General features: G+C 49.8%; 47 protein-coding genes (1 of these 47 cut by a window edge). 32 read left to right on the forward strand and 15 right to left on the reverse strand.

Features of this window, described 5'->3' with window-relative positions:
- Positions 1–727, forward strand: the 3' portion of a protein-coding gene (locus H8K38_RS00250; protein ID WP_186882791.1) for a M23 family metallopeptidase. It extends 230 nt beyond the left edge of the window; only the last 727 of its 957 coding nucleotides appear in the window; the start codon falls outside the window, past its left edge; the stop codon is at positions 725–727.
- Positions 728–898: 171 nt separating this feature from the next.
- Positions 899–3,661, forward strand: coding sequence for a preprotein translocase subunit SecA (gene secA, locus H8K38_RS00255; RefSeq protein WP_186882792.1), 2,763 nt, complete (start codon positions 899–901; stop codon positions 3,659–3,661).
- A gap of 19 nt (positions 3,662–3,680) precedes the next feature.
- Here the strand turns inward: secA and H8K38_RS00260 are convergent, their stop codons facing one another.
- Entirely contained in the window at positions 3,681–4,043 is a 363-nt protein-coding gene (locus H8K38_RS00260) for a hypothetical protein (protein WP_186882793.1), read from the reverse strand.
- An 84-nt stretch (positions 4,044–4,127) separates the two neighbouring features.
- Here H8K38_RS00260 and H8K38_RS00265 point away from each other — a divergent pair, with 84 nt between their 5' ends.
- The 9 genes from H8K38_RS00265 (at position 4,128) to H8K38_RS00310 (ending at position 14,040) form a co-directional block, all read left to right on the forward strand.
- On the forward strand, positions 4,128–5,336 hold the full coding sequence (locus H8K38_RS00265) for an acyl-CoA dehydrogenase family protein (RefSeq protein ID WP_186882794.1): 1,209 nt from the start codon (positions 4,128–4,130) through the stop codon (positions 5,334–5,336).
- A 155-nt stretch (positions 5,337–5,491) separates the two neighbouring features.
- On the forward strand, positions 5,492–6,730 hold the full coding sequence (gene argJ, locus H8K38_RS00270; protein WP_186882795.1) for a bifunctional glutamate N-acetyltransferase/amino-acid acetyltransferase ArgJ: 1,239 nt from the start codon (positions 5,492–5,494) through the stop codon (positions 6,728–6,730).
- 11 nt (positions 6,731–6,741) lie between these two features.
- Positions 6,742–7,620, forward strand: a complete 879-nt coding sequence (locus tag H8K38_RS00275) for an ATP-binding protein (RefSeq protein WP_186882796.1) — start codon at positions 6,742–6,744, stop codon at positions 7,618–7,620.
- Positions 7,613–8,059 (forward strand): NUDIX domain-containing protein, encoded by a 447-nt coding sequence (locus H8K38_RS00280; RefSeq protein ID WP_186882797.1) that lies wholly within the window; start codon positions 7,613–7,615, stop codon positions 8,057–8,059. The genes H8K38_RS00275 and H8K38_RS00280 overlap by 8 nt, the downstream gene beginning before the upstream one ends.
- Before the next feature lie 172 nt (positions 8,060–8,231).
- Positions 8,232–8,528 (forward strand): hypothetical protein, encoded by a 297-nt coding sequence (locus H8K38_RS00285; RefSeq protein WP_186882798.1) that lies wholly within the window; start codon positions 8,232–8,234, stop codon positions 8,526–8,528.
- Positions 8,529–9,424: 896 nt separating this feature from the next.
- Positions 9,425–10,549 carry an alanine racemase gene (alr, locus tag H8K38_RS00295; protein WP_186882800.1) on the forward strand — a complete coding sequence of 375 codons (1,125 nt, stop codon included), beginning with the start codon at positions 9,425–9,427 and terminating at the stop codon, positions 10,547–10,549.
- Positions 10,550–10,612: 63 nt separating this feature from the next.
- Positions 10,613–11,905 carry a D-amino acid dehydrogenase gene (locus tag H8K38_RS00300; RefSeq protein ID WP_186882801.1) on the forward strand — a complete coding sequence of 431 codons (1,293 nt, stop codon included), beginning with the start codon at positions 10,613–10,615 and terminating at the stop codon, positions 11,903–11,905.
- On the forward strand, positions 11,902–12,453 hold the full coding sequence (locus tag H8K38_RS00305) for a hypothetical protein (RefSeq protein ID WP_186882802.1): 552 nt from the start codon (positions 11,902–11,904) through the stop codon (positions 12,451–12,453). The genes H8K38_RS00300 and H8K38_RS00305 overlap by 4 nt, the downstream gene beginning before the upstream one ends.
- A 27-nt stretch (positions 12,454–12,480) precedes the next feature.
- Entirely contained in the window at positions 12,481–14,040 is a 1,560-nt protein-coding gene (locus H8K38_RS00310; protein ID WP_186882803.1) for a sigma-54-dependent transcriptional regulator, read from the forward strand.
- Here H8K38_RS00310 and H8K38_RS00315 read toward each other — a convergent pair.
- The 7 genes from H8K38_RS00315 to ispB form a co-directional block, all read right to left on the reverse strand.
- The gene (locus tag H8K38_RS00315) at positions 14,037–14,219 is read right to left on the reverse strand and encodes a DNA gyrase inhibitor YacG (protein ID WP_186882804.1); all 183 of its coding nucleotides are present in this window, start codon (positions 14,217–14,219) and stop codon (positions 14,037–14,039) included. The two genes, H8K38_RS00310 and H8K38_RS00315, sit on opposite strands and share 4 nt — an antisense overlap.
- A gap of 9 nt (positions 14,220–14,228) precedes the next feature.
- Positions 14,229–14,984, reverse strand: coding sequence for a cell division protein ZapD (zapD, locus tag H8K38_RS00320; protein WP_186882805.1), 756 nt, complete (start codon positions 14,982–14,984; stop codon positions 14,229–14,231).
- Positions 14,985–15,081: 97 nt separating this feature from the next.
- On the reverse strand, positions 15,082–15,735 hold the full coding sequence (gene coaE / locus H8K38_RS00325; RefSeq protein WP_186882806.1) for a dephospho-CoA kinase: 654 nt from the start codon (positions 15,733–15,735) through the stop codon (positions 15,082–15,084).
- Positions 15,735–16,598 carry an A24 family peptidase gene (locus H8K38_RS00330; RefSeq protein ID WP_186882807.1) on the reverse strand — a complete coding sequence of 288 codons (864 nt, stop codon included), beginning with the start codon at positions 16,596–16,598 and terminating at the stop codon, positions 15,735–15,737. Before H8K38_RS00330 ends, coaE begins: the two co-directional genes overlap by 1 nt.
- A complete protein-coding gene (locus H8K38_RS00335; protein ID WP_186882808.1) occupies positions 16,598–17,824 on the reverse strand; it encodes a type II secretion system F family protein in 1,227 nt (408 codons plus the stop codon). Before H8K38_RS00335 ends, H8K38_RS00330 begins: the two co-directional genes overlap by 1 nt.
- A gap of 15 nt (positions 17,825–17,839) precedes the next feature.
- Positions 17,840–19,579: a type IV-A pilus assembly ATPase PilB gene (pilB, locus tag H8K38_RS00340; protein ID WP_186882809.1), complete on the reverse strand. Its 1,740-nt coding sequence runs from the start codon at positions 19,577–19,579 to the stop codon at positions 17,840–17,842.
- Between the two features lie 249 nt (positions 19,580–19,828).
- On the reverse strand, positions 19,829–20,809 hold the full coding sequence (gene ispB / locus H8K38_RS00345) for an octaprenyl diphosphate synthase (protein WP_223826933.1): 981 nt from the start codon (positions 20,807–20,809) through the stop codon (positions 19,829–19,831).
- Positions 20,810–21,084: 275 nt separating this feature from the next.
- On the opposite strand from ispB, the gene rplU reads away from it, so the two are divergent.
- The 4 genes from rplU to proB all read left to right on the forward strand — a co-directional run bounded on the left by rplU (position 21,085) and on the right by proB (position 24,289).
- Positions 21,085–21,396 carry a 50S ribosomal protein L21 gene (gene rplU, locus H8K38_RS00350; RefSeq protein ID WP_186882810.1) on the forward strand — a complete coding sequence of 104 codons (312 nt, stop codon included), beginning with the start codon at positions 21,085–21,087 and terminating at the stop codon, positions 21,394–21,396.
- Between the two features lie 43 nt (positions 21,397–21,439).
- Positions 21,440–21,697: a 50S ribosomal protein L27 gene (gene rpmA / locus H8K38_RS00355; RefSeq protein ID WP_186882811.1), complete on the forward strand. Its 258-nt coding sequence runs from the start codon at positions 21,440–21,442 to the stop codon at positions 21,695–21,697.
- A gap of 149 nt (positions 21,698–21,846) precedes the next feature.
- On the forward strand, positions 21,847–22,959 hold the full coding sequence (gene obgE / locus H8K38_RS00360; protein ID WP_186882812.1) for a GTPase ObgE: 1,113 nt from the start codon (positions 21,847–21,849) through the stop codon (positions 22,957–22,959).
- A gap of 211 nt (positions 22,960–23,170) precedes the next feature.
- Positions 23,171–24,289, forward strand: coding sequence for a glutamate 5-kinase (gene proB, locus H8K38_RS00365; protein WP_186882813.1), 1,119 nt, complete (start codon positions 23,171–23,173; stop codon positions 24,287–24,289).
- 45 nt (positions 24,290–24,334) lie between these two features.
- Here proB and H8K38_RS00370 read toward each other — a convergent pair whose 3' ends face one another.
- A complete protein-coding gene (locus H8K38_RS00370; RefSeq protein ID WP_186882814.1) occupies positions 24,335–24,868 on the reverse strand; it encodes a CNP1-like family protein in 534 nt (177 codons plus the stop codon).
- Positions 24,869–24,871: 3 nt separating this feature from the next.
- Positions 24,872–25,447, reverse strand: a complete 576-nt coding sequence (locus H8K38_RS00375; RefSeq protein ID WP_186882815.1) for an RNA pyrophosphohydrolase — start codon at positions 25,445–25,447, stop codon at positions 24,872–24,874.
- 216 nt (positions 25,448–25,663) lie between these two features.
- Between H8K38_RS00375 and H8K38_RS00380 the strand changes: the two genes are divergently transcribed.
- Both H8K38_RS00380 and H8K38_RS00385 read left to right on the forward strand, forming a co-directional pair.
- A complete protein-coding gene (locus tag H8K38_RS00380; RefSeq protein WP_186882816.1) occupies positions 25,664–27,400 on the forward strand; it encodes a proline--tRNA ligase in 1,737 nt (578 codons plus the stop codon).
- A gap of 135 nt (positions 27,401–27,535) precedes the next feature.
- Entirely contained in the window at positions 27,536–28,132 is a 597-nt protein-coding gene (locus H8K38_RS00385; RefSeq protein ID WP_223826977.1) for a lytic transglycosylase domain-containing protein, read from the forward strand.
- A 133-nt stretch (positions 28,133–28,265) separates the two neighbouring features.
- On the opposite strand, the gene H8K38_RS00390 is transcribed toward H8K38_RS00385, so the two are convergent.
- Both H8K38_RS00390 and ffh read right to left on the reverse strand, forming a co-directional pair.
- On the reverse strand, positions 28,266–28,595 hold the full coding sequence (locus tag H8K38_RS00390) for an SWIB/MDM2 domain-containing protein (RefSeq protein WP_186882817.1): 330 nt from the start codon (positions 28,593–28,595) through the stop codon (positions 28,266–28,268).
- Positions 28,596–28,841: 246 nt separating this feature from the next.
- Positions 28,842–30,209 carry a signal recognition particle protein gene (gene ffh, locus H8K38_RS00395; protein WP_186882818.1) on the reverse strand — a complete coding sequence of 456 codons (1,368 nt, stop codon included), beginning with the start codon at positions 30,207–30,209 and terminating at the stop codon, positions 28,842–28,844.
- A 390-nt stretch (positions 30,210–30,599) separates the two neighbouring features.
- On the opposite strand from ffh, the gene H8K38_RS00400 reads away from it, so the two are divergent.
- The 7 genes from H8K38_RS00400 to H8K38_RS00430 all read left to right on the forward strand — a co-directional run bounded on the left by H8K38_RS00400 (position 30,600) and on the right by H8K38_RS00430 (position 39,326).
- Positions 30,600–31,748 (forward strand): ABC transporter substrate-binding protein, encoded by a 1,149-nt coding sequence (locus tag H8K38_RS00400; RefSeq protein ID WP_186882819.1) that lies wholly within the window; start codon positions 30,600–30,602, stop codon positions 31,746–31,748.
- Between the two features lie 115 nt (positions 31,749–31,863).
- A complete protein-coding gene (locus tag H8K38_RS00405; RefSeq protein WP_186882820.1) occupies positions 31,864–33,009 on the forward strand; it encodes an ABC transporter substrate-binding protein in 1,146 nt (381 codons plus the stop codon).
- 259 nt (positions 33,010–33,268) lie between these two features.
- Positions 33,269–34,240 carry an ABC transporter substrate-binding protein gene (locus H8K38_RS00410; RefSeq protein WP_186882821.1) on the forward strand — a complete coding sequence of 324 codons (972 nt, stop codon included), beginning with the start codon at positions 33,269–33,271 and terminating at the stop codon, positions 34,238–34,240.
- A gap of 115 nt (positions 34,241–34,355) precedes the next feature.
- Positions 34,356–35,174: an ABC transporter permease gene (locus tag H8K38_RS00415; protein WP_186882822.1), complete on the forward strand. Its 819-nt coding sequence runs from the start codon at positions 34,356–34,358 to the stop codon at positions 35,172–35,174.
- Between the two features lies 1 nt (position 35,175).
- On the forward strand, positions 35,176–35,973 hold the full coding sequence (locus tag H8K38_RS00420; protein ID WP_186882823.1) for an ABC transporter ATP-binding protein: 798 nt from the start codon (positions 35,176–35,178) through the stop codon (positions 35,971–35,973).
- A 53-nt stretch (positions 35,974–36,026) separates the two neighbouring features.
- The gene (locus H8K38_RS00425) at positions 36,027–37,829 is read left to right on the forward strand and encodes an ATP-binding protein (RefSeq protein ID WP_186882824.1); all 1,803 of its coding nucleotides are present in this window, start codon (positions 36,027–36,029) and stop codon (positions 37,827–37,829) included.
- 147 nt (positions 37,830–37,976) lie between these two features.
- Positions 37,977–39,326, forward strand: coding sequence for a sigma-54-dependent transcriptional regulator (locus H8K38_RS00430; protein WP_370587037.1), 1,350 nt, complete (start codon positions 37,977–37,979; stop codon positions 39,324–39,326).
- A 38-nt stretch (positions 39,327–39,364) separates the two neighbouring features.
- On the opposite strand, the gene H8K38_RS00435 is transcribed toward H8K38_RS00430, so the two are convergent.
- Both H8K38_RS00435 and H8K38_RS00440 read right to left on the reverse strand, forming a co-directional pair.
- A complete protein-coding gene (locus tag H8K38_RS00435; RefSeq protein ID WP_186882825.1) occupies positions 39,365–40,153 on the reverse strand; it encodes a type IV pili methyl-accepting chemotaxis transducer N-terminal domain-containing protein in 789 nt (262 codons plus the stop codon).
- Positions 40,154–40,453: 300 nt separating this feature from the next.
- On the reverse strand, positions 40,454–41,023 hold the full coding sequence (locus H8K38_RS00440) for a YIP1 family protein (RefSeq protein ID WP_186882826.1): 570 nt from the start codon (positions 41,021–41,023) through the stop codon (positions 40,454–40,456).
- Between the two features lies 1 nt (position 41,024).
- On the opposite strand from H8K38_RS00440, the gene H8K38_RS18300 reads away from it, so the two are divergent.
- Positions 41,025–41,156, forward strand: coding sequence for a hypothetical protein (locus H8K38_RS18300; protein ID WP_255422764.1), 132 nt, complete (start codon positions 41,025–41,027; stop codon positions 41,154–41,156).
- 136 nt (positions 41,157–41,292) lie between these two features.
- Here the strand turns inward: H8K38_RS18300 and H8K38_RS00445 are convergent, their stop codons facing one another.
- Positions 41,293–43,455: a S46 family peptidase gene (locus H8K38_RS00445; RefSeq protein WP_186882827.1), complete on the reverse strand. Its 2,163-nt coding sequence runs from the start codon at positions 43,453–43,455 to the stop codon at positions 41,293–41,295.
- 252 nt (positions 43,456–43,707) lie between these two features.
- Here H8K38_RS00445 and H8K38_RS00450 point away from each other — a divergent pair, with 252 nt between their 5' ends.
- From H8K38_RS00450 to H8K38_RS00480, 7 genes are all read left to right on the forward strand, one after another.
- Positions 43,708–44,517: an inner membrane protein YpjD gene (locus H8K38_RS00450; protein WP_186882828.1), complete on the forward strand. Its 810-nt coding sequence runs from the start codon at positions 43,708–43,710 to the stop codon at positions 44,515–44,517.
- On the forward strand, positions 44,514–44,780 hold the full coding sequence (locus tag H8K38_RS00455; protein ID WP_186882829.1) for a PP0621 family protein: 267 nt from the start codon (positions 44,514–44,516) through the stop codon (positions 44,778–44,780). Before H8K38_RS00450 ends, H8K38_RS00455 begins: the two co-directional genes overlap by 4 nt.
- 20 nt (positions 44,781–44,800) lie before the next feature.
- Positions 44,801–46,579 (forward strand): PAS domain-containing sensor histidine kinase, encoded by a 1,779-nt coding sequence (locus H8K38_RS00460; protein ID WP_186882830.1) that lies wholly within the window; start codon positions 44,801–44,803, stop codon positions 46,577–46,579.
- Positions 46,576–48,015, forward strand: a complete 1,440-nt coding sequence (locus tag H8K38_RS00465) for a sigma-54 dependent transcriptional regulator (RefSeq protein ID WP_186882831.1) — start codon at positions 46,576–46,578, stop codon at positions 48,013–48,015. Before H8K38_RS00460 ends, H8K38_RS00465 begins: the two co-directional genes overlap by 4 nt.
- A gap of 522 nt (positions 48,016–48,537) precedes the next feature.
- The gene (locus H8K38_RS00470) at positions 48,538–51,450 is read left to right on the forward strand and encodes a ribonucleoside-diphosphate reductase subunit alpha (RefSeq protein WP_186882832.1); all 2,913 of its coding nucleotides are present in this window, start codon (positions 48,538–48,540) and stop codon (positions 51,448–51,450) included.
- Positions 51,451–51,598: 148 nt separating this feature from the next.
- On the forward strand, positions 51,599–52,777 hold the full coding sequence (locus H8K38_RS00475) for a ribonucleotide-diphosphate reductase subunit beta (protein ID WP_186882833.1): 1,179 nt from the start codon (positions 51,599–51,601) through the stop codon (positions 52,775–52,777).
- Between the two features lie 424 nt (positions 52,778–53,201).
- Positions 53,202–53,463 (forward strand): hypothetical protein (locus H8K38_RS00480; RefSeq protein ID WP_186882834.1); only part of this gene is annotated, 262 nt, incomplete at its 3' end.

Here is a 53,463-nt window from a genome sequence, read left to right on the forward strand (position 1 = left end):
CAAAGAAAACCTGGCGGCAATGGCGGTTAAGCTGGGTGAAATGCAGGCGCAATTGATACGGCTCGACGCGCTGGGCGAGCGTGTGCAAGGATTGGCGGGCGTCAAGCCTGAGGAGTTTAATTTCAAGGAGCTGCCAGCGCGCGGCGGCCCGGAAATTTCCAGCGCACCTTCGCATGAACTGAATATGGAAGAGTTTCAGGCAGCGCTGGACGTGTTAGAAAAGGATCTTGAACATCGCTCCGATTATATGAATGTCGTCGAAACGAAGCTGATGGGTTTCAAGATACAGTCAAAAATGCTGCCGACGATACAGCCAGTGAATGTTGCGTATAACGCCTCCGGATTTGGCTGGCGCCTTGATCCGTTTACCGGGCGCAGCGCATTCCATGAAGGCATCGATTTTTCAGCGCCGACCGGAACGCCGATTCAGGCTGCCGCTGGTGGCGTGGTGATTGCCGCTGAATATCATCCGCAGTTCGGCAATATGCTGGAAATTGATCACGGCGGTGAGCTGATTACCCGTTATGCGCATACCTCCAGAATTTATGTGAAGCTCGGCGATATCGTCAAACGCGGACAGCATATTGCCGATATTGGCTCGACCGGTCGCTCAACCGGCGCCCATCTGCATTTTGAGGTGCGGGTCAAGGATGTGCCGCAAAATCCGCATAAATTCCTGTCGGCCGGAGCCAATCAGGCCAGTCTCTCTGCTTTGAACCAAAAATAGGCTTGAGTTTGTCCAAATAGCCACCAACTCGTACCAATGCGTCAAGGTTTCAGCAGTGATTTGCTGGTCAAGCCGTTCCCGCGTGGTAAAATCGTGAGTTATCCCATATTGTTGCTGTGCAAGCAAGTTTTTGCTGCGGCTTTTTTCAGAATTTAACTTTTCGTTCATAGCATGTCATTCCTGACCAAGATATTCGGCAGCCGTAATCAGCGGCTTTTGAAGCAATACCAAAAGACGGTGCGTGAGATCAACGCATTGGAACCTCAGCTGGAAACTCTGTCGGACGAGGCTTTACAAGCCAAGACTGCTGAATTTAAAGCCCGCGTAGCGAAAGGTGAAACTTTAGACAGTTTGCTGGTAGAAGCATTTGCGGTGTGCCGCGAAGCCAGTAAGCGCGTCCTGAAAATGCGCCACTTTGATGTGCAGATGATAGGCGGTATGGTTCTGCACTACGGCAAAATTGCAGAGATGGGTACCGGCGAAGGTAAAACCCTGATGGGTACCCTGCCGATTTATCTGAATGCTTTGTCCGGCAAGGGCGTGCATGTGGTGACGGTGAATGATTACCTCGCGCAGCGCGATGCCGAATGGATGGGGCAACTCTATGGCTGGCTGGGATTGACGACCGGTATCAATCTGTCGCAACTCGATCACGACGCCAAGCAGTCTGCTTATGCCTCCGATATCACTTACGGCACGAACAACGAATTCGGCTTTGACTACCTGCGCGACAACATGGTGTTTGAAGCGAAAGACCGCGTACAACGTGGTCTGAATTTCGCCGTCGTCGATGAGGTCGATTCGATTCTGATCGATGAAGCGCGTACACCACTGATTATTTCCGGTCAGGCCGAAAATCACACCGAACTGTATTACAAGATTAATGAAGTGCCGAAACTGCTGACCTTGCAGATCGGCGAAGAAACGCCGGACGGTAAAGGCCACATTGAGGTTCCGGGCGACTACACCAAAGATGAAAAAGCGCATCAGGTCCTGCTGACCGAAGCGGGTCACGACAAAGCTGAAAAAATTCTGACGCAGATGGGCTTATTGCCGGAAGGCGCATCGCTGTATGACGCGGCGCATATCAGCCTGATTCACCATCTGTACGCCGCTTTGCGTGCGCATGCCTTGTATTTCAAAGACCAGCACTATGTGGTGCTGGATGATGAAATCGTCATCGTTGATGAATTTACCGGCCGTATGATGACGGGTCGTCGCTGGTCTGACGGTTTGCATCAGGCAGTCGAAGCGAAAGAGGGCGTCAAGATTCAGAATGAGAATCAGACACTGGCCTCGATCACTTTCCAGAATTATTTCCGTATGTACACCAAGCTGTCAGGCATGACAGGGACGGCCGATACCGAAGCGTATGAATTCCAGGAAATCTACGGTCTGGAAACCGTCGTGATTCCGCCGAATCGTCCTTCGCAGCGTAAAGACCGTCAGGATCAGGTTTATAAATCCGCCGAAGAAAAATACGGTGCGATGCTCAAAGACATACAGGATTGTTACGAACGCGGTCAGCCGGTGCTGGTTGGTACTACGTCGATTGAAAATTCCGAATTGTTATCCGGTATTCTGACCAAGGCCAAATTGCCGCACAACGTGCTGAATGCGAAACAGCATGCACGTGAAGCGGAAATCGTGGCACAGGCAGGTCGCCCGAAAGCGATCACCATCGCCACGAATATGGCGGGTCGCGGTACCGATATTGTGCTCGGTGGTAACGTCGCCAAACAGGTGCAACTGATCGATGAGAATCCGGCATTGTCTGATGCTGAGAAACAGGCGCAGTCGCAAAAATTACGCGATGAATGGAAATCGCTCAACGAGCAGGTTGTCAATGCCGGTGGCTTGCATATCATCGGTACTGAGCGTCACGAATCACGTCGTGTTGACAATCAGCTGCGTGGTCGTTCCGGTCGTCAGGGTGATCCTGGTTCCAGCCGTTTCTATCTGTCGCTCGACGATCAGTTGCTGCGCATTTTCGCCGGTGACCGCGTACGTGCGATCATGGAACGTCTCAAAATGCCGGAAGGCGAACCGATTGAAGCGGGCATTGTTTCGCGTTCGATCGAATCGGCTCAGCGTAAAGTGGAAGCACGCAATTTTGACGTGCGTAAGCAATTGCTGGAATACGATGACGTTGCCAATGATCAGCGTAAAGTGATTTACCAGCAGCGTAATGAATTGCTGGAAGCACAGGACATCACGGAACTGATGACGTCCCTGCGTCACGGGATGTTTGCCGATGTGGTACACGCTTACGTGCCGCCAGGTTCGGTTGAAGAACAATGGGATATTCCCGGTCTGGAGGCTGTATTGTCTTCGGAATGGGCGCTGGATCTGCCGCTGACCAGCATGGTGGATAAAGAGCCGAACCTGACCGGTGAAGATATTCTTGAACGTGTGCAGCAGGCGGCGGACGCGAGCTACGCGGAAAAAATCGAGATCGTCGGCAAAGACGCTTTTGCCGGTTTCGAGCGCAGCGTTATGTTGCAAAGCATAGACAGCCACTGGCGTGAGCATCTGGCCGCACTCGATCATCTGCGTCAGGGTATCCATCTGCGCGGCTACGCACAGAAAAATCCTAAGCAGGAATACAAGCGCGAAGCGTTTGAATTATTCTCACAAATGCTGGATCTGATCAAAAACGATGTGGTTCGCACCGTGGTGACTGTCCGTATCCAGTCGCGTGAAGAAATCGAAGCGGCGGAAGAGCAAATGGCGCAATCACAAGTCGGCAACGTGCATTACCAGCATGCTGACTTTGATGAAAACGCCTCACCGGAAGAAATGCTGGCTCCATCTGCAGCGACGAATAACGGTGGCCAGCAGGAAATTACTTACGCGTTGAAGGTCGGCCGGAATGATCCTTGCCCTTGCGGCAGCGGTAAAAAATACAAGCAATGCCACGGCAAGCTGGCGTGATGCAAGTCTGACTTTAGTGTCACGAATTGAAAAAGGGATGAAGAAATTCATCCCTTTTTTTATGGGCATTTTCCTGCACGATCAACATCGTGCGGTTTGTCGCCGTAGCGGCTGCGTTTGTCTTGGTCATTGTGGCGGCATCCGTGCCTGCACTGACATAGCTGGTAATCTGGTCTGCAACGGCTTTTTTTTTGCTCCAAAATGCATTAAAAATACTCCCCCCTAGTATCTTAAAAGCCCCAATGTTTATGCTGAGGTTAAGCCGATTTCTATAAAAACAGGGGGGAGTATGCGTTTTAACCGCTTCTTTTATGAAGAATTGCGCTGATGTCATCCAGATAATCGCCTGACTTTGCAACGATGGATTGCCGCCATGCAGCATCGGAAGACAGTGCCAGTCAGCGCTGGTTTATTGCATACTGCGGGTTCTGCTTTCTAATTTTTGCTTGCTAATCCGGGTCTTGTGATGAATCTGAATCTGAGTGTTGCCGACGGCATGTTCCGTGATGAAGTGCAGGCGTTTTTGGCGCGTGCTTTACCGGCCGATATCCGCGATAAAGTCTTGAATGGCTGGAAGCTGGAGCGTGACGACTATGTACGCTGGCAAAAGATTTTATTCGCGCAAGGCTGGGGCGGCAGTTCCTGGCCGCAGCAGTTTGGTGGCACCGGCTGGACTGCCGTGCAAAAATATCTGTTTGAAGAAGCCTGTGCCGCAGCCGGTGCACCACGCCTGCCGCCATTCGGCATCAAGATGGTGGCGCCGGTGTTGATGGCGTTTGGCTCGCGGGAACAGCAACAACGCTATCTGCCCAAAATTTTGTCGGCGGATGAGTGGTGGTGTCAGGGCTATTCGGAGCCGGGTGCGGGCTCTGATCTGGCGGCAGTCAAAACCAGCGCCGTCAGAATGCGCGATGCCGACGGCGAATATTATCTCGTCAACGGGCAGAAAACCTGGACCACGCTGGCGCAGTATGCCGACTGGATTTTTTGTCTGGTGCGCACCGATAAAGAGGTCAAGCCGCAACGCGGCATTTCTTTTCTGCTGATCGATATGAAATCGCCGGGCATCACGGTGCGCCCGATTATCACGATGGATGGCGCGCACGAAATTAACGAAGTCTGGTTTGATCAGGTTCGGGTGCCGGCAGAAAATCTGGTCGGGCAGGAAAATCAGGGCTGGACGTATGCCAAGTTTTTACTGGGCCATGAGCGCACCAATATCGCCGGAATAGGCATCGCTAAACGTGAACTGGAACGCCTGAAAAAGCTGGCGCTCACTCAATACAAGAATGGCTTGCCCTTGCTCGCGGACCCACAATTTTCGCAGCGCGTGGCGCAGGTGGAAATTGATCTGATGGCGCTGGAAATTACCAACCTGCGCGTGCTGTCAGCAGAAGCCAGCCAGCGCGCGCCGGGGCCGGAAGCATCGATACTGAAAATCAAAGGGACGGAAATTCAGCAAGCCATCAGCGAATTATTGATGCAGGCATTGGGACCGCAGGCGCAGCCATTCCAGCCGGAAACATCGATGTATGGATATGACGGCGATGCAGCGAACGATGGCGATGCGCGTTCGCTGGGATCAAATTATTTCAACCTGCGCAAGTTATCGATTTATGGCGGTTCTAACGAGATACAAAAAAATATCATTGCCCAGATGATGATGGGCTTGTAATGTCCCGCGCCGGAAGAGGCGGATGCTGCGGGCTTTTGCTTCTGTTATCCGCTTATGTCATCCGTTTTGTCATTCATTCCCAGTGCTGATTTTGCCGTTCGCTGACCTAAAAATGTCCTACAATGGCGGCTTGATTTCATCGCAAGGAAACTATCATGGCCGTCAATTCTCCCGTCCCTGTCGCTGCTGATCTGAAACCGGTTGCCGGTATTCGTCTGGGGCATGCCGAAGCAGGTATCCGCAAAGCTAACCGCAAAGATGTGCTGGTCATGGAACTGGCACCGACGGCAACTGTGTCCGGCGTCTTCACGACCAATCGTTTTTGCGCCGCGCCGGTACAGGTCTCGAAAGCCCATCTGGAAGGCATGCACATGGCATCCGCTCCTATTCGTGCACTGGTGGTGAATACTGGCAATGCGAATGCGGGAACCGGCGATGCCGGCTTGGCGGCGGCGAATGCCACTTGCGCGGCGCTGGCGGATTTGCTGGGTTGTGAGGCAGCGCAGATTCTGCCGTTTTCCACCGGCGTGATTCTGGAACCTTTGCCTGTTGATCGTCTGGTGGCCGGTTTGCCGCAAGCGATTGCCAATCTGAAAGAAGACAACTGGTTCTTCGCTGCCGAAGCGATCATGACGACCGATACGCAGCCGAAAGCCGCATCCGCAACCGTAGAGATAGCCGGTAAAACCGTCACCATGACCGGCATCAGTAAAGGCGCCGGCATGATCAAGCCGAATATGGCGACCATGCTCGGCTATCTGGCGCTGGACGCAAAAGTCGCGCAACCCGTACTCGATCATCTGGTCAAGCAGGCAGCAGACAAATCCTTTAACTGCATCACGATTGACGGTGATACCTCCACCAACGATTCTTTCATGCTGATCGCGACCGGCGCGGGTGAAGTGGAAGTGAACGAAATCGGTTCACCGGAATACGCGCAACTGGCGAAAGCGGTGATCGATCTGTCGCAAAAACTCGCGCACATGATTATCCGTGACGGTGAAGGTGCGACTAAGTTCATGACGATTGCCGTCGAAGAAGGGCGTGATATCGAAGAATGCCGCAAAATTGCGTACTCGATTGCCCATTCGCCGTTGGTGAAAACCGCTTTCTTTGCATCTGACCCGAATCTCGGCCGCATCCTTGCTGCGATTGGTTATGCAGGCGTGACCGATCTGGATGTCAGCAAACTGAATCTGTATCTGGATGATGTCTGGGTGGCGAAAAATGGTGGCCGCAATCCTGATTACCGTGAAGAAGACGGGCAGCGCGTGATGAAGCAAAGCGAGATTACCGTTCGCGTTAAGCTTGCACGCGGTAACGCCAGCGCCACGGTCTGGACCTGTGATTTATCGCACGACTACGTATCGATCAATGCCGATTACCGTTCCTGATACGCTGAACTATGACGCAGCTTGATCAGTTTTTACTCCGCGCCGAACATGTATTGAACCGGCTGGAAAGTTTGTTGCCGATGGCAACACCAACGCCGGACTGGCAGCTCGGTCATGCGTTTCGCTGGCGCAAACGTGGTGGACAAGGTTACTTGCAAGTTGTCCGTCACGCCTCTGCCATTCAGCTCGATGATCTGCACAACATCGCACCGCAAAAGGCGCAGATCGAGCAAAATACGCGGCAGTTTGTACAAGGGCTGCCAGCGAATAACGTCTTGCTGACCGGAGCCAGAGGCACAGGTAAATCTTCGCTGATCAAAGCTTGCCTGCACCAGTTTGCCGATCAGGGCCTGCGTCTGATTGAAGTTGATAAAAGCGATCTGGCAGATCTGGGTGATATCGTTGATCTGATTGCGGAGCGCCCTGAACGCTTCATCATCTTCTGCGATGATTTATCTTTTGAAGATGGAGAAGCAGGCTATAAAGCCTTGAAAGTGGCGCTGGACGGCAGCATTGCAACGCAGTCCGATAATGTCCTGATTTATGCGACCTCGAACCGCCGCCATCTGCTGCCGGAAAAAATGTCGGATAACAGCGGTTATACGCATGGCGACGATGGTGATCTGCATCCCGGCGAAACGGTGGAAGAAAAAATCTCTTTGTCGGAACGCTTCGGTTTGTGGGTATCGTTTTACCCATTCAAGCAAGACGATTATCTGGACATCGTCGCCCACTGGCTCCGTCATTTTGGTTGCAGCAGCGAGCAGATTAACGATGCCCGCGCCGAAGCCCTGCGCTGGGCTTTGCAGCGCGGCTCGCGCTCTGGTCGCGTCGCGTGGCAGTTTGCACGTGACTATGCCGGTAAAGTGACAAAGGTGCTGCATGTCTGAAGTTGCGCCTGTGTCTGTTAAACCGGTGGATGTGGCGGTTGGCATCTTAATGAAGCCGAATGGCGATGTCTTGCTCGGCCAGCGCCCTGCAGGAAAACCCTACGAAGGATATTGGGAATTCCCCGGCGGCAAAGTGGAGGCAGGCGAATCGATTCTGCATGCGCTGAAGCGGGAATTTGTCGAAGAGCTGGGCATTCAGATTCTGAGTGCGGAGCCGTGGTGTGGTGTCGAGCATGTGTATCCGCATGCGCATGTCCGGCTGCATTTTTACATCTGCCGCGAATGGCAGGGTGAGCCGCAAAGCCTGGAGGGGCAGGCATTAGCCTGGCAAGGCAGTGTCGGCGTGACGCCACTGTTACCGGCGACAATTCCACTACTTGAGTGGCTGGGCTTATTGCAAAACGACCAGATGTCCACGCAGGTCGGCTCTCTTTCTTGAAACATTTCTCGACTTCGTAATTGCTTGGTTCTGTGCCGTTGATATTACCTCAATGGCATGGTACGAATGATGCCCCCTACGGGGCTACGCAAACTTAATGAAATATCAAATAGGCATGCGATATAATCTTTGTGCTCAAGGAATTGATTGAGCTACTTGCCAAGAGAATATAATGAAAAATACAATATTCGCATTGCTGAAATTCAATGTAATCGCCTTTGCTGTGCTATTTGCGGTTGCGATCATAATTAATGATAATTACAAAAGGCAACCAGACGGTCTGATTCCAGGGTTCATGTTATTAGGAATTATTGTCTGGAACATCAAAATTATTCTGAATCGACGCAAAGAAATAGTTTCTTCTGTAACAGATAAAGTTATTGATGTCGCAGCCGCATCTATCGAATTAAAAGATGCAGCAAGTGTACGTATTCAGGAAAGGATTAAAGAACGACAAAATCAGAAATAACAATCTGGTTTGGTTCTATTTATTTTTTTACAGTAATTCAACTTCAATTTTGGATGCTGTTGGCACTACTCTTTTTGATGTAAATTTCACTTGTCTTCGTGGATGTATGCACCAAGCGATCACTGATTTCATGAATGCAATTTCTTGTCTTTTTGGTATCGGCAAGCGTAGGGTGCGCCACACGTACCAATTAGCCGATGTTCGCCAATAGGCAAAAGGGTGATAGATAAAACGAGTGTGCACTACATTTGACGGAGCAGGCAGTTGGTCAGATGCCCGCCACCATCGTATTTCAAAAGGCGGAACCGCAACAGGTTCTGCCTTTTTTATGCCCGCAACGCGCAGAAATGGCTTCTGGCATTAAAAATATACCCCCGGGAGTATATTTAAAAGCCCTTTATTTATAGGGAGATAAAGGCATTTTTGGCACATACCCCCATAAAAATACCTGATCGACTGATGTTTTCCGTGTTGCTGCGCCGCGTACCGTTTCGCCCGCATGCAATCTGCCAGCAAGTCGTTGATGCGGTGGTGTTCTGGGCAGGTGCATCAAGCCTGGTGTTTTTTCTAATTCATCACCATTTCCTTTTAGTATTCGATTGCCTGATATTTTTTTGGGTGAAAATGGTCGTCGCTCGTTTTTAATTCGGTGCTGTATTAAAATGTGTACACTGTATTGATTTATATACGATGTGCCGGTTTTGATACGATTCAGTCTGGCTCTTCATGTGATTCCGGGTGAATGCCGCAGCAGGTGTATTGAAACCAATACATCTGTTTCTGGGTGGTTTCCCGGGCTATAAGCTAAGTCTTTGAATTGATGAGACTAATTCACGTGGCACGGGCATTGCTATGAATATGTATCATTTTCCCGGTAGCGATGGAGTGCTAAGAACATGCAACAAGTAGCTGGAAAGAGTGGCGCGGTACTGCGTATTGATTTGCAGGCGGTGCGGGGTAATTACAGGCTGCTGCGCAGCAAACTCGGCACTGCGCATTGTGGCGCTGCAGTCAAAGCCGATGCATATGGACTGGGGGCGATTCCGGTTGCGCAGGTGTTGTTCGATGAAGGTTGCCGGCATTTTTTTGTCGCGCATCTTGAAGAGGCGATCAGCTTACGTCCGCATTTACCTGAGGCGGCTGAGATTATTGTGATGCACGGCTCGCCAGTGGGATATGAAGCTGAATTTTTGGCGCATCGTTGCATGCCGGTGCTGAACAGCCGCGAACAGATTCAGGCGTGGCGCAATCTGGCTGCGGCAAAACAAACCGCGTTACCTGCGATCATTCAGTTCGACACCGGTATGGCACGCATGGGGCTGTCGGCGGCGGAAGTTGAGCAATGGCGTGCCGATCCTGATTTTATTCAGGGGATTGATGTGCGATATGTGATGAGCCATCTGGCTTGCGCTGAAGACCAGAGTAATCCTATGAATCGTCAGCAACTTCAACGTTTTCAGCAGATTCGTCAATTGCTTCCTTCTGCTGGCGGCAGCCTGGCAAATTCTTCGGGCATTTTTCTGGGGCCTGATTTTCACTTTGATCTGGCGCGCCCCGGTGCCGCCTTATACGGTATTGCCCCGGTCGCCGGACAGGAAAATCCTTTACTGCCGGTGGCGTACTTGCAAGGCCGTATCATTCAGACCCGCGAAATCTCTGCCGGTACAACTGTCGGCTATGGAGCGACATGGCAGGCCAGCGAAACGACCCGCATCGCGACGGTGGCTGTGGGTTATGCTGACGGCTGGATGCGCAGCCTGAGCAACCGGGGTATCGCACAAATCGCCGGGCACGATGTGCCTATGGTGGGCAAGGTATCGATGGACACGATCACGCTGGATGTGACGCACATCGCCAGCGAGCATTTGCAACCAGGGGCATTGGTGGATTTAATTTCCGCAACCAATACGGTGGATGCTGTCGCCGGTAAAGCTTCCACCATCGCTTACGAAATTCTGACCAGTCTGGGCGCGCGTTATCAGCGCGAGTATACGGACGGCAAACCAGACGGCAAACAATAGACGAACAATAGACGAACAACGCATCCGCGCTTAATTCAGTATTCAGTATCCAGGAGAAATAATATGAAAGTAGTGATCCTCGGCTCCGGCGTCATCGGCACCACCTCCGCATATTTTCTGGCAAAAGCCGGCCATGAAGTAACGGTGATTGACCGTCAGCCAGCTGCTGCGCTGGAAACCAGTTATGGCAATGCAGGCGAAGTATCGCCAGGCTATTCTTCGCCTTGGGCCGGGCCGGGCGTGCCGCTGAAAGCCATCAAATGGCTGATGATGAAACACAGTCCGCTGGCGATTCAGCCGACGCTGGATCTGAATACCTGGCGCTGGGTCATGCAGATGCTGATGAATTGCACCAACGCACGCTATGAAGTGAATAAAGGACGTATGTTGCGCATGGCAGAATACAGTCGCGATGTATTGCAGCAATTGCGTGCTGACACAGGGATTTCTTATGATGAGCGCACGCAGGGAACCTTGCAGTTATTCCGGAATCAGGCGCAGCTGGACGGTGCGGCAGCCGACATCGACATTCTGAAACGCTACGATGTTCCTTACGAAACGCTGGATAAAGCAGGTTGTCTGAAAGTCGAGCCAGCGTTGGTGAATGTGCAGGAAAAATTTGTCGGTGCCTTGCGTTTGCCTGGCGATGAAACCGGCGATTGCTTCAAGTTCACACAGAATCTGGCAAAGCTGGCAGAGGGGCTGGGTGTGCAGTTTAAGTACGGCGTGACGATACAGAAACTGGTACACGAAGGTGACGAGATTACTTCCGTCATCACTTCGGAAGGCGAATTCAAGGCTGACCGTTACGTGCTGGCGCTGGGCAGTTACTCGCCTTTCCTGTTGCGTGATCTGGGCATCAAAATTCCGGTGTATCCGATTAAAGGATATTCGATTACGGTACCGATCACCGATGCGACACGTGCCCCTGAATCTACCGTCATGGATGAAACTTATAAGATTGCGATTACCCGTCTTGGTGATCGCATCCGGGTTGGTGGAACAGCTGAGATTGCCGGTTATAACCTCGATCTGCGCAAAGAGCGACGCGATACTTTGGAGTTCTCTGTCAACGATTTATTTCCGGGTGGCGGCGATGTCAGTCAGGCAGAATTCTGGACTGGTTTGCGGCCGATGACTCCGGACGGCACACCTATCGTCGGCCCTACACCTTACCGTAATTTATTCCTGAATACAGGTCATGGCACTCTGGGCTGGACGATGTCATGTGGCTCTGGTCAGTTCATTGCTGACATTGTTTCGGGCAAGCGCCCGGCGATTTCTACCGAAGGTTTGTTCATGGATCGTTATGGCAGCGTTAATCGTCCTGTTGTAATGCCTCAGGAATTGGTATGAGTCAGTTTGAGCAATTGCTGTCATCAACGCAGATATTTGCAGATGCGAATCTGAATACCCGTTTTTATACGGCAATTGAACTGCTGGCCCAGATCATGATGGAGATGCCGAGAGCAACGAACATCAGCAGTCTGGTGGCAACGACGGGAAAATCACCGCGGCTGATCCGTTCTATTCTCTCGACTCTGAGTCAGAATGGCCTGGTCGGGCGTGATAGCAAAGAGAAAGATGCCTGGCATTGTCGTGACTGCAGCAGCATCTTTACTTTGGCGGATGTTTATCGTTGCTTTGTTGAGGCTGAAGAGCGTGCTTTGTGTAAAGGCGCTGAGAATGATGTCAACCTTGCCGGAGACGGGTTGCGCTCAGGCCGCAACCCGAGCCAGCAGAGCGTCGATCTGTTACTGATCCAGGTCAGAATGACGGTGAACCGAGCCGTGCTGGAGCAACTCGACCAGTTCGATCTGGGACGCTTGCGCGGTCTGGCGGCAACAAATAGTTTTCGCAGTCACTACGCGCGCCCACGCGACTACATTCCCGAGCCGCATTGATTTTCCACCACATTCATTCATCAACTCATGCGCATTAATATTCAGTTCCGTGACCGGGTCGGCATCGCACATGAAATATTGGCGGTGTTGGCCAGACGCGGCCTGAATGTCGTTGCGGTGGAAGTTGATCCGCCGAATATTTACATCGACAGCCCGGAACTGCTTGAATATATGCTTCCTGCCTTGCAGGAGGATTGCCAGAAGGTGAGTGGTGTCGGGCAGATTGAGGTGATTGATGTATTGCCTGGCATACGCCGGCGCTTGCATCTGGACACCATGATGGCGGTCATGGAAGACCCCGTGTTGGCGGTCGATGGCAGCGGTAATCTGGTTATTGCCAATGCCGCTGCGGCAGCGGTTGCGGGGATGGATGAAGCAGCGTTGTGTCGGTTGACCCTGAATCAGGTGCTGGATGATGCGGCGCTGCAAGAGGAGCTGATTGCAAACGGCTTTCGTATTCCCAGCCGCGAAGTGAGCTTGTATGGCGAACCTTTCTTTATGGATGTGACGCCAGTGTCAGAACCCTTACTTCCGGAACTTACACCCTTATCGCGCTCTGTCGGTGCCGTACTGACGTTTCATGCGCCGACGCGCATCGGCGGCAGGATTCATGCCCTGCAGAATTCTGCAGGTAGTGGTTTTGATTTGCTGATCGGTGAGTCTGAGCAGATGCGCGTTCTGAAAAAACGTGCAGCCCGGATGGCGGTGGTCGATGCGCCTTTGCTGATTACAGGCGAGACCGGCACAGGTAAAGAATTACTTGCGCAAGCTTGTCATGGCGTCAGCAACAGAAGTAACGCGCCATTTCTTGAGTTGAATTGCGCGGCATTGCCGGAGAGTCTCGCTGAGAGCGAGTTATTCGGTTACATGTCCGGGGCCTTCACTGGTGCGCAGCGTGGCGGCAAGCCCGGTTTGTTTGAAATGGCCGATGGCGGCACCGTTTTTCTGGATGAAATTGGTGAGATGTCCCTGTATCTGCAGGCGAAGTTGTTGCGGTTTTTAAATGACGGTAAGTTTCGCCGTATCGGCGGCGATAAAGAAGTCAGGGTGAACGTGCGTATCATCAGTGCGACGCACAGGAATTTGCCCAAGATGGTACAAGAGGGCTTGTTTCGCGAGGATTTGTTTTACCGCTTGAATGTCCTGCATCTGGAGATGCCAGCTTTACGCGACCGACCTGATGATATTTTGCTGCTTGCCGGACATTTTATTGAACGAGCCTGCACGCAGTCACAAAAGCCGGTTTGTCGTCTGAATACGTCTGCCTGTGCAGCGCTGGTATCGAATCGCTGGCCGGGCAATGTGCGACAGTTGCAAAACGTCGTGTTCAGAGCGATTACGATGTCGGATCAGCGGGTGCTTGGCGCTGCTGATGTGGATTGGGCAGAGGGCAGCATCAGTGCCGATGAGGTCAATCTGGATACGGCAGAAAACTGGGATTTATCGGTGTCAGCGTTTGAACGGGCGCTGCTTGAACGGCTTTACCCACAATATCCTTCGAGCCGGAAACTGGCCGCTAGACTGGCAACTTCCCATTCCATGATTGCGACGAAGTTACGCAAGTATGGTTTACCGCAAAAGCGTTAATTCACTGCGCTTTCTTCGGGGTCTTCCGGTAAATTGACGGCGGGAATCGTATATTTTTCTTCAGCCCATGCGCCAAGGTCGATCTGTTTGCAGCGTTCCGAGCAGAAAGGACGCCAAAGGCTGCTTTCTTTCCATTCCACCTTGTTGCTGCAGGTGGGGCAATTGACAAAGGTAGCCATATTCAGAAATTAAAAATTACAGAGTGTGAGGTCGAAGGTGATATCGCCCTCAAATGCTTTGGGTTTCATATCGCCATCTTGTGACATGAAGCGTATCCAGAGCATATATTTGTTGGCTGAAATTTCAGGAATAGCGCCAGTCTCACGAGCTACGTTGACGCGCAAGAGTTGATACACTTTTCCCTGTAACATCTGCTGATAACTACCAGTTTGTGCAATGACTTTGCTTGTTGTGCCGGACTCCCGCAAAAGACGTAAGACCACATTGATCGCATCAAATAACGGGGCGATCGGTGCAAACCAGGCAGTAATGTCGGCAAATCGTTTTTCAGTCGTATTTTTTTGCCAGGCGTGATAGCTGGGCAAATCGAATTCACATGCGCCGCCAGGAATAATGGTACGGCCGCGTATGCTCATCAGCCATTCATTGTCACGAATATTTTGTCCGGTTTTTCCGGTGCAGGCAATGAGTGCACTGCTGACGCGATCGACATCGTCAAGCACTTTATCCAGCATTTCTGCCTGCACATTGGGATTGGACTTGAAACCGATCAGGGTGTGTTTTTGGCGCTCAAGCTCTTGTAACAGGTCGGATTTCAGATCGGCACGACCTGCCACTTCCAGCATTTCAAAAATGGTTGCGAGCGCGATGTGATGTTGCAGAGGGTCTGGCTGATGCAGGAAAAAAGTAAATTTTTCGTACAGGTCTTCCAAACGCAATAGCGTTCGAATACGCTCGTTGAAAGGGTATTCGTAAACAATCAAAATAGTTTCCCTGTTTAAATTTATGCCAACTCTAGCCTCACGTGATTCTGAACCATACTGTCAGAAAATACAAATGCCACGTGAATTTTTTTTGTTCTTATCGGGAATTATCTGATGACGCTATTTTGTGATGATTATTTATTGATAATTTTGCCAGAGATGCATAGTGTTCATGCAATGCACGGACTTCGGCTTTCACTGAACTCAGATCGCCGTCATTAAAGATAAGATCGTCCGCAGCTTCTTGTCTTTGCTGGCGACTTGCCTGGGCTCGCATGATGGCGAGAACCTGTTCCGCGCTTAAATTATTTCGTGCCATCACTCTGTGAATCTGGGTTTGCTCTTCACAGTCAACAACCAGGATACGACTCACCTTGTTGCGCCAGGTTGTTGATTCGATGAGTAAAGGAACAACAAAAATAAGATAAAGACCAGTTGCCAGGCTGGCCGCTTTTTCGGTTTCCTGACGTATCAGAGGATGAAGGATATTTTCTAACTTTTGTTTTTCGCTGCGATCGGCAAAGACCAGCTCACGCATCCGTGCCCTATCCATGGCGCCATCGTCAGTCAGATATGCATCGCCAAACTGTTCACGTATCACTGGCATGGCGATGCCACCTGGTTGGGTCAGTTGATGTGCGATGACATCGGTATCAATAATACTTGCGCCAAAGTCGGCAAACATATTGGCAATGGTTGTTTTTCCACTGCCTATGCCGCCCGTCAGACCAACCGTAAATCTCTCAGACATCAGAAGGTACTCAGGTACATGGCTGATAACTGTTTTCCCCAGAATAAAGCAATCAACCCAGCACCTGCGAGGTAAGGTCCAAAGGGAAGTGGGGTGTTTTTCCCCATTTTTGACATGATGATCAGAGCTATGCCAACAACAGCACCGACAACGGATGACAGTAAGATGATCACGGGCAGCATACTCCAGCCCATCCAGGCTCCGAGTGCAGCTAACAATTTGAAGTCACCATAGCCCATGCCTTCTTTTCCAGTCGCCAATTTAAATATCCAGTAAATTGACCACAGAGATAAATAGCCTGCCACTGCACCTATGACTGCTGAAGGCAATGGGGTGAACGTGCCATTCAGATTGACCAATAAGCCCAGCCAGAGCAATGGCAGTGTCAGATCATCCGGTAGCAATTGCGTATCCGCATCGATCAGTGTCATCGCTATCAGGAAGTAAGAAAAAAACATTGCCGATAAACCTGCAATGCCGCTGCCAAAGTGCCAGATCATGCCTGCGCTCAGCAAACAAGTGAATAGTTCAACGAGCGGATAGCGAATGGAAATCGGTGCTTTACAACCCGTGCATTTCCCGCCGATGACCAGGTAGCTGATGATGGGAATATTCTCAAGTGCAGTAATTTTATGTCCGCAATGAGGACAAGCCGAGCGCGGTATGGTCAGGTTATAAGGTTCTTGATGAGGTAATTCCTGCCCGGTTTCATGCGCAACGTAGTTATCGGACTCTCGCTGCATCATTTTTGGCAGGCGATAAATAACCACATTCAGAAAGCTGCCAACCAACAACCCGAATATGCCTAATATGACCATACTCAGTACATTTCCGGGTTGTGCAAAAAAAATTTCTTCTAACATCAGACGACTGCACCCAGTTTGAAAATAGGCAAATACATCGCGACGACCAGACCGCCGATAATGACACCCAGAATCACCATGATCAGGGGCTCCATTAAGCTGGATAAAGACGCAACGGCCTCATCGACTTCTTCCTCGTAGAAATCAGCTACTTTCCCCAGCATGTTATCGAGTGCCCCCGATTCTTCGCCGATGGCAACCATCTGCGTTACCATCGTCGGGAAAACATTTGAATTTTGCATTGCGACAGTCAGACTGGTACCGGTGCTGACTTCCGTCTGAATTTTTATCGTAGCGTCAAGATATACAGCATTACCGGCAGCGCCGCCGACGGAATCCAGCGACTCAACCAGGGGAACGCCGGCAGCAAACATGGTTGCCAAAGTACGAGTCCAGCGAGCAATCGTTGCTTTTCTGATCACTGCACCGAAAATAGGGGCTTGCAACAGTAGTCTGTCCATGGTGCGCTGCATTTGTAAGGAGCGTTGCCAAGTCTGGAAGAAAAAGTAAATGGAGCCAAATAGTCCGCCGAAAATCATGTACCAATACTTCACAAAGAAATCGGATATCGCCATCACGACTAGTGTTGGCGCGGGGAGATCGGCGCCGAAACTTGTAAACACCTCTTTAAATGCAGGAACTACCCAAATCATGATCACCGCTGTCACGATAAAAGCGACCGACAGAATGGCAACCGGGTAGGTCATCGCGGACTTGATTTTTTTCTTTATTGCTAGGGTTTTTTCTTTGTAAATAGCCAAACGGGTCAGCAAATCTTCCAGAATACCGGCTTGCTCACCAGCGCCAACCAGATTGCAGAACAGCGGATCAAAATACAAAGGAAATTTTCTGAATGCCTGATTCAGACTGGTCCCTGTTTCTACGTCGCCACGTATATCCTGTAACAACTTGGATACTGATGGATTTGCATTTCCTTTGGCGACGATATCAAATGACTGCAATAGTGGTACACCAGCTTTCATCATGGTCGCAAGCTGGCGTGTGAATAAGGTGATGTCCGCATCCGTAATTTTTTTACCTGAGCTATAAGTTTTTTTCTTTAGCTTGGTAACCAGAATGCCCTGACGCCTGAGAGTTGCATTGACGATAGCCTCTCCGCCTGCGCGCAATTCTCCTTGCACTGTTTTTCCGAATTTATCTTTACCTTCCCAGGCATAGAGAACATCTTTGGTTTTTTTTATAGGTTTGGCGGAATTAGTTGCCATGTAACTGCTCTCCGATTATTCGTTAGTACATCCAAGTACTTCTTCCAGACTGGTTAATCCTTGCCGCACTTTCAGCAATCCAGATTGGCGCAAATTGCGTATTCCTTCAAGCTGTGCTTGTTCTTCAATTTCCATGGCACTGCCATTATTTAAAATAATGCGCTCAATCGACTCGGAAATTGGCATGAGCTGATAGATGCCGACGCGTCCTTTGTAACCATTCCCATTGCAGCGATCACATCCAACGGGTTCGTAAGGCTTCCATGTCCCGTCCAGATCTTCTTCTTTAAAGCCGGCCGCAAGCAGTACTTCATCCAGTACTTCCGCTGGGCGTTTGCAAGTGCAGAGGCGACGTGCCAGACGCTGTGCAGTAATGAGAATGACCGATGACGCAATATTGAAGGGCGCTACGCCCATGTTCATAAGGCGTGTCAGGGTAGATGGGGCATCATTTGTATGCAACGTTGAAAATACCATGTGGCCGGTTTGCGCAGCCTTGATCGCAATATCTGCCGTTTCCAGATCACGGATCTCACCGACCATGATGACGTCCGGATCCTGACGAAGGAAAGACTTTAGTGCTGCAGCAAAAGTGAGGCCGGCTTTATCGTTCACATTGACCTGATTCACGCCTGGTAAGTTAATCTCAGCAGGGTCTTCGGCTGTGGAAATGTTGATGCCCGGTTTGTTAATTACGTTCAGACAAGTATACAAAGATACCGTTTTACCTGAACCGGTCGGGCCGGTCACCAACACCATACCGTAAGGACGCTGAATCGCATTCATCAGCGTTTCTTTTTGATCCGGATCGTAACCCAGTGCATCGATTCCCATTTGCGCTTGCGATCCGTCGAGAATACGCATAACGATCTTCTCGCCGAACAGTGTTGGCAACGTGCTTACACGAAAATCGATGGATTTATTGGCGTTCAGAACCAATTTCATCCGGCCATCCTGAGGTATTCTTTTCTCAGAGATATCGAGCTTGGAAATAACCTTGATGCGGGATGACAGCTTATCCTTGATCGCCAGCGGCGGCTGGGCAATTTCCCTTAGTTCACCGTCAACCCTGAAACGAATCCTGTAGAATTTTTCAAAGGGTTCAAAATGCAAATCGGATGCCCCCAGGTTGATGGCATCGACCAGCATTTTTTGCAAGAATTTGACGATAGGTGCGTCATCAACCTCATTGGCCTGGGCATCTGCCGCTGCCGCAGCAGCGGCTTGACCTAAGTCTTCTTCTTTAAAGTCCAGATCGAATTCATCGCCAGACAGGTCGTTCAGACTCTGCTCTGATGTTTTACTGATTTTTTCCAACATTTTCAGCAACGCATCATGCTGCACCATGATGAGTTCTATGCCCAGGCTGGTCTGAAATTTAACCTGATCGAACGCTGAGTTGTTGGTTGGGTCTGAAACCGCCAGTGCCAGTTTGTTTCCTTTTTTTGCGATAGGAACAAGGCGCTGCGTTTGCATGAGCTTGGGATCAACTAATTTGTCCGGTATCAGACTCTCATTGATTACCGATAAGTCCATTAGCGGGTAGCCAAAAGTTTCAGAGCAAAACGTGGCAAGGTCACGCGGACTGATAATGTTGCTTTGCAATAGCCCATCGATAAAACGTGTTTTGTCTATCTGAGTCTTTTTTACTATCGTGTCTGTTTGTGCTGCTGTCAGCAAATTGCCTTGCATTAAAGCTCGGGCAAGTCCTGGGGTTGTTACTTGCGGTGCAGTGTTTGGTGGAGCGGCAGACATAGTGACTTATGGGTTAGGTTTGCAAAAAGAATGAATTGCTTTGCGATGATGCAACTGAAGCCCTTTTTTGTAAAGGCATGCTACTTTTTTTTACATCTGAGCTGCGTTCAACCAACGGAACTGTTGTCTTTGTGTGAAAGTACGCGACAAAAATACTGCTGAACTCAGGAGAGTCTGCTAATAAATAGAGGCAAGCACATTTCTGTGATTGCCTCGATTGAAACTCTGCTTAAATGAGATTTTTTAAGTTCAGTGATTGCGTTGAACGGCAAACTGACTCAAAGTGAGAAGTGCCTCTTTGTATGGAGATTCTGGTAAATGCGTGACCGCGGCTGATGCTTTACGCGCTGCTTCCACCGCTTTTTCTTTAGTGTAATTCAGTGCGCCGGATTGCGTAATCGCATGTAAGATTTTATCGAACTGTGATTCATCACCTTGTTCTATACATGTACGAACCAGTTCTTTTTCTTCGGCCGTACCATTTTTCATGAGATAAATCAGAGGCAATGTCGGTTTGCCTTCACGCAAATCATCACCGACATTTTTCCCGATCTCTTCTGCGTTTCCTGTGTAATCGAGCACGTCGTCGATTAATTGAAATGCAGTGCCTATGCTGCGGCCATATTCTGCGGCCGCTTCTACCTGTTCTTCATTTGCCCCTGCAATAAGAGCGCCAACTTTTGCTGACGCTTCGAATAATTTAGCCGTTTTTGAGCGTATGACTTGTAAGTAACGATCTTCCGTCACGTCCGGGTCGTGCATATTGAGTAGTTGCAGCACTTCACCTTCTGCGATCACGTTGGTGGCGTCGGCAACAACTTGCATAATCGGAACGCTGCCAACAGATACCATCATCTGGAATGCACGTGAATGTAAAAAATCGCCGACAAGCACGGATGCCGCGTTGCCAAACAGTGCGTTGGCAGTCTGGCGACCACGGCGCAGCGACGACTCATCAACAACATCGTCATGCAGCAAAGTTGCAGTATGAATAAACTCAATAGTTGCTGCCAAGTCGTGGTGGTTTTTCCCTTGATAGCCGTAAGCGTTCGCAATCAGCAGTACGAGAACGGGACGTAAGCGTTTTCCACCTGCACTGATAATGTACTCTGCAACCTGATTTACCAGAGGAACGTCAGAATAGAGCTGTCGGCGAATAACATCGTTAACCGCAGACATATCCGCAGTAATCACGTCGGTAATAGGGTTTGGGTTTGCAGTGGCAGACAAGGGGGAATCCTGCTAATTAATTCAAGACCGCGAGATTATACGACGACAAGATTAAATTTGCGCTGTAAGCTGGTACGCAATACATCTGTTTTCTCGTTTCTTATTGAAATTCCTCAAACCGCTTTCATTCGTAAGGTTTTCTCTGCTGAAAAAATATGCAAATTGTTTTTGACGCAAAGTCTAAGTCTATGTATAATTTGGGGTTTTCCCGAATTCCCAGGTCGTTTTTGAAGTGCGGGGGGAAAATCCCTTTTATTTATTTGATGAGGTTTCACATGTACGCGGTCATAAAAACCGGCGGCAAACAATATAAAGTTGTCGCTGGTGAAAAACTTAAAGTAGAACAGATACCTGCAGACATTGGCTCCGAAATCACCATTGATCAAGTACTCGCATTGGGTGCTGGAGAAACAATTAAATTTGGTACTCCATTGGTCGCAGGTGCTACGGTGCTGGCTAAGGTAGTAGATCACGGTCGTCACGACAAAGTACGTATTTTCAAAATGCGTCGTCGTAAGCATTACCAGAAGCGTCAAGGCCACCGCCAAAACTACACTGAATTGCAAATCGTATCTATCAACGGCTAATCTCTCGATTACCTGTTAATTACCTGTATCAAGGAGCTATTAAATGGCACATAAAAAAGGCGGCGGCACCACGCGCAACGGCCGTGACTCAGAGTCAAAACGCTTAGGCGTTAAAGTTTACGGCGGTCAGGCTATCAATGCTGGCGGTATCATTGTTCGTCAACGCGGCACACGTGTTCACCCAGGTGAAAACGTTGGCATGGGCAAAGATCATACTTTGTTCGCGCTGGTTAACGGTAAAGTACAGTTCGCAATCAAAGGTGCTTCCAAGCATCAATACGCGATTGTAGTTGCAGCTTAAGTTTTGAAGTAATTCAAGCTAAGGCGCAAGCCAGTATGATGAAAAGGCTCTGCCATTGGTAGAGCCTTTTTAGTTTCGAGAAATCCTGTATAAATCGTTTGTTCCATCTGGGTAGCAAAGATTTATACAAGCTTTTTTAGGTGGTAAAAATGAAATTTATTGACGAAGCCAGAATTGAAGTTATCGCCGGCGATGGCGGTAATGGGGTTGCCTCTTTCTGTCGCGAAAAATTCCGCCCATTTGGCGGCCCTGATGGCGGCGATGGTGGCCGTGGCGGCAGTATCTGGGCGGTTGCTGATCGTAATATCAACACTTTGGTTGATTATCGCTATTCGAAACTGCACAAGGCAAAAGACGGTGAAAATGGTCGTGGTGCAGATTGCTACGGTAAGGGAGCGGATGACATTTTCCTCCGCATGCCAGTTGGCACCTTAATCGCAGACCGTAACACAGACGAAGTGATCGCTGACTTGACCGAACATGGTCAGCAGGTGGAACTGGTTAAAGGTGGTGAAGGTGGGTGGGGAAATATCCACTTCAAAACCTCGACCAATCGCGCCCCACGTCAGCGTACCGAAGGTAAAGAGGGTGAACGTCGTGAATTGCGTCTCGAACTGAAAGTGCTGGCAGACGTTGGTTTGCTGGGATTGCCAAATGCGGGTAAATCCACGTTCATCACTGCAGTATCCAATGCGCGTCCTAAGATCGCCGACTATCCATTTACAACTCTGCATCCGAATCTGGGTATGGTGCGTGTCAGCCACGAAAAGAGTTTCGTGATTGCCGATATTCCAGGTTTGATAGAAGGTGCTGCGGATGGCGTCGGTCTGGGGGTGCAATTTCTGAAGCATCTGCAGCGCACCGGCTTGTTGTTGCATATTGTTGATCTTGCGCCATTTGACGATAACGTTGATCCAGTTAAAGATGCGAAGGCCCTGATCAAAGAGTTACGTAAATACGATGAGAGCTTGTATGACAAGCCGCGCTGGCTGGTATTGAATAAGCTGGATGTCCTCAGTGAAGATGAGCGTAAGAAAAAAGTCAAAGACTTTGTCAAGCGTTTTGGCTGGAAAGGTCCGGTATTTGAAATCTCCGCGTTGAATCGCGAAGGTTGCGAAGATCTGGTCATGGCGATTTACAAAGACATCGAAGAGAAGCGTACACAAGAGCAGCGTTCACAAGAAACACAGATGAAAGAAGAAGCGCAGGGCATTTTATCCATTGATCCGGATGATCCTCGTTTTAAAGTCTGGGACCAATAATCAAAAAAGCCTGAATTTCAGGCTTTTTTTTCGCCTGCTACTTTGTCAGGCATTCAAAAATGATTTCCTGATTCGTATTGAAATAATATTTTTTCAGGATATTGGTATGAAAAGAAAAGATAAGTCTGAATTTAATTTAGTTTAATGCGATTAAGTCCACATAAAGTATAATTTAAGACTTTCCTCCCCATCGACTTTGGTTTTACTCTTTATGCATTCTGTGATCCAGCAAGCCAAACGGCTGATAATTAAAGTGGGTTCTTCACTAGTAACAAATGACGGCAAAGGTATCGACAAGGTAGCGATAGAACGATGGGCTGTACAGATCGCCGCATTGCGACAAATGGGGAAGGAAGTTGTTCTGGTCAGCTCTGGTGCCATTGCGGAGGGGCGGCAACGGCTAGGCTTTGACAAACGCCCGACAGGCATACATGAGTTGCAGGCTTGCGCCGCCGTAGGGCAAATGGGGCTTGCGCAAATATATGAAAGCAGCTTTCGGGCGCATGACATTGGTACCGCGCAGATTTTACTTACTCATGCTGATCTTGCTGATCGCGAACGTTATCTGAACGCTCGCTCGACCTTATTCACCTTGTTGCAATTCGGTATCGTTCCTATCATCAACGAAAATGATACGGTTGTGACTGATGAAATCAAGTTTGGCGACAACGACACCTTGGGTGCGCTGGTGGCGAATTTAATCGAAGCCGATGCCTTGATTATTCTGACGGATCAAAAAGGCTTGTATACCGCAGATCCTCGGAAAAATCCTGATGCAAAATTTGTGCATGAAGCGAAAGCAGGGGATTTAACACTGGAGTCGATGGCCGGCGGAGCCGGTTCCAGCCTCGGTAGCGGCGGGATGCTGACCAAGATTCTGGCCGCCAAACGTGCGGCGAGTTCCGGGGCGCATACCGTGATCGCCTGGGGTCGCGAAGAGAATGTGCTGGTCAGACTGGCGAACGGCGAAGCCATCGGCACGCAACTGGTTTCCGATATGGCACCGATTGCGGCGCGCAAACAATGGCTGGCGGATCATTTGCAAACTGCAGGTACTATTGTGCTCGATGCTGGTGCTGTGCAGAAATTGACGCAGGATGGCAAATCCTTGCTGCCGATAGGCGTGCTGGAGGTGAGCGGTGAGTTTGGCCGCGGCGAGGTGGTGACTTGTGTTGATGAAGCGGGGCGCGTTATTGCAAGAGGGCTGTCGAATTATGCCAGCGCAGATGCGCGGCGGATTAAGCGCCATCCTTCGGCTGAAATTGCAGCCATTCTTGGCTTTGTCGAAGAGCAGGAACTGATCCACCGGGACAACCTGGTTGTTCTGTAAAAAAAAGGTGCCTGAGCACCTTTTTTTGTATAAGTCCCGCGTTTTTTAGCGATTAAACGGCGAGCGTTTCCCGTTTAATCGGTCCGTGATCATTGCCGCTTTTCCTGCAACCGTATTGCCGTCACACAAATACTCGGTGTATAAAACGTGGTGCTGCTTGTTAGCGCCAGCATTTGAAATTCTGTCCCACTCTTTACGTCGAGATGCTGACCAGGTGCCGTCGCTGCGACCAAATGCGTACAGCTTTTTTTCATAGCTTTCACAACGTATCGCTTCATAACTGACGTTTTTTGCACCATTGCTGCTGGTCGCGACCAAGGTGTAACGAACTGAATTATCTTTTTCAACAGAGACCGATTGCTTATCAATCGCGAAAATTTGTGTGCCGCTGTTATAAAAGGTCAGCAGATTTTCCGGTTTTGGCGCGGCAGGTAATTGCAATGCACTTTCCTGCCATCCCTTATCTACGTCATCGTCTTCCTGATCTGCTGCCTGTGCCAGCGGCAGGTGCAATCCGGCCGCAATCAGCAGCAGTCCGAACAAGCCTTTGGCATAGCGGTGTTGATTGTCATGTGCCATAAATTATTTCGATTCTTCCTGTTCAGGTTTGTCCGGATTCATCAATTTTTCCGTGACCTTCGGCGTTTGTCGTTGCGAGCGTTGGCGCTGGGCTCCGGGGTGATCGCTTCTGTGCAGATAACGGGATAACTCCTGTAATGCCAGTTGATAAACACCTCGTTTAAATTCAATCACCACGTCCAGCGGCACCCAGTATTCATGCCAGCGCCACGCATCGAATTCAGGGTGGTTGCTGGCACGCAGGTTGATATCGCAATCGCGACCAACCATGCGTAGCAAAAACCAGATCTGTTTTTGCCCACGGTAATGCCCACGAATTTCACGTTTGATAAAATGATCTGGCACCTCATAACGGAGCCAGTCACGGGTGCGGCCGATAATTTTGACATGTTCCCGCAACAAACCTGTTTCTTCTTCCAGCTCACGAAACATTGCCTGCTCAGGAGATTCGCCATATTTAATGCCGCCTTGCGGGAATTGCCATGAGTGCTCGCGCACGCGCTTTCCCCACCAGACTTGATTGTTGGCGTTAAGCAAAATTATGCCAACGTTAGGGCGGAAGCCTTCACGATCTAGCATGTCTAACCTCAAAACTTTCTGTGGCTAAACGGCTTGTCCCTGCAATTGAAAGCGTCGGTTACGTCAAAAAGCGAGCCCATTTAGTTCCGGGCAGCAGCCAGTCTGGCGAACAAAACGCGGTTTCCTTCATCAAATATGCAAAGAGTGGGCGCATTAGCCAGCTAATCCTTTAAAATTGAGTTGATTATAACCTTCCATTTAAAAAGAATCACTGTCATGCGAGCTACCCGATTTTTTATTTCTACACTTAAAGAAGCCCCTGCCGATGCCGAGATCGTCAGCCACAAACTGATGATGCGTGCCGGCATGATTAAACGTCTGGGATCCGGCATTTACAACTACATGCCTATGGGCTTGCGCGTGATTCGTAAAGTCGAAAATATCGTCCGCGAAGAGATGAATCGCGCCGGTGCGATTGAAATGCTGATGCCAGTTGTGCAGCCTGCGGAACTCTGGCAGGAAACCGGTCGCTGGGACAAAATGGGCCCGGAACTGATGCGCGTGAAAGACCGTCATGGTCGCGATTACATCATTCAGCCAACCTCGGAAGAAGCGATTACCGATGTCGTGCGTTCGGACATCCGTTCATATCGTCAGTTGCCAGTTAACTTCTATCACATTCAGACCAAATTCCGTGATGAACGCCGTCCGCGTTTCGGTCTGATGCGTGGTCGTGAATTTACGATGAAAGATGCGTATTCTTTTGATCGCGACGTTGATGGTCTGAAGAAGTCGTACCAGATCATGTTTGACGCTTACACCCGGATTTTCCAGCGCTTTGGCCTGCAATTCCGCGCGGTTGCAGCGGACAACGGCGCGATTGGCGGCTCTGGCTCGCATGAGTTCCATGTGATTGCAGAAACCGGTGAAGATGCGCTGGTGTATTGCCCGACATCGGATTACGCGGCCAATATGGAAGCCGCAGAAGCGGTGGCATTGTCGGCAACGCGTCCTGCCGCGAGCGCAGCACTGACCAAAACAGCGACGCCTGGCAAAGCCAAGTGCGAGGACGTTGCCGCATTCTTAAATATTCCTTTGCAAAGCACGGTCAAATCGATCGTGCTCGCGGTAGATGATGAAGAAAAAGGCGAGGCTGGCAAACAAATCTGGCTGTTGCTGCTGCGCGGCGATCACGAGTTGAATGAAGTCAAGGCCAACAAAATACCGGGTCTGGCAAATTACCGTTTCGCCACCGAAGCGGAAATCGTCGAATGGTTCGGCACAATGCCAGGCTACCTCGGTCCTATCAATACTAAAAAACCGGTACACGTCGTCGCTGATCGTACGGTGGCGAATATGGCTGACTTTGTTTGCGGCGCGAATGAAGCGGATTTCCATTTCACCGGGGCGAACTGGGGACGTGATCTGCCAGAGCCGCTGGTGCTGGATATCCGCAACGTGGTTGATGGCGATCCTTCGCCTGATGGTAAAGGCGTGCTGGCAATACAGCGCGGCATTGAAGTTGGCCATGTATTCCAGCTTGGCACGCGCTATTCGCAAGACATGAAGGCCACATTCCTCGATGAAAACGGTAAACCACAATTGCTGCAAATGGGGTGTTACGGTATCGGTGTGACCCGTATTCTCGGCGCGGCAATTGAGCAGAATTTCGACGAAAAAGGCATTATCTGGCCAACCGCGATTGCACCGTTTGAAGTCGTGATCTGCCCTATGGGTATGGATCGCAGCGAGGCGGTCAAAGCAGAAACCGAAAAACTGTACACGGCGATGCTGGACGCTGGCATTGACGTGATTCTGGATGATCGCGGTGAACGCCCTGGTGCGATGTTTGCCGACTGGGAGTTGATCGGTGTACCGCATCGCGTGGTGATCGGCGACCGTGGTCTGAAAGAAGGTAAGCTCGAATACGTCGGCCGCCGCGATACTGAAGCGACCAATGTTCCGGTTGCTGAGATGCTGGCTTTTGTTCAGAGCAAGCTGGTCGCGGCTTAAAGCGGCTAAATATACTGGGGGGAGTATCTTCAAACTACCTTTTGTTTATTCAGACAATTGGCATGAAATGACAGATACTCCCCTTAAATCTTAATTTTTGAGAAGTTGAAAGCGATTTTGCTGTTGCCCCGATGGATGATCTTGCTGTTCAGTTTATGGACCGCATTGCTGTATGCCTTGCCGGCACATGCCGGTAATCAGAAAGAAGAAGCCATGGCGGATTCGGTTCGCCTCGCCTTGTCAAAAGCGATTTCTGACCCGCGTCCGCCCAAACCCAGCTTCAATACGATAGAAGAACGCATCAGCTATCTGCACTGGCTGGGTGAAATGTCGTCGCGCCTGAAAAAGCGGATACCCGACTATCAGACGCGCATCGAGTTGCTCGAAACGATATGGTATGAATCCAAACGCGCAGGGCTGGATCCTGCGATGGTGATGGGTTTGATGCAGGTCGAATCGGCATTCCGCAAATACGCCACCTCGGTGGTCGGTGCGCGCGGTTATATGCAGGTGATGCCATTCTGGTCGCGCAGCATAGGCGATGGCGATGCGACCAAGTTATTTCACATGCAAACCAATCTGCGCTATGGTTGCTCTATCCTGCGGCTGTATATGGATATGGAAAAGGGCGATTTATATCTGGCGCTGGGGCGCTATAACGGCAGCCGTGGCAAGCCGGAATATCCGAATGCCGTACTGGCAAACTGGAAGAACTGGGAATTTAAGAAGTAAGCAGATATTTTCAGGTTTGAAAATAAAACCAGAAAACAAAAATGCCCGCGCGATGCGGGCATTTTTGTTTGGGATGGGACATTTTCTTCCCATAAAGTTTCCCAACGCAACTGCGGTTGCTATTCCTGAAGAATCAGGACAGGTGACCGGAAATGAGTTTTGTCATTTCAAACATGGAGACTTGCGCTTTACCACCGAAAACGGCTTTCAGCTTGTCATCTGCATTGATATTGCGTTTGTTTTCTGGTGCTTGCAGGTTATGCTTTTTGATGTATTCCCATACTTTTTTCGTCACTTCAGTACGTGGAATCGGTGCGGCACCGATCACTGCTGCCAGCGTTGGGGAAATCGTCATTGGCTTCATGAACGCTGCGTTTGGCTTGCGTTCTGCTGCCGGTTTAGCTGCTGCCTTTTTTGGTGCTGCGGCTGGTTTCGCTGCTGGTTTTTTTGCTGCTGTTGCCATAAATAGCCTCCTTCACAATTTTGTGGACGGAGCTTTGATCGTTTTGAAAAGCTCCTGCATTGCGTCACTTCACGCATCGCCCATAGTGGTGCGGTTTCCACGGTGATGCAAGTCTTTTTTGTGCGTTTTTTAAGAAAAAATGCAGGAAATGCTGCTTCGTTGGATTTCTATCCAAAAAAAAGCCGTATCAGCAGGGTTTTACCTCTGATACGGCCATTTTTTGTAACATCAGCTTACGTCTGAAAATCAGCGTTTTCCTGGCATCATTCCCTTCATTCCGCGCAGCATTTTCATCATGCCGCCACCGCGCAATTTTTTCATCATGGACTGCATTTGCTCGAATTGCGCCAGCATACGGTTAACTTCTTGAATCTGCACACCGGCACCGGTGGCAATGCGGCGTTTGCGTGAGGCTTTAATCAGCTCTGGTTTCGCGCGCTCGAGTGGCGTCATGGAATTGATAATCCCTTCCATGCGGCGCACGGATTTTTCTGCCTGATCCATATTCGCACCGGCGGCGGCCTGCTGCATTTGCGCTGGCAGTTTATCCATCAGTCCGGATAGTCCGCCCATGTTCTTCATTTGCGAAATTTGCATTTTGAAGTCGTTCATGTCGAACTTGCCGCCATCTTTGATTTTGTGCGCCAGATTCTGCGCAGCGGCGACGTCCATGCCCTTTTGCGCCGATTCCACCAACGCCATGATGTCGCCCATGCCTAGCACACGGCTGGCCATGCGGGTCGCATCAAAGGCTTCCAGTCCATCGAGTTTTTCTGCGACACCGACAAACTTAATCGGTTTGCCAGTCACGTAACGTACCGACAAAGCTGCACCACCGCGCGAATCACCGTCGAGCTTGGTCAGCACCACGCCAGTCAGCGGCAACGCATCGTTAAACGCTTTGGCGGTATTGACGGCATCCTGCCCCAGCATGGCGTCAACGACGAATAAAGTTTCGATAGGCTTGACTGCGGCGTGTACAGCGGCGATTTCCTGCATCATCGCTTCATCAATACCAAGACGACCAGCGGTATCGATGATCAACACATCGTGGTAATGTTTTTTGGCGTAATCCAACGCGGCCAGGGCGATATCGACCGGCTTCTGATCTGGTGTCGATGGGAAAAAATCGGCACCGACTTGCCCGGTCACCGTTTGCAACTGGCCGATCGCGGCCGGACGATAAACGTCGGCTGAAACGGTCAGCACTTTTTTCTTTTTCTGTTCGCGCAGATATTTGGCGAGCTTACCGACAGTGGTAGTTTTACCTGCACCCTGCAAACCCGCCATCAGAATAATCGCTGGTGGCTGGCAGGCAAAGCTGAGTTGCGAGGCTTCTTCGCCGAGATCGGCCCCCATCAATACGGCGAGTTCTTTCTGAACGATGCCGACCAATGCCTGGCCGGGAGTCAGTGAAGAGATAACTTCTTCGCCCATCGCTTTTTCTTTAACGCGGGCGATCAGTTCGCGTACTGCAGGCAAGGCAACGTCCGCTTCTAACAATGCCATGCGCACTTCGCGCAGCATATCGGCTGTGTTGGATTCGGTCAGTCTGGCTTCGCCGCGCATAGTCTTAACGACTTTGGCGAGGCGCTGGGTAAGGTTATCAAGCATAGCGAACGAGTAGAATTTCTTGAGTAAAAAGCAAATTGAGCGCAGTTGCCAGCCTGGCGCTTAACTGCCAGAGGCAAAACAATCCGCCATTTTACCTGATCACCGCAGTGGCTCTGCGAATTCATAGAAAAGCTTGTGGTTGAAATGCAGATGTTCCGTAAAATCAGAATGTTTACATGAACAATTCTGTAAAATCAGAAGAGATTCATTTCTGTTGGGGTTATTTCTTTGCTGACACAGATAAGCGTCACCGGTTTTTGCTTACATTTTTCCTGGGAATAAAATCTGCTTTGGCCTGATAATTATATTTCTTTATGGTAATTATTTTGTTGTCTTTGCTGCGAAATTGTAAAAAACCTAAGTCCATTGAAAAGCTGGAAATCAAATCAAATGAAAAAAAATCTATCGCGCCGTTTGTTTGTTGTCGGTTTGCTCGCCGTCGGCACGTTCTTCTCCAGCTTGCATGCAAACGCAGAGGATGGCGTGACGGATTCCACTATCTTGTTGGGGCAGACAATAGGTGTGACCGGGCAAATTGCTGGTCCTGTTAAAGAAATGATGGCAGGTGCTGCCGCCTATTTTGCCTACGTTAATAAAAGCGGTGGAGTACATGGCCGCAAAATTGAAGTAAAGACGCTGGATGATAAATTTGATCCGGCGCTGGCACTGAGTAATGCCGATGCGCTGATCAGGAAAGAGCACGTGTTTGCGTTGTTCCAGAGTCGTGGTACACCGCATACACAGGCGATTCTGCCTTTGCTGGCAGAACATAAAATTCCATTGATTGCCCCTTCAACTGGCGCGGTGACGTTTCATACGCCGGTCAATCATTACGTGTTTAATGTCCGTGCCAAATATCAGGATGAAGTGAAAAAGGCCGTCGAGCAATTTGCCACTATCGGCCTGAAAGATATTGTTTTGGTCCACGTTGACGACAGTTTTGGGAAAGATGGACTGGAAGGGTTCCAAAGCGCGATGCAGCAATTCAAGCTGAAACCGGTCTCTATCATTTCTTACGACAGAGCCAAACCGGATATTAAAGCGGTCGCTGCAAGCGTCGTTCAAAGCGCGGGCAAGGCCTTGATTCTGGTGACGTCTGGCACGACAACAGCGGAGTTGATCAATGCCATACGTGATGCCGGCAGTGCGATACAGATCATGGCGGTATCGAATAATTCATCGCAGTCTTTTATTGATTCGCTGGGTAAACATGCGACTGGCATTATGGTGTCGCAGATCGTACCTGCACCGCATCTGTTGTCCAGCCAGCTGGGGCAAGAGTTTCGGCAAGTTACGAAAGAGCATCATGTAACTGAATCGTATGCCGCGATGGAAGGATTTGTCTCTGCCAAAGTGATGGTAGAAGGTTTGCGCCGTGCCGGTAAAAACCCCACAAGAGAGGGGCTGATCCGGGCACTGGAATCAATTAAACGCTTTGACCTCGGCGGGCTGACACTGACGTATTCAGAGAAAGACCACACGGGCAGTGAATTTGTGGAGCTGACCATGATTGGACGTGACAAGCGTTTCTTACGCTGATTTTTTTAATGATCCATCAGGATTTTTCGTCCTGTATGTGATTGAGTTTTTATATTTTTTGTTATGAGTTATGGAGCGCTGACGTCATAACCTGTTATTTTTTTCGGAGACTATTATGCGCAAAAAAAAATTGAATCATCTGATTGCCGGGCTCAGTCTGAGCTTGGTAGCCCTCTTCGCCAGTGCTATCGCTGCGGCTGAAGATGGTGTGACGGATTCGACGATATTGTTGGGACAAACCGTCGGTGTTACCGGCCCGATTGCCGGAGCTGTCAAAGAAATGCAGGCCGGTGCAAATGCCTACTTCGCTTATGTGAATAAAAACGGTGGTGTGAATGGCCGGAAAATTGAACTCATCACTCTGGATGATAAATTTGATGCGACCCAAGCCTATAAAAATGCGGAAACGCTGATTAAAAAAGACCACGTGTTTGCATTGTTCCAAAGCCGTGGCACACCGACGTCTGAGATTTTATTTCCGCTGTTGAATGAACATAAAATTCCGCTGGTTGCTCCGAGTACTGGCGCGGTAGTGATGCATCAGCCTTTGCATCGTTACGTATTCAACGTGCGGGCGAAATATCAGGATGAGGTCAGAAAAGCGGTCGAGCAGTTTTCTACGATAGGTCTGAAAGAAGTCGGCATCATTCATATTGACGACAGTTTCGGACATGATGCCTTGGAAGGTTTTCTGGCGGCAGAAAACAGCTTTAAGCTGAAACCGGCAGCAACGATTAAGTTTGACCGTTTAAAACCTGATGTGGCTGCGGTGGTTCATGCGGTAAAGGCGTCGAATGCAAAAGCCCTGATTATTGTCGGTGCTGCTCCCGTTACTGCGGATATCATTAAATCCTTACGTGCTGGCGGTAATACGGCGCAGATCATGACTTTATCTAATAACGCGACACAAGGATTTATTGACAGTCTTGGCCCGCACGCAGTGGGCATTATGGTGTCACAAGTGATGCCCGCACCGAATCTGGCGACGCAACTGGGTCAGGAATTCAAGCAGGTGACGAAGGGGACTACGGTACCAGAGTCTTATTCCGCGATGGAAGGCTTCGTGTCTGCGAAAGTGCTGGTCGAAGGCTTGAAGAAAAGCGGTCGCGGTCTGACGCGTGATGGCTTTGTGCGGGCGCTGGAATCGATGCATAAAAATGATATCGGCGGCATTTTGTTGACCTATGGTGAGAAAGATCATAGTGGCAGTGAATTCGTTGAATTGACGATTATCAATCGCGACAAGAAATTTTTACGCTGATCCTTTGGGAATCTGCCTTCGTTTCTGTTTAGTCCCAGACGGGCTGGAAAGCGAAGGTATAAGTGATGCAACGCCGAATACAATGCTGGAGTCTCAGAAGATTCCGGCATTTTTTTCTGAATATTCAGACTGTTTGCGGCAAATTATTTACGGAGGTCTAATGGAATCAATTATTTACGTGAGTTGTGTTACTGGCACGATCTGTGCTGATAGATCCGTGTTGACATCAACGTTATCGAAAAAATCATAAGGAGATAGTATGTTGAAGAAAGTATTGACGATAGCCGCCGTGATTCCTCTGGCATTGGCTGGCAGTGCTCAGGCACAGGAAGTTGTCCGTCTCGGTAACCTCAAATTCGCCCATTATGGTGCGGTATCCTACATCAAAGAAATCGCACCGAAATGCGGTCTGAAAGTAGAAGAGCGCGTTTTTTCCAAAGGCCTCGATGCGATGCAGGCAGTGATCGCCGGAGAGCTGGATGTCGGCGCAGTCTCTTCTGAAGCGGCGATTTCTGGTCGCGCCAGCGGCACACCAATTTATGTGGTGGCCGGTTTTGCTAAAGGTGGTGCGCGCCTTGTCGCTCGTGCTGATCTCAGCGTTAAAACGGTCAAGGATCTGAAAGGCAAAAAAGTGGGTGTCACGCGCGGTGGCATTCAGGATATTTTGCTGGCCGCCGAGTTGTCGCAGAATGGGCTGACGTATTCCGATCAGCCTGGTAAAGATGTGCAGATTATTTACCTCGGTTTTCCTGATCTGAATCAGGCTTTGCTGGGTAAAAATATCGATGCGATGATGCAGTCTGAACCTTACTCTTCACAGTCGATTGGTAAAGGCTTCGGTAAAGAGGTCATCAAGCCTTACGATACTCCGCTGGGTGAACCAGTACGTGCGATGGTGATGACTGAGAAGTTTTACAAAGAGCGTCGCCCTGTCGCTGAAAAATTCATGCGTTGTTTCGTTGAAGCGACAAAAGCCTTCATCGACAACAGAGATCTGGCTGAAAAATATGTGCGCGAAAGTATGTTCAAAGGTCAGGTCAGCCACGAAGACTTTGTGAATGCGATAGGAAATTCACCTTACTCTTACGATATGTCTGTGGAGCATATTCAGGTCACGACGGATCTGATGCAAAAATACGGCATCGGCAAAATGAGCAAGCCGCCAGTGGCAAAAGAATGGGTCAAAACAGATTTGCTTGAGCAAGCGAAGAAAAGTCTGAACATTAAATAAGTACCGGTAAGCCCTGGTACTCCCGGCACAGCATCAGCCTGCAACATTCAGAACAGAAGCAAGTCTCTTGCTATTCCCTGACACTGCTTCTGTTTCTCTTTTCTAAGGATAACAAATGAAATTCAAATGGCGTGAAATTGGCGCGGGTCTGATTGTGCCCGCCATCCTCATCGCGATCTGGCAAATCGTCACCAGCAATGGCTGGGTCAATCCGCAAGTATTACCTTCACCGGTAGCCGTGGTGAAAAAATGGATAGAGTACGCATTGCCGCTGGAAGCGTACGACCCGGTGACCATGAGCCGTTTGTCATGGGCATTTTCCGGCGAACTGGTTCGTGACACCATCGGTAGTATGTATCGTGTGCTGGTTGGTTTTGTGGTCGGTGCCGGGCTTGCATTGCCGCTGGGGCTGGCGATGGGATCAAGCCAGCGCGTCTATGCCTGGATGAATCCATTGATGCAGGTGTTGCGTCCGATTCCGCCGATTGCGTATATTCCTTTGTCTATCCTCTGGTTCGGACTCGGTAATCCGCCGGCAATTTTCCTGATCGCGATTGGCGCGTTTTTCCCAGTATTGATGAATACGATTGCCGGTGTGCGTCATGTTGACGGGATCTACATCCGCGCGGCCCGCAATCTCGGTGCCAGCCAGAGCACAATGTTTGTACGGGTTATGCTGCCTGCGGCTGTGCCGTATATTTTATCGGGGGTGCGTATCGGTATCGGTACCGCTTTCATTGTCGTGATCGTTTCTGAAATGATTGCGGTGAATAACGGTCTGGGTTTCCGGATTCTCGAAGCGCGTGAGTATTTCTGGTCGGACAAAATTATCGCCGGCATGATCAGTATCGGTATGCTGGGTCTGGCAATTGATCTGGCGATGAATAAATTAAATAACTATTTACTGCGCTGGCACCGTGGATTGGAGAACTGAGATGAATCCCACACATATCAAAGTGAATGCGGTCAATAAAATCTTCAAGACTGCAGACAAAGAAGTCGTCGCCCTGCGCGACATTAATCTGGAAATTCCTGAAGGGCAGTTTGTTTGTCTGCTTGGCCCTTCCGGTTGCGGTAAATCGACCTTGCTGAATGCGATTGCCGGTTTTTCTTTGCCGTCGTCCGGCAGCATTATTGCGAATGGAAAAACCGTGACTGAACCAGGCCCGGATCGCGGCATGGTGTTTCAGGAATATGCTTTATTTCCCTGGATGACCGTTGAGCAAAATATCGCTTTCGGACTGGAAATTAAAGGTATGGGAAAAGCCGATATCGCCTCACGCGTCAGCAAATTACTCGAGATGCTGGGTCTGGCCGATTTCAAACAGCGCTTTCCTAAAGATTTGTCCGGTGGTATGCGTCAGCGTGTCGCGATTGCCCGTGTACTGGCGCTGGATTCACCGATCATGTTGATGGATGAGCCGTTTGGTGCGTTGGATGCACTGACCCGCCGTAATCTGCAGGATGAGTTGCTGCGTCTCTGGGCGGAGCTGAAAAAGACCATTATTTTTGTGACGCACAGTATCGAAGAAGCGATTTATCTGGCCGACCGGATTATCGTCATGACCTATCGTCCGGGCACCGTGAAGAAAGATATTCTGATCGACCTGCCACGTTTGCGTGACCCGTCTGCGGCTGAATTCAACGCCTTGAAACGTGAACTCGGACAGCTCGTCATGGAAGAGCAGCAACGTCATCATAATGATGAACTGAAAATGGCTGCCGTCGATTAAACATGCCCGTCATGCCATCACTGCGATGGCAAAAGCAGGTTCTTGAATAACATATGAACTCTCATCAGCGCATCATTACTATGTGTCTCAGTGCGGCATGTAGTGTGGCGCTGATTTTTTTTGCTTATTTATTTTTCGCACAAAAAGAAAAAAGTGAAATCCGTCTGGCCGGGGACAGGCAACTGCAAATCATTGCATTGGATCTGGAGTCTGTGCTCGAGCGCTACGAGACTTTGCCGTACTCGATTTCGTATCTGCCGTTAGCCGCGCAGGTACTCGCGAATCCTGCTGACAAAGCGCTGGTGCAGCAATTAAATCTGACGCTGCAGGACATGCAGCAGCAGGCAAAAATTGCCGCGATTTATCTGATGGATGCGCAAGGTCTGACGATCGCTGCCAGCAATTGGAACAGTGCGCAAAGTTACATAGGAAAAAATTTCAGCTTCCGCCCCTACTTTCAGGATGCGATGGCGAAGAGTGGTTCGGCAGGCCACTTTTATGCGGTTGGTAACACCACCAGTATTCCAGGCTATTTTATTTCCCAACCGGTTTATGCGTCGGCTGCGCAACGCGGGCATAGTGCGCCTGTCGGTGTGATTACGGTCAAGATCAGTCTGGATGAATTTCAGAAATCCTGGCGCAGCAATAATGAACCTATTGCACTGACTGATCGCAATGGTGTGATATTTTTAAGTAACCGCAACGAATGGCGCTATCGCAGTCTGCGTTTGCTGGATAAAGATGTTTTAAATGATATTCAGGCGACCTTGCAATATTCCGGTAAGCCGGTTACGGCCATCACTAGCCTGCCCAAAAAAGATCAGGCTGGCTTTGGTGATTATCTGACGCGTCCGATTGGTCGTCTTGGCTGGCAACTGATGTTGTTTCCTGATGAAAGCAAGGTGGTGCAGGCAGGTGTGCAGGCGGCGGTGATTTCCATGTTGTTGCTGGTGCTCGCAGCGACCGTTGCCGGTGTTTATTATCAGCGCCAGCGCCGCATTGAGGAACGACAAGCGGCGGCAATTGCTTTACAGCGCGCAGCTGATGAACTCGAATTAAAAATTGCGCAGCGCACCGGTGATTTAATGCTTGCGAATACGCAGCTCGAAGAGCAGTTCCATAAATTGCAGACGACAGAACAAGTGCTGCGTTCGACGCAGAATGAAATGGTGCAGACAGGTAAGCTGGCGATGCTGGGGCAAATGGCGGCAGGAATCACCCACGAACTGAATCAACCGCTGACCGCCATCCGCGCATTTGCCGACAACGCGGCGACTTATCTGCAGCGCGGCAAAACCGATGAGGCGGTAGCGAACTTGCAGCATATCAGCGACGCCAGCGCACGTATGGGTTCCATCATCGCTCAGCTCAAAGGATTTGCCAGAAAGAGCAGCGGGCAACTGGGCGCGGTCGATGTGTGTTCCGCCGTGCACGCGTCCATCGCGATGTTGCAGAGCGATATTGAGCGGCTCAAGGTGGAGGTACAACTGGCGATGCCAGAGAAGGTACTGGTGCTGGGCGATAATGTGCGGATAGAACAGGTCTTGATCAACCTGCTCAGAAATGCGCTGGACGCGGTGGAAACAGCAGCGTTAAAAAAAATTGAGGTACTGCTGGAATTAACAGATGAGCACATCAGCCTGCAGATTATCGACAGCGGCGCGGGTTTGCCAGAAGATGTGATTAGCCATTTGTTTGAACCGTTTTTCACCACCAAGCCCAGCGGTAAAGGCTTGGGACTGGGGTTGGCGATTTCGTCTTCTATTGTGCAGGCGATGAATGGCAGCCTGCATGCGGGCAATCATATTCATGGCGGAGCCCAGTTCGTGATCCGATTGCCCGTTTTGCCAGAATAACTTTGCCAGAATAATACTGGGGGTAGTATATTTTTTTGTCCTTTGTTTTCCTTGAGGTTAGACCGAAAAAGTTAAAATGAGGGGGGAGTATCTGATTTTCCTGGCATTCGCAGCCAGAATAATCAGCGCTATTGAGAGGAATAAATTGTGTCAGCTTTGTCGGTTGTATTAATTGAAGATGAACAAGCCGTACGTCTGGCAACCACGCAGACGTTGGAACTGGGTGGCTTTACCGTCGCTGCTTTTGCCAGCGCAGAAGCGGCGCAGGCGCAATTGTCCGCAGGCTTTAGCGGGATCGTGGTGACGGATGTGCGCTTAACGGGAAAATCCGGGCTGGATTTACTGGCCGAGTTGGTCGCTGCGGATAAAGATTTACCGGTGATCGTGATTACCGGACATGGCGACGTCAGTATGGCGGTAGAGGCGATGCGCGCCGGTGCGTACGATTTCATAGAAAAGCCGTTCTCGGCCGAGCGCTTGCTCAATACCTGTTTGCGCGCGCAGGAAAAACGCCGTCTGGTGCTGGAAAATCAGCAACTGAAACAAACGCTGGCGAATCGTCCGGCGATGCCTGAGCTGATCGGGCAGTCCGCGGCAATCGAAAAAATCCGCCATTTCATCCGCAATATCGGACCGACGCCAGCCGACGTGCTGATTCACGGTGCGACCGGCACCGGTAAAGAAGTGGTGGCGCGCCAGTTGCATCTGGCGAGTGGCCGGGCGGGCGTATTTGTCGCGATCAATTGCGGCGCACTGCCTGAATCCGTATTTGAAAGCGAAATTTTCGGACATGAGGCGGGCGCTTTTACCGGTGCGCAAAAACGTCGTATCGGCAAGCTTGAATACGCTAACGGTGGTACGGTATTTCTCGATGAAATCGAAAGCATGCCATTGGCGATGCAAGTCAAGCTGTTACGCGTGTTGCAGGAGCGCCGACTGGAACGACTGGGCGGCAACAATCTGATCGAACTCGATTGCCGGATTATCGCCGCAACCAAAACCGATTTGCTGGCGCTGAGCGCAGAAAATAAATTCCGCGAAGATCTGTATTTCCGCCTGGCGATCGTGCATGTGTATCTGCCGCGCCTGAATGACAGACGCGAAGATATTCCCCTGTTACTGGCGCATTTTTTACAAGGTGCAGCACAGCGTTTTCAACGCCCGCTGCCGGAATGGAGTGCGGCCGAAATGCAGCTCTGGCAGCAACGCGACTGGGTCGGTAATGTGCGTGAATTACGCAATTTTGCAGACAAGCTGGTGCTCGGTGTCGCTGATATGCAGAGTCAGAACGAGAGTGAATATGTGAACGAAAACGCGACTGATAAACAGCCGCTGCCGGATGCGAACAGTCTGCCGAAAAAACTCGAGGCTATCGAAGCATCGCTGATCGCACAGGCGCTGCGTACGCATCAGTCGAATGTTGCGCTGGCAGCTGACAGTCTCGGTATTCCTAAAAAAACCCTGTACGACAAACTTAAAAAATATCAGCTGAATTAAGTGAGTGCGCTGATAACAAAACCGGGCGCGCTTAGTATTTAGCTGAGTTGCTGATACAGGCTGGTGACTTTATCCATCTGTTCCAGAATGCGATCACTGCTGGTGGCAACATTGATGGCAGACTGATGCCGCGTTTTAGCATCATCCGCTTGTTGCAGGGCAAGGTCGAAAAATAGCCATTGCTGCTGCGCCAGTTCAAGCTCATCTTTAATTTTTGCGGTGTTGACTGGCGCGTTCTTCAGCGCGTTCTGGGCCGCGACGAATTCTCTGCGCGCGCTGTCGAGCAGAGTGCTGGCGTCGGCTGGCGCGACATTCCATTGCCGACCTAAATAAAGCTTGGCCATTTTCTGCGACAACATCCTTTGCCGACCGGCGAGGTTGACCCATTTACCGCTGCTGTTTCCGGCAAGTTTTTCCAGCTGCAGTGTGCTGTCATCGGCCAGTTGCATCAGCTTGTCGCTCGATACGAGGATGCTTTTGCCATCGGTCTTGTTGGGTGCTTTTCCCACCAATAATTGTTTGTAATCGAGCCAGATTTTTTCGGCTTCGCTCAGGCGTGATTTGATGTCGGGATTCGGCGCGAAGGTCCGTAATTCCACCAGCTGGCGATCAAATACGGATAAGGACTGATCCAGAATTTTTCTGGCGTGTTCGGCATCGATGTCCATGCCTAACTGCAAATAGGCTTTCGCCAGCCGCTGTGCCAGCATGCGCTGTCGTCCGGCTTTATTGATCGCATCACTGATGTTATTCACTTGTGCCGACGCCGGCAATATCAGTCCGCTGCTGAGGACCAGGCTGGTGAAGATGAAGGTTCTGCGTTTCATGATTGCTCTCCCGAATGACCCTGAGGATGCTAAGGGGTGGGGGAGTGCGCGTCTATTCGTCATTGGAACTAGACGCGGCAAGGCAAATGCCGGATGCGGGGCGGCTTCCGGCTTATCAAGATACTCCGGGGAGTATCTGAGCAGGCCTTTTATTGATGCCGACAATAAGGCTTTTTACGAAAAAAGAGGGGGGAGTATCTGGTAATGGGAAGCCGGACACGTAGGCTGAGATGCAGCATGTCCGGCATCAGGGGAAGGCGCTGACGAGCTAACGCGTGTTAGCCCGCGTGGCGGCAGGTTTTACCACATCAGTGGCAATGCGACGAAACTACAGAGCATGATCCAGACGATGCCACCGAAAGAGAAAATTTTGTAGCCCATGACTTGCGCATCAACGGTATCTTCTAATTTCAAAATCGCATACAGGCCATGATACAGCACGCTGGCCGCCAATAGCAGACCCATAATCACGCAGGCGATCACCAGCCAGAGATCGGCGGATAACAAGCCCAGGCTGGATAACCACATCGGCACCGCAGTAATGCTGGCCAGCAGAAAACTATCCTGAAAGTCCATGGTCACCTGATGATCTTTCGCCAGCTTGCGAATCAGCCAGCCCATCAGCGGTACGGTCATTAATTCCATGACCAGAAAAACGGCAGCCACATCAAGCCAGCGCAGGTAAGGCGCATCAACCCAGTATAAGGCGGCATGATGACTGCCCGCATACAGTAATGCGAGCGGTGGTATCAATGAGCATGGCAACACCAGCAACAGAAAACTACGGATCACAGAAGGGTGAATCTTACTCACCGTATCCCAGCCGCCATGAAATGAAAATGGCATTTTTCCCAGATTCAGCAGATTCATAATGTCTCGTCCTTATCCTTATTGTGCTTTGATGGATATCGGTGTCAGTCTGGCTGCTCACCAATCAGTGAACTCGTGCAGCGGGCATCCGCCAGGGGAATTACTGATGCACAGAATTTATACCAATGTATGAAATAAGCAGAGAAAGTCAAGGAAACGATAGGCTGTGCTGTATGAAGAATCAGTCTTTGTGGGTCATCGTCGGCAATCATGCGCAACAAAAAAAAAGCCACGCTGACCGCGTGGCTTTTGGTGAGAAGCAAGGCGAATTATTCTGCGCCCATTTCCTTGATCAGTTTGTCTGCTTTATCGACATGTTTCATTTGCCATAACATGTAGCGCAGATCGACCTGAATCGAACGTGTATTTGCTTTGTTGTAATCCCAGTCAGAGATGATGGAGTCGAGTGTGCCATCAAAGGCCAGGCCGATGAATTCACCTTTTGCATTCAGCGCAGCAGAGCCGGAATTGCCACCAGTGATATCAAGTGTTGCCAGATAGGCGAGAGGCACTGCTTTCAACTTAGGATCAACATATTTTCCGAAGTCTTTGGCTTTGATTGCGGCCAGCTGAGCAGCAGGCGCATTGAATTCACCCTGGCCTGTGGCTTTTGGCGGAATACCGTTGACTGTGGTGAATGCAGACCATGCCAGACCATCGGCTGTGCCGTGATCGCGTCCAGCCACTTTACCGAATGTCACGCGCAATGTGCTGTTCGCATCAGGGTAAACCGCTTGTCCTTTGCTCTTCATGAAGGCGATTTTTGCTTTCATGTAGTTGGCATAGGCTTGTTGGATTTTACCTGCCAGTTCTTCGTCTTCCGCTTCGTGTTTCAGACCGCCTTCATACATTGCTACCGCTGCTTTGATGAAGCTGTCGTTGCTGGATTTAAAGTCTTCAGGTTTAGCGCTCAGCCAGGCTGCACGTGTCGCTTTATCACCCAGTTTGCTGCTGGCATACAAGTTATCCAGCAAGGCTTTCAGGTCAGCTTCGTTCATGCCGTCTTTGATGCCAATTGCCGCATCGAAGTTAGCGCTGCGCTGATCTTTTGGCAGTGCAGCGTATTGGCTCAGACTGTTCAGTACCAGCGCTTTATCGACCTTCTCTACATAGTTGCGCTCAACTGCTTCTACACCTGCTTTAAAGCGTGGCAGGTCGCGGACCTGAAAGCCAGCTTTGCGCTCAGCATCCGGTTTCGTCGTTTCATTTGCCAGACGATACAGACTGCGGGCAGTGCTCAGCAGACGCGGATACGAACGGTCGAGGAAAAATTCACGTTTGCCTTGCGCATCGCGCTGAGCGATCAGTTTTTCTACATCCGCAATATCGCTGGCAAATTCTTTTGCGCGGGCCGGATTGCTATTGATCCATGCTTTCAACTCTTCATGCTCTTTGGTTTTACGGGCAAGAAAATCGCTGCCAGCATAACTGTCCAGCATGCCCTGACGGTTTTTGTAGTAATTGTTGATACCGGCAACCTGGCTGGCATATTTCAGCTTGGCGTCAGGATCATTGGCGGTTTCTTTAGCGATGATCGCGAGTGACTCACCGGAAGCTTTGACGAATGCAGGATAGCTCCAGTCAAATGTGTACGCGACTTCAGATGGCAGACGGTGACGGTTAGTGCGGCCAGGGTAGCCCAGTACCATGACGAAATCGCCTTCAGACAAGCCGTCTTTTGCCAGTTTCAGGTAATGTTTAGGAACGTAAGGAACGTTATCCTTGCTGTAGTCAGCGGCTTTGCCATCTTTGCTGACATAGGCGCGGTAGAAACCATAGTCGCCGGTGTGACGTGGCCACATCCAGTTATCCGTATCACCACCGAATTTGCCGACACCTTCGGCAGGTGCGTGTACCAGACGGACGTCGCGGATTTCCATCTGTTTGATCATGTAAAACTCAAGACCGCCATAGTATGGATAGACGTTGCAACGGTGACCGGCATCTTTTTCGCATTCGGCAACCAAGGCTTTGGAGTTTTTTTCTATTGCGTCAACGCGCTTTTTGCCTTCCAGTTTCGCAACATCTTTGCTGATAATTTTGTCCGAAACATTGGTCACTTCTTTGGTGACAAAAATACGTGAGCCGGGTGCTGCCGGTAATTCTTCTGTCAGCGTATTTGCCAGGAAACCATTCGCCAGCAGATTGCGCTCAGGCTTGGAGTTGTACGCCACGCTGCCATAAACGCAATGATGGTTGGTTGCAACCAGACCTTGTGGTGAAACAAAAGAAGCCGAACAACCACCGAGACTGACGATGGCGCCCATAGGGAATTCTGTCAGTTTGGTTAAGCTTGCCGGATCCAGTTTTAAACCGGCGGCTTTCAGCTCTTTAGCTACTTGTGGCAGCTGTTGTGGCATCCACATGCCTTCGTCGGCATAGGCGACTGAGGCTGTGCTCAGAACTGCCAGCGTAATGAGTGTCTTTTTCATGGTTTTATTATTGAAAAGTGAGAAAACGAAGTGAGTCTATCCCTTGGCTCAGTATATGAATACTGGACACAGCGAGTTTAGTCGCGAAAAATTCCGAAAAGTTCAAATTAACGTCTAATTTCTGCAATTAATCCTGATGCGATCGCTTGTTTCGGGATTTTTCAGACATTTCAATTTTCAGTCGGCGTCGGAAATGCAGTCAGTATGCAAGCGAACATCAATTTTTAAGGCGACATGGTGTAAACTTAGCTGATGCAAATCTATTTATCTTTTCTGGTGGTCGTCCTCTATCTGGCCGCTGTTTTTATTCCGTTCCCGCAGCGCATCGTTGGTGCCAGTGTCAGCGTCCTTGCGTGGTTGCTGCATGCCGCTTCATTATGGCTGGCGGTGTTTGCGGATGATGCTTTACGTATCGGTTTTGCGACCATGTTATCGGCTGCGCTATGGGTGACCGTCTCTGTGTATCTGATAGAGAATCGTAATTTTTCACTCGATGGTTTGAAGTTTTTATTATTTCCGCCTGCAGCAGGATTTTCTATCCTGCCCGTATTTTTTCCGGGGGCAGTGATTGCACTGACAGGGAAAACAGCGATGTTTCCATGGCATGTCAGCATCGCTTTGCTGGCCTACAGCACGTTGACTATCGCGGCGTTTCACGCGGCGATCATGAGTCTGCAAGACAAACATTTGCATAAATTGCGTTCACGCACCTTGCAGCCATGGCTGAGTGCGGTGATTGATAAATTGCCGGCCTTACTGACGATGGAAAAGGTCTTGTTCAGACTGATTTCTGTCGGATTTGTATTACTCAGCCTGACCGTATTGTCTGGTATCGTGTTTTCTGAGCAGGTGCTGGGCGTAGCATTTAAGTGGGATCATAAAACCATCTTGTCGTTATTGTCATGGCTGTTGTTTGCCATCTTGCTGGTAGGGCGCCGGTGGCGCGGCTGGCGTGGAAAAACTGTATTGAATTTCACGTTGTCCGGTTTCCTGACCTTATTGCTCGCGTATGTTGGTAGTCGTTTCGTGCTGGAAGTGGTGTTGCACAGGAGTCTGGTATGAAATTGCTGATGTGGCTGGTATTGGGCGTGTTGGTCATTCTGGCGATACGTAAAAAAGCTAAACCTTTGTCTCAGGACAGCATGCGCAGCCGGAATGCTGAAACGACATCCGATGCGTCGTCATTTGATATGCCGGCGACGACCGCTGCACCAGTAGAAACCATGGTTTGCTGTGCGCATTGTCAGATTTATTTACCAGCTTCTGAAGCCGTTATCCGGGAGCAGCAAACCTATTGTTCTTCAGCGCACGCTGATTTGCACTAGTTCAGAAATAAGCTGAACCCATGGCAGCGACTTTTTCTGTTTTTCCTGAGCCGACGCCCTCGTTCTGGCGATCCCTGCAAACCCTGAATATTTCCCGGGTGATCATTGCGATCAGTCTTTTGTTGCTGCTCAATTTACGCAGTACCAAAGATATCTGGGTATTTTCCCATGTGTTTGCCATTGATATTTGTACCGCCTACTTAATTTCCAGTCTGGGCTTTACGATACTCAAAGTCGTACACACTCGGCATTTCATTTTGCAACTGCTGTCGCAGATTACGCTCGACATCATCATCATTTCCTTGCTTTATCTCGGCTCCGGTGGCGGGCGTGGAGGCTTCAATATCTTATTTTTGTTTCCTCTGGCAGGCGTTTCAATTCTGGCGCCTTTATTGTGGGCTTTCTTTTTCTGTTCGCTTGTCAGTTTGTTGTTGTTGAGCGAAGGGATGTACCGTTCCCTTGAGTTAGATGATGGCAGTCTGGTTTCTCAGGCCGGTTTATTCGGCGCATCCTATTTTGCGGTTGTGTACGTGGTGAATCGTCTCGCGAGTAATCTTATCCGCCAGGAGCAACTCGCGGCACTGCGTGGAAATGAATTAGTGATGCAGCAGGCGATTAATCGTCTGGTGATCGCGGATATGGATGATGGAATACTGGTGCTTGATCATTCCGGGCGCATGTTTGAGATGAATCCGGCCGCAGAACGTATGCTCGGGGGAAATCTCAAAAAAGGCATGATTGGCGTCAAATTGGCAGATGTCATCGCTTTGCGTCCTATGGTCGACACCTTGGCTGATATCCAGATCCGCAATGCGGGTAAGACGCCCAGAGAATTGGAAGATGAGATTTCATTTGTTTCTATTCCCTGCTACCTGGATGAAAGTAAAGGAAGTGTTTCCGGCTCAGCGATACCGCGCTCAGGTTTTGAACACAGCAGTTTTGGTTTCAGATCAGAGCGACCGCATTTTGTCACGCATCTGAAATTGCGGATGATTATCGTCAAGGATGCGAATGAAACTGGTCTGCAGGCATCTGCGAATGATTACACCGTTATTTTTATGCAGGATGTGTCGGATATTGAGAATCATGCGCAGCAATTGAAACTGGCCTCGATGGGACGTCTGACTGCCAGTATTGCGCATGAAGTCAGAAATCCGCTGTCGTCCATTTCTTATGCAGCCTCTTTGTTGAACGAAGATATTGCTCACATAGAGGACAATAAAGAGCAGGCCAAACGTCTCTTAAAAATTGTTGACGATAATGTCGGACGCTTAAATCAGTTGATCGAAGATATTCTGAAGCTCTCACGTAAGGCGCGCAATGATGTGGAGCCTTATTTCCTGATGCCGCTGGTGCGCCAGTGCGTGCAGGATTTCGTCGAGATAAAACAAGTCGCCCCCGATCTGATCGACGTTGCTCATGAAGTAGATTTCAAAGTCAGCTTCGATCCTGGTCATTTGACTGAAATCGTTTCAAACTTGCTGTCGAATGCAATCCGGTATGCGAGCGGTCGCTCTGGCAGCATTCGTTTGTATGCCATGATAAATCCTGGCGGCCGGCAGGAGTTGCATATTCAGGATGACGGTCCCGCTATCAGTTTTGAAGTCCGTGCGCATTTATTTGAACCCTTTTATACGACATCCCGGATGGGAACGGGTCTGGGCTTGTATATGGCGCGGGAATTATGCCTGAATAACAAAGCCTTGCTAGATTATGAATATCGTGTCGATCACAGCGATGCTGAAGACAGTGAACCTAAGGGGCGTTTCGTGATTAATTTTTCTGGATTAAACGCATGAGCAACACTAGCGGCAACACTTGTCCACGCATCTTGGTGGTGGATGATGAGGCGCATTTGCGCGAGTTGTTAGAGATCACGCTGATTAAAATGGGGCTGGATGTTGATAGCGCCGAAAATCTGGATATCGCCAGAACGCTGCTAGCCAAAAACTGCTATTCGTTGGTGTTGACCGACATGCGTTTGCCCGATGGTTCGGGAATGGAGTTAGTGGAAGAGGTTAATCTTCATTATAAAAATACCCCGATCGCGGTGATTACGGCCTTTGGCAGCACCGATAATGCGGTGATTGCACTGAAGGCTGGGGCGTTTGATTATGTTTCCAAGCCTGTGGCTCTTGATCATTTACGCAAACTGGTGCGTTCTGCGCTGGAAATAAATCTGGTCAATGCGGAATCCGAAGTGGTATCCGATGTCTGTGAAATGACGCCAGCCTCGTTTCTGATTGGCTCATCGCCAGGTATGCAGGACGTCCGGGCACAAATCAGTCGTCTGGCGCGTAGCATGGCACCGGTCATTATTACCGGGGAATCTGGCAGCGGGAAAGAGCTGGCAGCACGTGAGATTCACACATCCAGTTCGCGCGCTGGCAAGCCGTTTATTGCGGTTAATTGTGGAGCAATTCCTGAGACGTTAATGGAAGCGGAATTTTTCGGTTATCGTAAAGGTGCTTTTACCGGGGCCGCAGATGATCGTGAAGGATTTTTTCAGGCCGCAAATGGCGGCACGCTGATGCTGGATGAGGTCGCCGATTTGCCGCTGGCGATGCAGGTGAAGTTGTTGCGGGCAATTCAGGAGCGCCGTATTCGCAAAGTCGGCGCAACACTGGAAGAGTCCGTCGATGTCAGGATTATCAGTGCAACCCATCAGAATCTGAGTACCTGCGTAGACGAAGGGCGATTCCGGCAGGACTTGTATTACCGCTTAAATGTCATTGAGCTGCACTTGCCGCCGTTGCGTGAGCGTCTTGACGACATTGCCGATTTATCTGCTGCGATATTACGTAAGCTCGCTGGCGGTGATGTCACCTTGTCACCAGCAGCATTGCAAGCTTTACGTGCTTATGATTTCCCCGGCAATGTCCGTGAACTGGAAAACATACTTGAGCGGGCACTCGCGTTTGCCAACGATGGTTGTATACAAGTGGCCGACCTGGCCTTACGCAATCATAAAAAACCACCAACGGAACAGCATGTTGATGATGTTGTGCAGCCTGAGCAGATCATTACCGAGGCTATATCAACGAAAGATGAAGACGTTTTTTCTCCCCCTACGCTTCCTTGCTCCTTGCCTGAGTATCTGGAGAATATCGAACGCGAAATGATTATGCGGGCTTTGGAGCAGACCCGGCATAACCGGACCCAGGCGGCGGAGCTGCTCGGCGTCAGCTTCAGGCAGTTGCGTTACCAGATACAGAAATTAAAAATTCAGGATTAGTTTTCCCGGGAATTCAATTGGCGCTGTGCGCCCGCTTTCACGCCGACGCATGTGGCCAGTGTCACTTTGCTTGCGCCCTAAGATCTGCTTCGCCTCGTTGCAGTCTTGTTGTGAATGATGCTGAAAGCCGATAGATAAAGATCCTGCAAGCGGTGTGACTATTTTCTGTTAGCACTCACTTACTCAGCTTGCTGCAGATTTCTGATCATCTGTGAAAGTCAATCGCCTGCACAAAAAAATTACTGAAAAATTAGCAAATAAAGCGGTTGCACACCTTAGCATCGGGTACTAGAATTAGGGCTATAAATTATTTGTGCACTATATATAGTAGTTTTTCTTGTTTTACCTTTCTTGCTTCACATTCCCCTTTTTCGCAGCAATTGATTTAAAAATGAAGAAATAACACGGCCGTTTTCCGTGTAAAGCTAGTTTGTAATAAGGCGCAACATTCAGTTAACCCGAGCGTTTCATGATCGTCTGAGGTCATGAACGACTCAAGATATCACCGACTCTGGAGGTTCAATGCACTCTTCAATGGAAACATCAACGCCATCTCATTCCGATCTAAGCTCCGCAAGCGGCAACGCCGTTCAGGTGAGTGCTGGCAGCGGATACAGCGAGCACCGGGTTATTCGCCGTAATGGTGCCGTAGTTGGTTTTGAGCCGCAAAAAATTGCGATCGCGATGACGAAGGCATTCCTGGCCGTCAACGGTGGTCAAGGCGCAGCCTCTGCCCGTATCCGTGAACTCGTTGAGCAACTGACTTCGACGGTTGTTGCGGCATTGCTGCGCAGACAGCCAACCGGCGGCACGTTTCATATTGAAGATATTCAGGATCAGGTTGAACTGGCGCTGATGCGTTCCGGTGAGCATGATGTTGCCCGTTCTTATGTGCTGTATCGTGCCAAACATCAGGAAGAACGTCGCCTGCAACGCGAAGCGCAACAAGCCTCACAGGCAAAACTGCCGCAAATTCATGTGGTTATTGACGGTGAAAAAGTCATCCTCGACATTGAAAAAGTTCGTGCCCTTATTACTGCTGCTTGCGTTGGTCTCGACAAACTGGCAGATGCAGAAGCGATCCTGACTGAAACATTGAAGAACTTGTACGACGGCGTGCCTGTCGAGGAATTGCATAAATCAGCGATTCTGGCTGCGCGCGCTTTGATGGAGAAAGAACCAGCCTACAGCCAGGTGACTTCCCGCCTGCTGTTGCACACAGTGCGTAAAGAAGTCTTCGGCAAAGAGGTGGCTCAGCAGGATGCCGCCGCCGAATACATTCGCTATTTCCCGCAATTTATCCAGAAAGGTATTGCTGCCGAATTACTGGATACAAAATTGGCGGAATTTGATCTGGACCGTCTGGCAAAAGCATTGGTCGCTGACCGCGATCTGCAATTCAGCTATATCGGTTTGCAGACTTTGTATGACCGTTATTTCCTGCATGTCCGCGGCACCCGTATTGAAATGCCGCAGGCTTTTTATATGCGCGTGGCGATGGGCCTGGCATTGGAAGAAAAAGATCGTAACGCCCGTGCCATCGAGTTCTATCACCTGTTGTCCAGCTTTGATTTCATGAGCTCGACACCGACACTATTTAACTCCGGCACACAACGTTCGCAATTGTCGTCCTGCTACCTGACTACGGTCTCTGATGATCTGGCCAGTATTTATGACGCGCTCAAAGAAAATGCTTTGTTGGCGAAATATGCCGGTGGTCTGGGTAATGACTGGACACCTGTACGCTCACTGGGCGCGCACATCAAAGGCACGAATGGTAAATCCCAAGGTGTGGTGCCGTTCCTGAAAGTGGTCAACGACACCGCTGTTGCGGTCAATCAGGGTGGTAAACGTAAAGGTGCGGTCTGCGCCTACCTCGAAACCTGGCATATGGATATTGAGGAGTTCCTCGATCTGCGTAAGAACACTGGCGATGACCGTCGCCGTACGCATGACATGAATACCGCCAACTGGATTCCTGATCTGTTCATGAAGCGCGTGATGGAAAAAGGCGAATGGACACTGTTCTCTCCATCCGATGTACCGGATCTGCATGATAAATTCGGTAAGGCATTTGAAAGTGCTTACCTCGCTTACGAAGCCAAAGCGACTTCTGGTGAAATCGAATTGTCGAAAAAAATCCCGGCACTCGACCTCTGGCGCAAAATGCTGTCCATGTTGTTTGAAACAGGACATCCATGGATCACGTTCAAAGACCCTTGCAATATCCGCAGCCCGCAGCAGCATGTAGGTGTGGTGCACTCGTCGAATTTGTGTACCGAGATCACGCTCAATACCAATGAGAGCGAGATCGCCGTATGTAATCTGGGCTCGGTTAACCTGCCAGCGCACATGAAGAATGGCAAACTGGATCACGTCAAACTGCAAAAAACGATCCGTACCGCGATGCGTATGCTCGATAACGTGATTGATATTAACTACTACGCCGTACAAAAAGCACGCGATTCCAATCTGCGTCACCGTCCGGTCGGCATGGGTATCATGGGCTTCCAGGATTGCCTGCACATGATGCGCGTGCCTTATGCATCGAATGAAGCGGTGCAGTTTGCTGACACCTCGATGGAAGCCGTGTGTTACTACGCTTATCTGGCATCGACTGAGCTGGCGGAAGAACGTGGCACTTACAGCTCTTATAAAGGTTCGCTGTGGGATAGAGGTATTTTGCCGCAAGACTCATTGAAGTTGTTGGCGGAAGAGCGTGGTGGTTATCTGGAAGCAGATTTTAGCGAAACCATGGACTGGACTGTGGTGCGTGATCGCATCAAACAATTTGGTATGCGCAATTCAAACTGCGTTGCGATTGCACCGACTGCAACGATTTCTAACATCATCGGCGTCTCAGCTTGTATCGAGCCGACCTATCAGAATTTGTATGTGAAATCGAACTTGTCCGGCGAGTTCACTGAAATTAACGAACACCTGGTGCGCGACCTGAAATTACGCGGCTTGTGGGATGAAGTGATGATCGCTGATCTGAAGTATTTTGATGGCAGCCTGGCACGTATAGATCGTATTCCACAGGATTTACGCGAACTGTATGCGACTGCGTTTGAGATCAGCCCGTCGTGGCTGGTCGAAGCGGCTTCACGTCGCCAGAAATGGATAGATCAGGCGCAATCCCTGAATATCTATATGGCAGGCGCATCCGGTAAAAAATTGGACGAGACCTACAAACTGGCCTGGTTACGTGGTCTGAAAACGACGTATTACTTGCGTACGATTGGCGCGACGCATACCGAAAAATCGACATCGAAAACTGGTGCGTTGAATGCAGTTGCGGTGGATGGCGGTGCGGGCGCATTCAGCGCAGCACCGGTTGCGGCAGCGCCAGCAGTCGCCCCTGAAGCGGAAGGTGCAGCTTGCTACCTTCGTCCAGGTGACCCAGGTTTTGAAGAGTGCGAAGCTTGTCAGTAATGCTGTCGGCTCTCAGGCAGTAACTGACAGAAATACAGAACTAATCAATTGAATTTTCAGCGAACGGTGTGAGCTATCCATCGTTCGCAATGTCCGGCACATTTTTGCTTATGCGCAAAGATAAAGTGTCATCTTGTAAGGAATAAAAATGTTATCTTGGGACGATGAAGCCACACCAACTGCACCTGTAGCGCCATCAACTGTGCGGCCAGCAGGCAGCGATGTACAAGCTGGTTTGCAATTACAGGAAGTTGCGCTAAATCCAGCGTTGGTCAAGAAAGCCGACTCTGCGAGCGCAGAAGATATCGCGCGTCGTGTGAACGCTGCCGACAAACGGATTATCAATGGACAGACAGACGTTAACCAGCTGGTACCATTCAAATACAAGTGGGCATGGGATAAATATCTGGCTGGTTGTGCGAATCACTGGATGCCGCAGGAAATCAATATGCAACGCGATATTGAATTGTGGAAAAATCCAAATGGACTGACTGATGATGAGCGTCGTTTGGTGACACGTAATCTCGGTTTCTTCGTGACTGCAGATTCTCTGGCAGCAAACAATATTGTGTTGGGTACCTACCGCCACATTACTGCGCCGGAATGCCGTCAGTATTTGCTGCGTCAGGCATTTGAAGAAGCGATTCATACTCATGCGTATCAATATATTGTTGAATCACTGGGTTTGGATGAAGGCGAAATTTTTAACGCTTATAACGAAATCGAATCCATCCGTGACAAAGATCAGTTTCTGATTCCTTTCATCGATGTATTGACGAACCCTGAATTTAAAACAGGTACGACTGAAGCGGATCAGACATTGCTGCGTTCGCTGATTGTCTTTGCGTGTCTGATGGAAGGGCTGTTTTTCTATGTTGGATTTACGCAGATTCTGGCGCTGGGTCGTCAGAATAAAATGATGGGTGCAGCTGAACAGTATCAATACATTTTGCGTGACGAATCGATGCACTGCAATTTCGGTATTGATTTGATCAATACGATTAAGATGGAAAATCCGCATTTGTGGACAGCGGAATTCAGAGATGAAATTAAATCGTTGTTTTTGCGCGCGGTGGAGTTGGAATATCGCTACGCAGAGGATACAATGCCGCGTGGAGTGCTTGGATTAAATGCGCCGATGTTCAAAGGATATTTACGCTTCATCGCAAATCGCAGAGCACAACAAATTGGTCTTGATGTTTTGTTCCCTCAGGAAGAAAATCCTTTCCCGTGGATGAGCGAAATGATAGACCTGAAAAAAGAGCGCAACTTTTTTGAAACGCGCGTGATTGAGTATCAAACAGGCGGAGCCCTCAATTGGGAGTAGCTGCTGAATAAGCGCCCCGGCCTCCTGAAAAGGGATACTCAAGGTTTGCACGAGATGTAAAACTCGAGAGGCCTCACCAAACTGAATGGACAGTCAAAGATTAAATTACTTGTACTGTTAGTGCCGCAATACCTGGCGAAATCGGGTATTGCGGTTTTTGGCTTTGTGTCTTGAGTTCTGTAACTAATATTGACGTACGCAGGTAGTGCGGGCGTTGCAGATCGATCGCTTCAGACGACGATCGCAGAGCGAAAGTTTGATGGCTGAAGTGCTGCATCATCGAGGGCATGCAGCAGTTCAGCCGGTGCCGAATTCATTAGCGCAAACATCGTTTATGTTTGTGCCCATGAATAATCCGCTTGAAAGGATAGAGCGGATTTAATTTTTATCCGATTTTTTCCATCTCTATCGAAGGAGAAACAAAATGGCAACAGCACCAAAAACGGCAGCGGGCGATTCCGCCTCTGCGAAAAAGACGACTGCTAAAAAAGCTGTCGCAAAAAAAGTAGCAGCGAAGCCGGCAGTAAAAGCAGCTGCAAAACCAGCAGCAAAAGCAGCGGCCAAACCAGTAGCGAAGAAAGCCGTCGCTAAAGTGGCAGCGAAACCAGCAGCGAAAAAAGTAGCAGCAAAACCAGCAGCAAAAGCAGCGGCCAAACCAGTAGCGAAGAAAGCCGTCGCTAAAGTGG

The organism is Undibacterium sp. FT79W (genome assembly GCF_014284215.1).
GTDB lineage: Bacteria > Pseudomonadota > Gammaproteobacteria > Burkholderiales > Burkholderiaceae_D > Undibacterium > Undibacterium aquatile.

Excerpts from the sequence above, each read along its gene's own strand:
- H8K38_RS00285 (WP_186882798.1), top strand. The coding sequence starts at position 8,232 with ATGAAAAATACAATATTCGCATTGCTGAAATTCAATGTAATCGCCTTT.
- secA (WP_186882792.1), top strand. The coding sequence starts at position 899 with ATGTCATTCCTGACCAAGATATTCGGCAGCCGTAATCAGCGGCTTTTG.
- H8K38_RS00275 (WP_186882796.1), top strand. The coding sequence starts at position 6,742 with ATGACGCAGCTTGATCAGTTTTTACTCCGCGCCGAACATGTATTGAAC.
- H8K38_RS00400 (WP_186882819.1), top strand. The coding sequence starts at position 30,600 with ATGAAAAAAAATCTATCGCGCCGTTTGTTTGTTGTCGGTTTGCTCGCC.
- H8K38_RS00435 (WP_186882825.1), bottom strand. The coding sequence starts at position 40,153 with ATGAAACGCAGAACCTTCATCTTCACCAGCCTGGTCCTCAGCAGCGGA.
- H8K38_RS00465 (WP_186882831.1), top strand. The coding sequence starts at position 46,576 with ATGAGCAACACTAGCGGCAACACTTGTCCACGCATCTTGGTGGTGGAT.
- H8K38_RS00280 (WP_186882797.1), top strand. The coding sequence starts at position 7,613 with ATGTCTGAAGTTGCGCCTGTGTCTGTTAAACCGGTGGATGTGGCGGTT.
- H8K38_RS18300 (WP_255422764.1), top strand. The coding sequence starts at position 41,025 with ATGTCTCGTCCTTATCCTTATTGTGCTTTGATGGATATCGGTGTCAGT.
- H8K38_RS00305 (WP_186882802.1), top strand. The coding sequence starts at position 11,902 with ATGAGTCAGTTTGAGCAATTGCTGTCATCAACGCAGATATTTGCAGAT.
- H8K38_RS00440 (WP_186882826.1), bottom strand. The coding sequence starts at position 41,023 with ATGAATCTGCTGAATCTGGGAAAAATGCCATTTTCATTTCATGGCGGC.
- H8K38_RS00300 (WP_186882801.1), top strand. The coding sequence starts at position 10,613 with ATGAAAGTAGTGATCCTCGGCTCCGGCGTCATCGGCACCACCTCCGCA.
- H8K38_RS00405 (WP_186882820.1), top strand. The coding sequence starts at position 31,864 with ATGCGCAAAAAAAAATTGAATCATCTGATTGCCGGGCTCAGTCTGAGC.
- H8K38_RS00455 (WP_186882829.1), top strand. The coding sequence starts at position 44,514 with ATGAAATTGCTGATGTGGCTGGTATTGGGCGTGTTGGTCATTCTGGCG.
- rplU (WP_186882810.1), top strand. The coding sequence starts at position 21,085 with ATGTACGCGGTCATAAAAACCGGCGGCAAACAATATAAAGTTGTCGCT.
- H8K38_RS00450 (WP_186882828.1), top strand. The coding sequence starts at position 43,708 with ATGCAAATCTATTTATCTTTTCTGGTGGTCGTCCTCTATCTGGCCGCT.
- H8K38_RS00385 (WP_223826977.1), top strand. The coding sequence starts at position 27,536 with ATGATCTTGCTGTTCAGTTTATGGACCGCATTGCTGTATGCCTTGCCG.
- alr (WP_186882800.1), top strand. The coding sequence starts at position 9,425 with ATGCAACAAGTAGCTGGAAAGAGTGGCGCGGTACTGCGTATTGATTTG.
- H8K38_RS00330 (WP_186882807.1), bottom strand. The coding sequence starts at position 16,598 with ATGTTAGAAGAAATTTTTTTTGCACAACCCGGAAATGTACTGAGTATG.
- H8K38_RS00315 (WP_186882804.1), bottom strand. The coding sequence starts at position 14,219 with ATGGCTACCTTTGTCAATTGCCCCACCTGCAGCAACAAGGTGGAATGG.
- H8K38_RS00375 (WP_186882815.1), bottom strand. The coding sequence starts at position 25,447 with ATGCTAGATCGTGAAGGCTTCCGCCCTAACGTTGGCATAATTTTGCTT.
- H8K38_RS00410 (WP_186882821.1), top strand. The coding sequence starts at position 33,269 with ATGTTGAAGAAAGTATTGACGATAGCCGCCGTGATTCCTCTGGCATTG.
- H8K38_RS00265 (WP_186882794.1), top strand. The coding sequence starts at position 4,128 with ATGAATCTGAATCTGAGTGTTGCCGACGGCATGTTCCGTGATGAAGTG.
- H8K38_RS00475 (WP_186882833.1), top strand. The coding sequence starts at position 51,599 with ATGTTATCTTGGGACGATGAAGCCACACCAACTGCACCTGTAGCGCCA.
- H8K38_RS00260 (WP_186882793.1), bottom strand. The coding sequence starts at position 4,043 with ATGCTGCATGGCGGCAATCCATCGTTGCAAAGTCAGGCGATTATCTGG.
- proB (WP_186882813.1), top strand. The coding sequence starts at position 23,171 with ATGCATTCTGTGATCCAGCAAGCCAAACGGCTGATAATTAAAGTGGGT.
- H8K38_RS00415 (WP_186882822.1), top strand. The coding sequence starts at position 34,356 with ATGAAATTCAAATGGCGTGAAATTGGCGCGGGTCTGATTGTGCCCGCC.
- obgE (WP_186882812.1), top strand. The coding sequence starts at position 21,847 with ATGAAATTTATTGACGAAGCCAGAATTGAAGTTATCGCCGGCGATGGC.
- pilB (WP_186882809.1), bottom strand. The coding sequence starts at position 19,579 with ATGTCTGCCGCTCCACCAAACACTGCACCGCAAGTAACAACCCCAGGA.
- coaE (WP_186882806.1), bottom strand. The coding sequence starts at position 15,735 with ATGTCTGAGAGATTTACGGTTGGTCTGACGGGCGGCATAGGCAGTGGA.
- rpmA (WP_186882811.1), top strand. The coding sequence starts at position 21,440 with ATGGCACATAAAAAAGGCGGCGGCACCACGCGCAACGGCCGTGACTCA.
- H8K38_RS00445 (WP_186882827.1), bottom strand. The coding sequence starts at position 43,455 with ATGAAAAAGACACTCATTACGCTGGCAGTTCTGAGCACAGCCTCAGTC.
- H8K38_RS00380 (WP_186882816.1), top strand. The coding sequence starts at position 25,664 with ATGCGAGCTACCCGATTTTTTATTTCTACACTTAAAGAAGCCCCTGCC.
- H8K38_RS00425 (WP_186882824.1), top strand. The coding sequence starts at position 36,027 with ATGAACTCTCATCAGCGCATCATTACTATGTGTCTCAGTGCGGCATGT.
- argJ (WP_186882795.1), top strand. The coding sequence starts at position 5,492 with ATGGCCGTCAATTCTCCCGTCCCTGTCGCTGCTGATCTGAAACCGGTT.
- H8K38_RS00335 (WP_186882808.1), bottom strand. The coding sequence starts at position 17,824 with ATGGCAACTAATTCCGCCAAACCTATAAAAAAAACCAAAGATGTTCTC.
- H8K38_RS00390 (WP_186882817.1), bottom strand. The coding sequence starts at position 28,595 with ATGGCAACAGCAGCAAAAAAACCAGCAGCGAAACCAGCCGCAGCACCA.
- H8K38_RS00420 (WP_186882823.1), top strand. The coding sequence starts at position 35,176 with ATGAATCCCACACATATCAAAGTGAATGCGGTCAATAAAATCTTCAAG.
- H8K38_RS00370 (WP_186882814.1), bottom strand. The coding sequence starts at position 24,868 with ATGGCACATGACAATCAACACCGCTATGCCAAAGGCTTGTTCGGACTG.
- H8K38_RS00460 (WP_186882830.1), top strand. The coding sequence starts at position 44,801 with ATGGCAGCGACTTTTTCTGTTTTTCCTGAGCCGACGCCCTCGTTCTGG.
- H8K38_RS00470 (WP_186882832.1), top strand. The coding sequence starts at position 48,538 with ATGCACTCTTCAATGGAAACATCAACGCCATCTCATTCCGATCTAAGC.
- ffh (WP_186882818.1), bottom strand. The coding sequence starts at position 30,209 with ATGCTTGATAACCTTACCCAGCGCCTCGCCAAAGTCGTTAAGACTATG.
- H8K38_RS00310 (WP_186882803.1), top strand. The coding sequence starts at position 12,481 with ATGCGCATTAATATTCAGTTCCGTGACCGGGTCGGCATCGCACATGAA.